The sequence below is a fragment of the Peptoniphilus rachelemmaiella genome (genome assembly GCF_943169845.1).
In the GTDB taxonomy this organism is placed as follows: domain Bacteria; phylum Bacillota; class Clostridia; order Tissierellales; family Peptoniphilaceae; genus Aedoeadaptatus; species Aedoeadaptatus rachelemmaiella.
Map to the genome: position 1 here is coordinate 56,881 of NZ_CALPBW010000003.1, position 57,671 is coordinate 114,551.

The 57,671-nt window shown below is 51.0% G+C and carries 55 protein-coding genes (2 of these 55 only partly in view); 6 read left to right on the plus strand and 49 right to left on the minus strand.

Annotation, left to right across the window (positions count from 1 at the left end; translation table 11 throughout):
• Positions 1–102 carry the final stretch of a zinc dependent phospholipase C family protein gene (locus tag KO087_RS01875; RefSeq protein ID WP_215507136.1) on the plus strand. It extends 684 nt beyond the left edge of the window, so only the last 102 of its 786 coding nucleotides appear in the window; its start codon lies beyond the left edge, outside the window; it ends in the stop codon at positions 100–102.
• 26 nt (positions 103–128) lie between these two features.
• Here the strand turns inward: KO087_RS01875 and KO087_RS01880 are convergent, their stop codons facing one another.
• The 14 genes from KO087_RS01880 to KO087_RS01945 form a co-directional block, all read right to left on the minus strand.
• The gene (locus tag KO087_RS01880) at positions 129–416 is read right to left on the minus strand and encodes a hypothetical protein (RefSeq protein WP_215507138.1); all 288 of its coding nucleotides are present in this window, start codon (positions 414–416) and stop codon (positions 129–131) included.
• Positions 403–576, minus strand: a complete 174-nt coding sequence (locus tag KO087_RS01885; RefSeq protein WP_215507140.1) for a hypothetical protein — start codon at positions 574–576, stop codon at positions 403–405. The genes KO087_RS01880 and KO087_RS01885 overlap by 14 nt, the downstream gene beginning before the upstream one ends.
• Positions 577–788: 212 nt before the next feature.
• The gene (locus tag KO087_RS01890; protein WP_215507142.1) at positions 789–1,646 is read right to left on the minus strand and encodes an ABC transporter ATP-binding protein; all 858 of its coding nucleotides are present in this window, start codon (positions 1,644–1,646) and stop codon (positions 789–791) included.
• A 12-nt stretch (positions 1,647–1,658) separates the two neighbouring features.
• The gene (locus KO087_RS01895; RefSeq protein ID WP_215507144.1) at positions 1,659–2,756 is read right to left on the minus strand and encodes a hypothetical protein; all 1,098 of its coding nucleotides are present in this window, start codon (positions 2,754–2,756) and stop codon (positions 1,659–1,661) included.
• Complete coding sequence (locus tag KO087_RS01900; RefSeq protein WP_215507146.1) at positions 2,753–3,976, minus strand: hypothetical protein; 1,224 nt, start codon at positions 3,974–3,976, stop codon at positions 2,753–2,755. Before KO087_RS01900 ends, KO087_RS01895 begins: the two co-directional genes overlap by 4 nt.
• Positions 3,977–4,051: 75 nt before the next feature.
• A complete protein-coding gene (locus KO087_RS01905) occupies positions 4,052–4,693 on the minus strand; it encodes a hypothetical protein (protein ID WP_215507148.1) in 642 nt (213 codons plus the stop codon).
• 105 nt (positions 4,694–4,798) lie between these two features.
• The gene (locus KO087_RS01910) at positions 4,799–5,401 is read right to left on the minus strand and encodes a response regulator transcription factor (protein ID WP_215507150.1); all 603 of its coding nucleotides are present in this window, start codon (positions 5,399–5,401) and stop codon (positions 4,799–4,801) included.
• The gene (locus KO087_RS01915) at positions 5,373–6,935 is read right to left on the minus strand and encodes a sensor histidine kinase (protein ID WP_215507152.1); all 1,563 of its coding nucleotides are present in this window, start codon (positions 6,933–6,935) and stop codon (positions 5,373–5,375) included. The genes KO087_RS01910 and KO087_RS01915 overlap by 29 nt, the downstream gene beginning before the upstream one ends.
• 267 nt (positions 6,936–7,202) lie before the next feature.
• Entirely contained in the window at positions 7,203–9,260 is a 2,058-nt protein-coding gene (gene fusA, locus KO087_RS01920; RefSeq protein WP_215507154.1) for an elongation factor G, read from the minus strand.
• Between the two features lie 179 nt (positions 9,261–9,439).
• Entirely contained in the window at positions 9,440–10,417 is a 978-nt protein-coding gene (locus KO087_RS01925; protein ID WP_215507156.1) for a 1-aminocyclopropane-1-carboxylate deaminase/D-cysteine desulfhydrase, read from the minus strand.
• A gap of 8 nt (positions 10,418–10,425) precedes the next feature.
• On the minus strand, positions 10,426–11,028 hold the full coding sequence (locus KO087_RS01930; protein ID WP_215507158.1) for a histidine phosphatase family protein: 603 nt from the start codon (positions 11,026–11,028) through the stop codon (positions 10,426–10,428).
• A gap of 3 nt (positions 11,029–11,031) precedes the next feature.
• Positions 11,032–14,121, minus strand: a complete 3,090-nt coding sequence (ileS, locus tag KO087_RS01935; RefSeq protein ID WP_215507160.1) for an isoleucine--tRNA ligase — start codon at positions 14,119–14,121, stop codon at positions 11,032–11,034.
• 224 nt (positions 14,122–14,345) lie between these two features.
• The gene (locus tag KO087_RS01940; RefSeq protein WP_215507162.1) at positions 14,346–14,762 is read right to left on the minus strand and encodes an RrF2 family transcriptional regulator; all 417 of its coding nucleotides are present in this window, start codon (positions 14,760–14,762) and stop codon (positions 14,346–14,348) included.
• Between the two features lie 35 nt (positions 14,763–14,797).
• Positions 14,798–16,102, minus strand: a complete 1,305-nt coding sequence (locus KO087_RS01945; RefSeq protein ID WP_215507164.1) for an NAD(P)H-dependent oxidoreductase — start codon at positions 16,100–16,102, stop codon at positions 14,798–14,800.
• Between the two features lie 144 nt (positions 16,103–16,246).
• Here KO087_RS01945 and KO087_RS01950 point away from each other — a divergent pair, with 144 nt between their 5' ends.
• On the plus strand, positions 16,247–19,120 hold the full coding sequence (locus tag KO087_RS01950; RefSeq protein ID WP_215507166.1) for an insulinase family protein: 2,874 nt from the start codon (positions 16,247–16,249) through the stop codon (positions 19,118–19,120).
• A gap of 72 nt (positions 19,121–19,192) precedes the next feature.
• Here the strand turns inward: KO087_RS01950 and ftsH are convergent, their stop codons facing one another.
• The 23 genes from ftsH to KO087_RS02065 form a co-directional block, all read right to left on the minus strand.
• Positions 19,193–21,100, minus strand: coding sequence for an ATP-dependent zinc metalloprotease FtsH (gene ftsH, locus KO087_RS01955; RefSeq protein ID WP_215507168.1), 1,908 nt, complete (start codon positions 21,098–21,100; stop codon positions 19,193–19,195).
• Between the two features lie 53 nt (positions 21,101–21,153).
• On the minus strand, positions 21,154–21,717 hold the full coding sequence (hpt, locus tag KO087_RS01960) for a hypoxanthine phosphoribosyltransferase (RefSeq protein WP_215507170.1): 564 nt from the start codon (positions 21,715–21,717) through the stop codon (positions 21,154–21,156).
• Entirely contained in the window at positions 21,678–22,961 is a 1,284-nt protein-coding gene (gene tilS / locus KO087_RS01965) for a tRNA lysidine(34) synthetase TilS (RefSeq protein ID WP_215507172.1), read from the minus strand. Before tilS ends, hpt begins: the two co-directional genes overlap by 40 nt.
• A gap of 45 nt (positions 22,962–23,006) precedes the next feature.
• Positions 23,007–23,417, minus strand: a complete 411-nt coding sequence (locus KO087_RS01970) for a S1 RNA-binding domain-containing protein (protein WP_215507174.1) — start codon at positions 23,415–23,417, stop codon at positions 23,007–23,009.
• Between the two features lie 3 nt (positions 23,418–23,420).
• Positions 23,421–23,750 (minus strand): FtsB family cell division protein, encoded by a 330-nt coding sequence (locus tag KO087_RS01975; protein WP_215507176.1) that lies wholly within the window; start codon positions 23,748–23,750, stop codon positions 23,421–23,423.
• A gap of 45 nt (positions 23,751–23,795) precedes the next feature.
• Positions 23,796–24,044: an RNA-binding S4 domain-containing protein gene (locus KO087_RS01980; protein WP_215507178.1), complete on the minus strand. Its 249-nt coding sequence runs from the start codon at positions 24,042–24,044 to the stop codon at positions 23,796–23,798.
• 40 nt (positions 24,045–24,084) lie between these two features.
• On the minus strand, positions 24,085–24,363 hold the full coding sequence (locus KO087_RS01985) for an HU family DNA-binding protein (RefSeq protein WP_148474261.1): 279 nt from the start codon (positions 24,361–24,363) through the stop codon (positions 24,085–24,087).
• 9 nt (positions 24,364–24,372) lie between these two features.
• Positions 24,373–25,653 carry a MazG nucleotide pyrophosphohydrolase domain-containing protein gene (locus tag KO087_RS01990; RefSeq protein ID WP_215507180.1) on the minus strand — a complete coding sequence of 427 codons (1,281 nt, stop codon included), beginning with the start codon at positions 25,651–25,653 and terminating at the stop codon, positions 24,373–24,375.
• 169 nt (positions 25,654–25,822) lie between these two features.
• Positions 25,823–26,875, minus strand: coding sequence for a peptidylprolyl isomerase (locus KO087_RS01995; protein ID WP_215507182.1), 1,053 nt, complete (start codon positions 26,873–26,875; stop codon positions 25,823–25,825).
• 49 nt (positions 26,876–26,924) lie between these two features.
• Positions 26,925–30,413 (minus strand): transcription-repair coupling factor, encoded by a 3,489-nt coding sequence (mfd, locus tag KO087_RS02000; protein ID WP_215507184.1) that lies wholly within the window; start codon positions 30,411–30,413, stop codon positions 26,925–26,927.
• Between the two features lie 36 nt (positions 30,414–30,449).
• Positions 30,450–31,010, minus strand: coding sequence for an aminoacyl-tRNA hydrolase (gene pth / locus KO087_RS02005; RefSeq protein WP_215507186.1), 561 nt, complete (start codon positions 31,008–31,010; stop codon positions 30,450–30,452).
• Between the two features lies 1 nt (position 31,011).
• Complete coding sequence (locus KO087_RS02010) at positions 31,012–31,968, minus strand: ribose-phosphate diphosphokinase (RefSeq protein ID WP_215507188.1); 957 nt, start codon at positions 31,966–31,968, stop codon at positions 31,012–31,014.
• 1 nt (position 31,969) lies between these two features.
• Positions 31,970–33,343 carry a bifunctional UDP-N-acetylglucosamine diphosphorylase/glucosamine-1-phosphate N-acetyltransferase GlmU gene (gene glmU / locus KO087_RS02015; RefSeq protein WP_215507190.1) on the minus strand — a complete coding sequence of 458 codons (1,374 nt, stop codon included), beginning with the start codon at positions 33,341–33,343 and terminating at the stop codon, positions 31,970–31,972.
• Between the two features lie 141 nt (positions 33,344–33,484).
• On the minus strand, positions 33,485–34,561 hold the full coding sequence (locus KO087_RS02020; protein ID WP_215507192.1) for a GTPase: 1,077 nt from the start codon (positions 34,559–34,561) through the stop codon (positions 33,485–33,487).
• A gap of 1 nt (position 34,562) precedes the next feature.
• Complete coding sequence (gene hydG, locus KO087_RS02025) at positions 34,563–35,978, minus strand: [FeFe] hydrogenase H-cluster radical SAM maturase HydG (RefSeq protein ID WP_215507194.1); 1,416 nt, start codon at positions 35,976–35,978, stop codon at positions 34,563–34,565.
• Entirely contained in the window at positions 35,971–37,026 is a 1,056-nt protein-coding gene (gene hydE, locus KO087_RS02030; RefSeq protein WP_215507197.1) for a [FeFe] hydrogenase H-cluster radical SAM maturase HydE, read from the minus strand. Before hydE ends, hydG begins: the two co-directional genes overlap by 8 nt.
• On the minus strand, positions 37,023–37,277 hold the full coding sequence (locus tag KO087_RS02035; protein ID WP_215507199.1) for a TM1266 family iron-only hydrogenase system putative regulator: 255 nt from the start codon (positions 37,275–37,277) through the stop codon (positions 37,023–37,025). Before KO087_RS02035 ends, hydE begins: the two co-directional genes overlap by 4 nt.
• A gap of 213 nt (positions 37,278–37,490) precedes the next feature.
• Complete coding sequence (locus KO087_RS02040) at positions 37,491–37,913, minus strand: PPC domain-containing DNA-binding protein (protein WP_215507202.1); 423 nt, start codon at positions 37,911–37,913, stop codon at positions 37,491–37,493.
• A gap of 11 nt (positions 37,914–37,924) precedes the next feature.
• The gene (locus KO087_RS02045) at positions 37,925–38,863 is read right to left on the minus strand and encodes an ABC transporter permease (protein ID WP_215507203.1); all 939 of its coding nucleotides are present in this window, start codon (positions 38,861–38,863) and stop codon (positions 37,925–37,927) included.
• Positions 38,856–39,968 (minus strand): ABC transporter permease, encoded by a 1,113-nt coding sequence (locus KO087_RS02050; protein ID WP_421949886.1) that lies wholly within the window; start codon positions 39,966–39,968, stop codon positions 38,856–38,858. Before KO087_RS02050 ends, KO087_RS02045 begins: the two co-directional genes overlap by 8 nt.
• Positions 39,961–41,490 carry an ABC transporter ATP-binding protein gene (locus KO087_RS02055; protein ID WP_285814619.1) on the minus strand — a complete coding sequence of 510 codons (1,530 nt, stop codon included), beginning with the start codon at positions 41,488–41,490 and terminating at the stop codon, positions 39,961–39,963. Before KO087_RS02055 ends, KO087_RS02050 begins: the two co-directional genes overlap by 8 nt.
• A 99-nt stretch (positions 41,491–41,589) precedes the next feature.
• Complete coding sequence (locus KO087_RS02060; protein ID WP_215507206.1) at positions 41,590–42,681, minus strand: BMP family lipoprotein; 1,092 nt, start codon at positions 42,679–42,681, stop codon at positions 41,590–41,592.
• Between the two features lie 108 nt (positions 42,682–42,789).
• Positions 42,790–43,740, minus strand: a complete 951-nt coding sequence (locus KO087_RS02065) for a hypothetical protein (protein ID WP_215507208.1) — start codon at positions 43,738–43,740, stop codon at positions 42,790–42,792.
• A gap of 202 nt (positions 43,741–43,942) precedes the next feature.
• Between KO087_RS02065 and KO087_RS02070 the strand changes: the two genes are divergently transcribed.
• Positions 43,943–44,413 (plus strand): hypothetical protein, encoded by a 471-nt coding sequence (locus KO087_RS02070; protein ID WP_215507210.1) that lies wholly within the window; start codon positions 43,943–43,945, stop codon positions 44,411–44,413.
• A 59-nt stretch (positions 44,414–44,472) separates the two neighbouring features.
• Here KO087_RS02070 and KO087_RS02075 read toward each other — a convergent pair whose 3' ends face one another.
• From KO087_RS02075 to KO087_RS02115, 9 genes are all read right to left on the minus strand, one after another.
• Positions 44,473–45,660, minus strand: coding sequence for an NAD(P)/FAD-dependent oxidoreductase (locus tag KO087_RS02075; RefSeq protein ID WP_215507212.1), 1,188 nt, complete (start codon positions 45,658–45,660; stop codon positions 44,473–44,475).
• A gap of 30 nt (positions 45,661–45,690) precedes the next feature.
• Positions 45,691–46,728, minus strand: coding sequence for an ABC transporter substrate-binding protein (locus tag KO087_RS02080; RefSeq protein ID WP_215507213.1), 1,038 nt, complete (start codon positions 46,726–46,728; stop codon positions 45,691–45,693).
• Between the two features lies 1 nt (position 46,729).
• Positions 46,730–47,473 (minus strand): ABC transporter permease, encoded by a 744-nt coding sequence (locus KO087_RS02085; protein WP_215507283.1) that lies wholly within the window; start codon positions 47,471–47,473, stop codon positions 46,730–46,732.
• Between the two features lie 25 nt (positions 47,474–47,498).
• Complete coding sequence (locus KO087_RS02090; RefSeq protein WP_215507215.1) at positions 47,499–48,332, minus strand: ABC transporter permease; 834 nt, start codon at positions 48,330–48,332, stop codon at positions 47,499–47,501.
• Entirely contained in the window at positions 48,329–49,363 is a 1,035-nt protein-coding gene (gene potA / locus KO087_RS02095; RefSeq protein WP_215507217.1) for a spermidine/putrescine ABC transporter ATP-binding protein, read from the minus strand. The genes KO087_RS02090 and potA overlap by 4 nt, the downstream gene beginning before the upstream one ends.
• A 13-nt stretch (positions 49,364–49,376) precedes the next feature.
• Positions 49,377–49,916 (minus strand): helix-turn-helix domain-containing protein, encoded by a 540-nt coding sequence (locus KO087_RS02100; protein WP_215507219.1) that lies wholly within the window; start codon positions 49,914–49,916, stop codon positions 49,377–49,379.
• 118 nt (positions 49,917–50,034) lie between these two features.
• Positions 50,035–50,964 carry a pseudouridine-5'-phosphate glycosidase gene (locus tag KO087_RS02105; protein WP_215507221.1) on the minus strand — a complete coding sequence of 310 codons (930 nt, stop codon included), beginning with the start codon at positions 50,962–50,964 and terminating at the stop codon, positions 50,035–50,037.
• Positions 50,951–51,871 (minus strand): carbohydrate kinase family protein, encoded by a 921-nt coding sequence (locus KO087_RS02110; RefSeq protein WP_215507223.1) that lies wholly within the window; start codon positions 51,869–51,871, stop codon positions 50,951–50,953. Before KO087_RS02110 ends, KO087_RS02105 begins: the two co-directional genes overlap by 14 nt.
• Positions 51,868–52,455: a thymidine kinase gene (locus KO087_RS02115; RefSeq protein ID WP_215507225.1), complete on the minus strand. Its 588-nt coding sequence runs from the start codon at positions 52,453–52,455 to the stop codon at positions 51,868–51,870. Before KO087_RS02115 ends, KO087_RS02110 begins: the two co-directional genes overlap by 4 nt.
• A 136-nt stretch (positions 52,456–52,591) precedes the next feature.
• Between KO087_RS02115 and KO087_RS02120 the strand changes: the two genes are divergently transcribed.
• Genes KO087_RS02120 through KO087_RS02130 form a run of 3 tightly spaced genes read left to right on the plus strand, consistent with a single transcriptional unit; the run spans position 52,592 to position 55,778 of the window.
• Positions 52,592–53,314 carry an ABC transporter ATP-binding protein gene (locus KO087_RS02120; RefSeq protein ID WP_215507227.1) on the plus strand — a complete coding sequence of 241 codons (723 nt, stop codon included), beginning with the start codon at positions 52,592–52,594 and terminating at the stop codon, positions 53,312–53,314.
• Complete coding sequence (locus tag KO087_RS02125) at positions 53,301–54,893, plus strand: hypothetical protein (protein ID WP_215507229.1); 1,593 nt, start codon at positions 53,301–53,303, stop codon at positions 54,891–54,893. Before KO087_RS02120 ends, KO087_RS02125 begins: the two co-directional genes overlap by 14 nt.
• A 12-nt stretch (positions 54,894–54,905) precedes the next feature.
• Positions 54,906–55,778, plus strand: coding sequence for a DMT family transporter (locus KO087_RS02130; protein ID WP_215507231.1), 873 nt, complete (start codon positions 54,906–54,908; stop codon positions 55,776–55,778).
• Between the two features lie 54 nt (positions 55,779–55,832).
• Here KO087_RS02130 and KO087_RS02135 read toward each other — a convergent pair whose 3' ends face one another.
• The 3 genes in view from KO087_RS02135 to KO087_RS02145 are tightly spaced (at most 1 nt apart) and all read right to left on the minus strand, a layout consistent with a single transcriptional unit that may run on beyond the window.
• Positions 55,833–56,435: a peptidylprolyl isomerase gene (locus KO087_RS02135; protein WP_215507233.1), complete on the minus strand. Its 603-nt coding sequence runs from the start codon at positions 56,433–56,435 to the stop codon at positions 55,833–55,835.
• Position 56,436: 1 nt separating this feature from the next.
• Positions 56,437–57,189, minus strand: a complete 753-nt coding sequence (map, locus tag KO087_RS02140) for a type I methionyl aminopeptidase (RefSeq protein ID WP_215507236.1) — start codon at positions 57,187–57,189, stop codon at positions 56,437–56,439.
• A protein-coding gene (locus KO087_RS02145; RefSeq protein ID WP_215507238.1) for a tetratricopeptide repeat protein crosses the window boundary here: on the minus strand, positions 57,186–57,671 show its 3' portion. The gene runs 408 nt beyond the window's last position; the window shows 486 of its 894 coding nt (coding positions 409–894); the start codon falls outside the window, past its right edge; it ends in the stop codon at positions 57,186–57,188. The genes map and KO087_RS02145 overlap by 4 nt, the downstream gene beginning before the upstream one ends.

Genomic DNA, 57,671 nt, shown 5'->3' on the forward strand with positions numbered 1-57,671 from the left:
CTCATGATGCTGGCCTACCCCATTGCCGGAAAAGCCGTAGCGGCCTTCACGGAGGGCGGCGAGTATCCGACCTTTTTCCAATTAAATTTCAACGGACAGTAAAAAAGGCCTCATCCTTCGATGAGGTCTTACAACATTCTTCTCAAGACGATAAAACACAAGAGGGCGCCGATAAGCAAATGGCCGGTCACCAGGCCCCAGGCCTTCTTCTTTACGAGATCCGCAAGTTCCATAAGCCAGAAGATAGCATACAGGCCCAGGCTGATGAAAACCGCCGGCAGGGAAATGCGGCTAATCCACACAAAGAGGGGATCCGGATAGGCACTTTTTGTAAGGATCATTAAAAGAAAGCCCCCAAAGCCCACCATGGCAAAAACGAGGGCCGCCTTTTTCACAATGGATTTAAGCTTGTTCATGGTGAAATACCTCTTTTACATGGTCGATAAAATCATAGGCCGATGCCACGAGCAAAATGGAGCAGAGAATCCGAACCCAAATTTTATCCGATTCACTTAATACGTTTGAAAAAATAAAAAAGCGGCTGACGTCGTAGAATAAGAGTAAATATCGTTTCATAAACTTATTTTACAACGGCCAAAAAAATATGTAAAGGCATCCTTTCTGGGTGACCCCATAAAATGGACTTAATCGAGCAAGCATTTCGCTTGCTCGATCTTGTTTTACATAACATTCGTTCTATGCGGATTTCATTGTTTACCTCCCACCCCAGGTTTTTAAGATTGTTTTAGGTTAGTTCAACCGCAGGCCCTTTTTCATGGATGCAGTGCCTAAATAACTTCGTTGCGATGAAGAATATAGTAGTCTTCAAGATTCGCTTGGACGGGACGGGCGCCTTCCAAGGTACTGCCTGTGTAGCGAATTTTTAAATACTCCCCTTCATAACGCATCCGAATAATTTGAATCTTTTTTTCATAAGCCGCCAATTCCGTAAATGGAAGCATCGTCTCAAACACAAGGCCCTCCATTTTTTTGATTAACTTATCCGACGTGGTTTTGGCCCTGATTTTTCCGTCGTTTAAAATAATAATGTTTTTTGTAATGGCTTCAATGTCGGAAATAATATGGGTTGAAAAAAGAATGATCTTGTCTTTGGACATATTGGACAAAATATTTGAAAATCGAATGCGTTCGCCGGGATCCAAACCGGCCGTCGGTTCATCTAAAATTAGGATTTTCGGATCGTTGAGTAAGGCTTGAGCGATGCCGACTCGCCGCTTCATTCCACCGGAAAAAGTCGATACTTTTTTGTCTTTCACATCCTGAAGGTTTACAAAAGCGAGAACCCGGGGGATTTTTTCCTTCAATTCCCTTTTACTTAATCCCTTTAATGCGCCCATATAGGTTAGAAACTCACCGGCCGTAAAGCCGGGAAAGACCGCAAATTCCTGGGGCATGTAACCTAAAAGACCACGATACTTCCCCTTCAACTGAGAAATGTCCTCTCCCTCGTAGAGGATATGGCCCCTCGTCGGCGTATCTACGCCGACCAATAACCGCATCAAGGTAGACTTACCGGCGCCGTTGTCCCCTAAAAGCCCATAAATTCCGGAATCCAGTTCCATGTTCACATCCGAAAGAGCTTCTTTCTTTCCAAATTTTTTGCTTAAGCTTTCAATTTTTAACATAATCAGCGCTCCTTATGCTTCACCAAACGACTTCCTTTTTCCCAACCACAACCCGATCCATAAGAGCGCCCCGTAAACCATTGGGATGATCAGTGAAAGCAAATAACAACCTTCAAGCCCCGGAGAAGATACGCGAGCGCAAAGGCCTTCAATATTTATTAAAGCCAATGGAGAGAGGAAGAAGAATTTCCCGGTAACGGGAGACGTCCACAGGGATTGAAGCAAGAAATGAATGGACACATAGGCCAGAACGAGGGAAAAGGTGACCTTGACGTCTTTGATTCGATCGCCTAAAAAAAGAAAAAGAAAGACAAGGCAAAAGGTCAATGCGAGGCCGTTTAAAAATTTATAGATATAATACTGAAGATAGGTCACCTGAATAGGAAAGAGGAAAAATTCTCTTGAATTTTGAATGAAAAGGTCTCGGCCGTCGCTTCCGTAAATAAACAAAACCAAAAGAGAAAACAGAGCCACGCCGCCCACATAGGTGAAGACGCCAATTTCCAAACCGTTGATCAGCCGAGCCTGAAAGAGTTTTTTCTTCCCGTAAAGGGTGGCTTCCACCATGTCCTTCGTTTTGAACCGCTCGTCTTCTTTCATTACCGGAACGAGGAGAAAAAGCAAGGACAAGGCGACGGCGTAAAAAATCTTATCGGAGTTACGGAGGAGAACTTTCCAACCTTCACAATAGCCGATAAGGAGCCGGTCCATTGGCTTTGCTCCTTGAGCTTGGCCTGCCTTTTTTATCAGATTCATTCGATACTCGAAAAAGCCTTGTGCTCGGGGTTTTTTTCCCCGGAGAAGAGCGTCATTTACACTCTCCACCGGCAAAAACTCGTCGATATCAATATCCTCTTTGATCAAATTTTCTTGAGGCAAGTCGTACTTTGCAATTAAATCCTCCACTTTTGTATCGTCGTACCAGGTCTCCTCCATCAGATAGCGGTATTCCGTACCGTCAGAAATTTCCACGTGCAAGCTCTCTTGAAGATACCTCATCTGTTCCGCCTTGATAAGGCAGATCGACGAAAGCAACAAAAACAGACAGAGGGCCGGAAGGTAGGGGAAGGGAAGCATTCTTTTTCTATTGACTTCCAGTAAAAACTTCATTTGCCCTCTCCTCCTTTTAAGTAATAGCGGTTCATTATCGGCATGGCCAAAATTCGGCTACTCGCAATGTAAATCAAAGACAGAAAACAGGCCATCGCCGTAAAGGGATAGACGTGGTTTTGAAGGACAAAAAGCTTGGATGCGGAGAAATCACCTCGCACAAAGTTTTGCGGCGTAAAGTAGGCCAGAGTATTCGCCCAAGGCTGCGGCGAATCCGCCCACTTCTCAAGCCAAACAAAGGCGAGCACCAAGACGAGCAGGGAGACTTTCGACTTGCGAAAGACCAGGGAGAATAAGAGAATGATATTGACCACCACGAGAACGGCGGCAAAACCGGATAAGGCTTCCAGAAAATACCCTTGCCAAGTAGTGAGGTTGAAAATCGCCGGTCCGGCATAAAATTCGATGGAGGCATCGGCTCCGTGAAGGGAATAAATCATCCCGTGGTAGAGAAGTAAAAAAAACAAATAAGCGAGGTACGCGAGTCCTGCAAATAATTCTGCCGCCCTTACCTTGGCTAAGTAGAGGGAAAGGCGCCCATTCTTCGCGTGCACATCCATTTCAGTAAATCCCTGCGCTTCGTCGGCCGACGTTAAGGAAGACAAGGCGAGGGCCAAGTAGATTAAAAAAATATTAAAAGTCATGTGCAGGGCATCGCCCATGTAACGCCAGCCTTCGTTGTAAGCATAGTAAAGGGGCGTTTTCACTTCTCCGGCTTGGCGAAGAATGATTTCAACCTCCGACCGGTCGTAGGACCGATACGAGGTGTGAGTCCATGAACCAATGGCCTTTAAGCGATCTTGGTAAAAATTTTCAATCCCTTGGTCGCTCATATGAATTGAAAAGTCCTGGATTTCAATCTCTTTCGGAAAATTCAAACTTTGCGCGAGCCACTGGAAGGGATAAATCAGCTTCAAGCCCAACTCTTTTTCTTCCGTTCGTGCGCCTTCCACAAAGTCTTTTTCTTTGCTTTCGTTGTAAAGGGTCTGGACCTTTTTCATTTGCTCTTCGGTTAAAAGGCCGTCGTATTTAATCCCTTCTTCTTTCATCAATTTCCAATAGGAAAGGCCGGAGCCAAACTTTCCTCCCTCTAATACCATGTCCAGGGATTGGCTATAGGGAAGAATCTTGGCCACACAAATCAACAAAAACAGGCACGCAATCAGGGCATTGTTCTTGGTCGCTATTTTTTTTAATTCCAGTTTTACGACAGCAAACATCGACTTCTCCCCCTTTTTACTAACACTGGCCGTCCTGTTACTGCTCTTCAAAAGAATTTTTTTCGTTTTTTGCCCTTATTGAACCGCCTTTTTCAAGTCGTAGTAAGACCCGGCAAAGACCACCTTCCATTCCTTCTCGCCATGAGGCTTGGCTAGGAGAAGTTCGTCATAGGACCCGTCCAGCCGCCTGGCTTCATAGACAAAGAGTTCGTCATTCTTAAGACCTTGAATCGGTCCTTTTCGCGCTTCCGCAGGGATGGTGCCAATCATCTCATCAATTCGGTAATCCACCGTCGGCATAAAGACCAACTCTGCGTCATTATCGTTCTCGTGTCCCTCTTCCCTCGGTGGATAGATGTCCGGTTTTGATTTAATATAATTCGATACCGCTTGATCCAACTCGGCAAATAATTTCGGGTCTCTTTCATCCCTCCTCGGCCCGAGGACGATGTCGCCGCCTCTGGTCACCGAGCCGATACGACCTTCTTCGAGCCAATCCTTTCTGTTCTTCGCCCGTTGCTTGGCAATCTTTTTGTCCGCAGCAATGTCTTGCGGGCTTCTCTCATCGGGACCGTCCTGTGTTTTACCTTGGCTATCTTCACTTTTCCTTTGGTCCTGCACCATGGAATAGGTGGATTCTTTTTTTAGATACAGCGCCGAGGCCAGAACGACTAAAACCACAAAAATTCCTAAAACCACTTTTTTCTTGTTCATCATCTTCCATCTCCTTTTCTATTGATTATAGGCAATTTACACCTCGGTCACAGTTAACTTTTGTCCGAACTTTTCACAAAAAAAGAAGAAGGCTTGTGGCGCTTCTTCTTAAAAGGGATCGATATAGCCGATTTCTCTGGCTTTTTGTACCATTTCTTGGTAATTCTTTACGTTCAACTTGCCGTAAATGCGATTTAATAAAACGGCTAGGGAAGAGGTGGACATATAGGCTTCTTTTGCGACTTCTTTTCGTGATTTTCCCGAGGCATAGAGGCGGAGAATTTTTAATTCGTTTTCCGTGAGCTTTTCCTGAAGATGTTTCTTAGAAGAAAAATACCTTTTGTTCTCCAGGCAAACCCCTCGTATCTTCGCTAAAAGACTTTGGGTCGATTCTTCTTTCGAAATAAACCCCATACAGCCCATATCCTTGGCCTTTTCCCGGTAAAAATCAAGATTATAGCCCGATAAAATCAACACTTTCACACCGTAATCCCGTATCAACGCTTCGCTTAACTTCAGACCGTTTTCTCCCTTCGCCAAGCCGTCCAGATTAATGTCTATAAGTAGAAGATCGTAGGTCTCTTCTTGTAATTTGTCTTTTATGTCCTTCATTTTCTCCGGAATATCCACACGGATGTCCCCGCCGGATTCTAAATCCATCTTCAGACATTGGGCCAGCATTTTATGATCTTCGATTAACATAATCTTCATAGATCCGCTCCTTCTTAATCGGTACATTCACATAAAAGGCCAGGTACTTTTCCTCCCCTTCTCGGCCCTCTTCTACCTGAAATATTCCGTCCAACCGTTTGGTTTCGAAATCCAACAATCTCAAGCCGGTTCCCCGCCCCGCACCGTCCTCCAAGTAATCGCCGTAATTTGTCATGGACAAACGAATCTCATTTTGTTTTTTCTCCAAATGAATTTCCACGTAATCGCCCTTTCCGTGTTTAAAAAGATTGCTCACCAACTCGTAAAGGGTTTTATACAGAAAGCGGTCGTAAGGACCGGGCACGAAAAAGTCCTCGGAACAAGTAAAGTCGATTAGTATGCCTCGATTTTGATACTTGTCTTCTAAATCCTTAATAAGGCCGTAGTAATTGTTGCTTAAGCTTACCTTGGGACTAAAGATTGGGTCATAGGCATTCAATTCTTGACGAATTTTTTTAATGTTGTTCGAGAGAATTTCCAGAACTTGCTCCCTCTCGGAAAAAGACGGGGCCTTTTGAACCAGCTTCTGTACGAGAATAATGTCCTGCAAAATCATATCGTGAAGAAAGCGAGTGTTTTTCTCGGAATAGAGGCGCGAATACTTATCCAACAGGAGATTTTCCTTTCCCCTGTTCAAGAGATTGTCTATCTCTTCCCGGCTCAAGTCGCGGTAATTGAAGTAATTGGAGACCATGACGAAAAACGCGCTCAAGTAAAGGGAGAGAAAGAAGATTTCGGTAAATTTCCTTGGAAAACCATTGACGATAAAAAGGATGAGAAAAAGCACAGAGCAAAACTTCGCCCACTCTTTAAAAGACGGGACAAAGGCTTTGAGGGATAAACGACACGCTTTTGTAAGCAAATAGATTAAGATGGCGGCTAAGACGGCCATCATATAAAATTCCTCGTAATTCTCAAAATAATTCCATAGGGAAGAGAGATAGAAACTTCCCCATAAATACAAGACCAAAAAGACCGCAGTTGACATCATAATCCGGTAACTGTAAAGGCCCCGCCCCTGTATTTCTTTCTTTTTGACCAGGATAAAAAGAAGGGGAAACAAACAAAAAATTAAGTAGACCCCCATGTATAGAAAGTTGACCTCCAGAGAAGAAAAGGTCGATAAAAGATAGATCGCTAAAAAAGCGAGGAGGGTCAAAAGACGAAAAGGACCGAAGTGAAAATTTCCTTCTAAGACGATATCCATATAGGAAAAAATCAGCTGAAGAACAAAAAAGTAACGAAGAAGAATGTCATTGACCAGATACGCGACGATGAAATCTTCCGAGATAAAATAAAGGGGAATCAAAAGTAGGGTAGTGCAAACCCGATAGACGTAATTTTTTTCTCTCTCCTCCAGCAGAATGAAATAAGAGATAAAATTTGTGAGCGTAAAAAGACCGGTTAAAGCGGCGATATGAAAACTGCCGCCACCTTTTTTTACGGCAACTAAATAAAACCAATAAAGGGCCAGCTGGGTTAGGCTATGGCTCCAAAGCAAGATCGGTTTTTTATACGGCAAAAATCGATTCACGGCTTCCTCCTCACGTCCATTAGTCTCTATTTTAATCATACTGAATTGAAAAGGAATTTTCACCTAACTTTTGTCCGAACATCATTGGAGCCGTCTTCCGATGTTTGATGATTGATCTAAAGTTAAAGTGGATTCCTCGCCTTTCGGCAAAGAATTTGCTCTTGCTCAACGCAAAAACACGCCACAAACTAAAGTGACCCCCAAAGATTGGATTTCTTGGTCCAACTTTTGGGGGTCAGTGCAACCCTTTCGGATGCCTTTTTTGATTTATTCTTTGTTTGCTTTTTCGATAATTTCTTCCGCCAGTTGTGCGGGTACGTCTTCGTAGCGAACGAATTCCATGGTGAAGGAACCGCGGCCTTGGGTCATGGCCCGAAGGTCGATGGCGTATTCATACATTTCCGCTTGCGGTGCTTCGGCCATAATTAATTGACCGCCGCCGGGTTGTTGGTCCATCCCGAGGATTCTGCCGCGGCGCTTGTTCATATCGCCCATGACATCGCCCATGTATTCGTCGGGCACGGCCACTTCAACGGCCATAATGGGCTCTAAGAGCACAGGTTTCGCTTCGGCAATCCCCTTCTTAAAGGCGATGGATGCCGCCATTTTAAAGCTGACTTCGTTGGAGTCCACGTCGTGGTAGCTGCCGTCGTAGAGCACGGCCTTGACGCCGGTAACGGGGAAGCCGGCGAGGACGCCTTTTTCCATGGATTCTTCCAAGCCTTTTTCAACGGCGGGGAAGTAGTTTCTCGGCACGCTGCCGCCGAAGACTTCTTCGTCGAAGACAAAGCCTTCGTCGGTGGGTTCGAAGCGAATCCATACGTCGCCGTATTGGCCGGCGCCGCCGGATTGTTTCTTGTGTTTCCCTTGAACCGATGCAGTGCCGCGAATGGTTTCTCTATAGGGCACGATAAAGGGCACTTTCTTCACTTCCACGCCAAAGGTGTTCTTTAATTTGTCTAAGATGACGTCCAAGTGAACATTGCCTTGGCCGCCGATGGTCATTTGTTTCGTTTCGGCGTTGCGATTGATCACGATGCCCGGGTCTTCGTCTTGAAGCTTTCGAAGGGACAGGGTGAGTTTTTCTTCGTCGTTTTTCGATGCCGCTTCAATGGCATAGAAGTAAACCGGTTGCGGCATTTTTACGCGCTTGTAAACCACTTTGTGGGCCTTGTCGCAAAGGGTGTCGCCGGTTTTGGTGACGGTGAGCTTCGAAATAGCGCCGATGTCGCCGGCGTGGATCACATCCACGGGGACTTGTTCCTTGCCGCGAATTACAAAGGGGCCGGTGTTCTTTTCATCTGCATCTTGGGAGCTGTTGTAGAGAGCCGTGTCCTTGGTCATGGTGCCGCTCAAGACTTTGTAGATGGAAATTTTACCAACATAGGGGTCGGTAATGGTCTTAAATACAACGGCGGAGAAAGCTTCGTCGTCGGAAATGGTGTGTTCTTCGCCGGATTCGTAGCGGAAGCCGGTGTGGGCACGCTCGTCGTCGGGTGCGGGCATGTAGTTGACGATGGTGTTTAATAAAATATCGATACCGATGCCTTTTTCCGCACTGCCTACCAAAAGGGGCACGGCGTCACCGTTAATGAGGGCGGCGGTAACTCCGCGGAGCAATTCGTCGCGAGTGAATTTTTCGCCGCTGAAGTATTTGTCCATGAGGACTTCGTCGCTTTCGGCGACCACTTCGGCGATTTCTTCGTACATACGCTCCGTGGCTTTCACTTGATCGTGATTTAATTCCACTTCTTCCGGGGCGGCGTTTTTATATTCAAAGCCTTTTTGGAAAATAACGTCGGTGACGCCGACAAAGCTGTCGCCTTCGCCGATGGGGACGGAGAAGGGGATAACTTTCTTACCGAAGAGGCTTTCGATTTGTTCCATTAAGGCGCGGAAATTAACGTTTTCTCCGTCGATCTTGTTCACGAAAATAATACGCGGCAAGCCGATTTCTTCCGTATATTTCCACATTCTTTCCGAACCCACTTGGACACCGGCGGTGGCGTCGATAATCATCAATGCCGCTTCGGCCGCTCTCAAGGCGCCCATGGCTTCGCTGATAAAGTCCATGTAGCCGGGCGTGTCGATAATATTTAATTTCATCTTTCGCCATTCGATAGGAATAATGCTGGTGCCGATGGACGTTCCCCGTTCTTTTTCTTCTTTAGAGAAGTCCGACATGGTATTTTTTTGATCCACGTGTCCGATTTGTTTCGTGGCACCGGATTGGTACAAGAGCGCTTCGGTTAAATTGGTCTTGCCCGATCCGCTGTGCCCGACAAGGGCCAAGTTACGAACTTCTTTCGTGTTATATGCTTTCATTCAATTATTCCTCCTATCGTGCGATTTCCTTACGGAAACGTTTTTATGGTTACAATTATATCATAGCCCGATGAGATTTGCATTCATCCTCCCCTCTTCTTGTCATAATTTATAGTCGCGGCCGCCCTCGGCGCTGTTTTTGCGCCACGAAAAAAACGAGCCGAAGCTCGTTTCTCTCTTTATTCTTTTCGCAACAGGGCGCGAATTTGGCTTCCCGTCCATCCGAAGGCGCCGCCGGAGTGGATGAAGAGGATGTTTTTATCCGCCTCCCAACGGCCTTTTAAAATTTCCGAAACAAGGCCGTACATGGCTTTGCCCGTGTAGACGGGATCCAAAATAATCCCCGTTTGGGAGACGAAGTCCCAAATAAATTCCAGCTCTTCCGGCCGGCTTAATGCGTAGCCTCGGCCCACGTAGTCGTCGATAACCGTGGCCTCGGCGGAAATGCTCGTGCCCTTTAATTCGTTCATCTCACCCACGATGCGGGGAAGCAATTTTTCCTCGATGACAAAGGCCGGTGCGGCGACAGAAATGCCGACAATGTCTTTTTTCGACTCCCTGAGGGCGTTGGCGTAGGCGAGGCCTGCAAGCATGCCGGCGCTGCCTGCGACGCAAGCCACCACATCAAAGGTGATGCCCATGTCTTTTTCCCGGGCGAGGATTTCGTCGAAGCAGTCCACATAGCCGAAGCTTCCCAGGCCGTTAGAGCCGCCCATGGGAATAATCAAGGTCTTCTTTCCTTCTCCGTCCAGTTCTTCTTTCCACGCCGCCATGATCCCGCGGTGATTGGCGTCGTAGGCTTCTTGGCTGATAAAGCGCACCTCGGCGCCGGCCAGGCGATCCAAAAAGAGATTCCCTTCATCGGGGGCATCGTCCGGCCCCACTAAAAGCAAGTGGCACCCAAAGCCCAAGCGGGCGCAGACCATGGCCGTGGCTCGGGCGTGGTTGCTTCCCACGGCGCCGGTGGTAATAATATCCGTGGCGCCCTCGTCCAGGGCCTGTTGAAACAGGTATTCCAACTTCCGAATTTTATTGCCCGTCACCGAGACGCCGGTCATGTCGTCCCGCTTAATAAATAAATTTGCCGGCAGGTCCGCATCCATGAGTTGTATCGATTCGATACGCGTCGGCGTATTGGCTAAAGATAATTTTTTCATTGAACACCTCAATAAGACAATCCATCTTCTGCATCGGCCCGTCGGAGCACCTGCCAGGTGCCCTTCTCGTAGGTGCAGATGCCCAGGCCCACGGGAGCGGCAATGGGCCGGGACCAGAAATCCTTCACCGCCACTCCTTCCATGACGTGGTAGAGGGCCCGTATGCTCACGCCGTGGCCGACAATGAGCACGTGGTCGTAATCCGACGTTTCAAGCCTCATGAGAAAGGCTGAAAGCTTCTCGTAGAGATCGTAGAAATCCATTAGGCCTTCGCGGTGATAAACATCCGGCGCCTTTAAATAAACTTGGGCCAGAGGATCTTTTAATATATCTTTAAAAAGCATGCCTTCCCAAGGGCCCAAGGGCAATTCCCGCAGGGCCTCTTCTTCTATAATGGGCACGGCGCGGGATTTCAGCAAGCCTTCGGCCGTTTTCCTCGCCCGCATGAGATCCGAAGTGTAGCAGCAATCGAAGGGAATCGAAGCAAGACATGCCGCCATGGCGTCGATGGCCGCCTCCCCCTCCCGGGTAATGGGCGAATCCATTTGTCCCTGAATGCGATCTTCTCTGTTCCACTCAGTTTCCGCGTGGCGCAGAAGATAAAGCTTCATGGTTTAGATGCGTGTAAGAACAAAGGCGATGGTGCCGTCGTTTAAATCGGTCTTTTCCGCATCCACGGATTTCAGTTCCATGGCATCGGCCAAAGTTTCTTCCATGATTTGTTCTTTCGCCTCTTCCAAAGCGGCCTTTACATCGCCTTCGGCGTCGTATGCGATGGCAATGTGGTCGGTGACTTCGTAGTCGTTGGCCTTCCGTTGTTTTTGAACCTTGGAGACAAATTCGCGGACATAGCCTTCGGCGATTAATTCTTCGGTGAGTTCCGTATCCAGGATCACGAAGAGATTGTCTTCCATGCAGACGTCGAAGCCTTCTTTCGAGGAAATGTCTACGAGCACGTCGTCAAGGCTGACTTCCGTGTCTTCGCCGTTTAAGTTCATGGTGACGCTGCCCTTCTTCAGCTCGTCGTAAAGGGCTTTGGCGTCGCTTTGTGCCAATTGTTTTTGGAAATCTTTGATCTTAGGACCGAACTTTCTGCCCACTTCTTGGAAATTGGGCTTTAAGCTGTAGGTCATATACTCGGTTAAGTCGTCGGAGAAGACCAGCTCTTTTACATTGAGCTCTTCTTTAATTAAATCGGTGAGATCGCCGATGATGGGTTTTAAATCCCCGTCGACCAAGACTTCGCCCAAGGGTTGACGCACTTTGATCTTGGCGTTTTCGCGACCGGCGCGGCCCAAGGTCACCAATTGACGGACGATGGCCATTTTTTCTTCCAGCTTTTCGTCGATGGCCATCTCATCCACCGTGGGATAGTCCGTTAAGTGGACGCTTTCGCCGCCGTCTAAGGTTTGGTAAAACTCTTCGGCGATAAAGGGCGCGAAGGGGGCGATCATTTTCGCAAGGCCGAGGAGCACGTCGTAGGTCGTTTTAAAGACTGCATCCCTCGAGGGGGTGTCCGCTTCGTCCCAGAAGCGCCGTCTGTTTCTGCGGATGTACCAGTTGGACAAATCTTCCGCCACGAAATCTTGAATGTCGCGAACCACTTTCGTCACTTCGTGAATTTCCATGTTTTCCAGCACGGATTTCAGGAGGCTGTTGTATTTGGAAAGCATCCAGCGGTCGATTTCGTCGTAGGTGACGTCTTTGATTTCTCTGGGATCCACGCCGTTAATGTTGGCGTACATGGTGAAGAAATTGTGCGTGTTTCTCAGGGAGCGGAAGAATTTCCCGTTCACTTCCCGAAGGCCGTCTTCGTCGAATTTCGTCGGCGTCCACGGCGGAGAAACGTACATGAGGTACCAGCGCACGGCATCGGCGCCGTATTTTTCGAAGAGCTCCGTAGGCGATACGGTATTGCCCCTAGATTTACTCATCTTCTTGCCGTCTTTATCCAAGATCAGGTCGTTGACCAAAACGCTCTTGTAGGGCGCTTTTCCGGTCATGTAGGTGGAGATGGCCAAAAGGGAGTAGAACCAACCGCGGGTTTGGTCGATGCCTTCACTGATGAAGTTGGCGGGGAAGAGTTTGTCGAAATCTTCCTTGTGTTCAAAGGGATAGTGCCATTGAGCGAAAGGCATGGCCCCGGAGTCGAACCAGCAGTCGATAACATCCGTTTCCCTTTCCATGACGCCGCCACATTCGCATCTCAGGTGCACGTCGTCGACATAGGGTCGGTGCAGCTCGATGGTTTCGTCGATGTCTTCGATGGATTCTTCCACCAATTGCTTAATGCTTCCGATGCTGCGAAGCTTGCCGCAATCCGGGCAGCGCCAGATCGGGAAGGGGGTGCCCCAGTATCTGGACCGGGAGATGGCCCAGTCGTTTAAGTTTTCAAGCCAGTTACCGAAGCGCTTTTCGCCGACAAAATCCGGATACCAGTTGACGCCTTCATTGTTTTTCACCAATTGATCCTTCATCTTGGTCACTTCAATGTACCAGGAGGGGTGAGCGTAATAGATTAAGGGCGTCTTGCAGCGCCAGCAGTGGGGATAGTTGTGGACGATGGTTTCTTTGCTGAAGACTTTGTCTTGCATCTTCAGGTAGTCGATGATTTCTTCGTTGACGCTGTGAACGAATTGGCCCTTCCACTGGGTTTCGGTAAAGTTCCCGTCGTCGTCAACGGGTTTCACGAAGGCCAGGTCGTTTCTGCGGCCCGTTTGATAGTCGTCCTCCCCGAAGGCCGGTGCCGTATGCACGATGCCGGTACCGTCTTCCGTGGTGACGTAATCGGCGAGGACGACGACAAAGGCGTTGCCGTCCACGTGAATTTGATCGATGAGTTGTTCGTAGCGGCGACCCTCTAAATCCTTGCCCTTGACCACTTCGATGACTTCGTATTCATCTTTCAGCACCTTGTCCATAAGATTTTTCGCCAGGTAGTAAACATTCCCGTCGCCGTATTTCACCTTGGCGTAATCCACATCCGGGTGTACGGCCAGTGCCACATTGGAGGGCACGGTCCAGGGCGTGGTGGTCCATGCCAGGTAGTAGGCATCTTCATCCACGGCCTTGAATTTCATGGTAATGGTGGGCGTCTTGTCTTCTTGATAGCCTTGGGCTACTTCGTGGGAGGCGAGGCCGGTGCCGCAGCGGGGGCAGTAGGGCAGGATCTTGTGGCCTTCGTAGATGAGGCCGTCGTTAAACATTTTATCTAAAATGTGCCAGACACTTTCGATGTAGCTGTTGTTCAGGGTGATGTAGGGGTCGTCCAAATCGACCAAATAACCCATGCGGGCGGTCATCTTCCGCCACAGGCCTTCGTATTCGAAAACCGATTCGCGGCACTTTTTGTTAAACTTTTCGATGCCGTATTTTTCGATGTCTTGTTTGTTGTGAAGGTCCAGCTTCTTTTCCACTTCAATTTCTACAGGCAGGCCGTGGGTATCCCAACCGGCTTTGCGGTTGACCCGATAGCCCTGCATGGTTTTGTAGCGGCAAGTCAAGTCCTTTAAGGTTCTCGCCATGACGTGGTGAATACCGGGTTTGCCGTTGGCTGTCGGCGGCCCTTCGTAGAAAATAAAATCGTCGTTTCCTTCTCGAATTTCGACGGATCGTTTCAACAGATCCATGTCTTGCCAGAAGTCGACGATGCGCTTTTCACGCACGTCAGCGATGTCTTGGGACAGTGTTTTAAACTTTGCCATAATTCTCTCCTCTTTCTTCATAATCTATAAAAAAAGCCCCTTCGTCTGTTGACGAAGGGACGCTTTTATACGCGGTACCACCCTACTTATAGGATTCTATCACTCAAAGCCTTAACGCGGCGGACGACCCGTAGGGTTCTAAGGAAGGTGATGCGACTTCTACTGTAATGGCACGTCTCAGCTGCTGTACCTCTCTGTGAATAGGGAGCAAAAGTCTTCGGCTTCTATTTCTCGATGAAATTTGTAATTGTCATGTCCTTTAGACGGCTCACGATGTCTTTTTGCAGGCCGTAAATGGTGCGGTGAAAAATGCAGCCTTTAATTTCTTCGGAATCAAAGCGGTTGCAATAAGGATCATTGGCGTGCATGCATCGATTTAATTCGATGGGGCCGTCAATGGCTAAGATAATATCATACAACGAAATGGTTTCGGCCGGACGATTCAGGCTATAGCCGCCTTTCGCGCCGCGGCGTGACTTGGTCAGCCCACCTATGTTCAGCTTTCGCAAGATACGCAAAGTAAATCTGGAAGGTACGCCCATAGCCTCGGCAATCGTCGGTGCGCCGACAACTTGGCCTTCATTTGCCGCTAAATAGGCGATAATTCGAAAGGCGTAGTCAATTTCCTGTGTCAGCTTCACAATGTCACATCCTCCTTTATTTGTCAGGTACGATATTATACCATGTTTATATTTTTCGGTAAAGCGTAAAAGCCATCGTGCTCCCGATTAAATAATTTTACCAAGGTGCTGTTTCGATCTAAAACCACATCGTCAAGGCGGAGTCGGGCGCCTTTTTTTACGGGACGGGCCAGTTTCGTCTCGCCGACGATGAGCCCGATGGGCAGCAGCTTTTCTTCGTAGGCCGTTTCGCCTTCCACCAAGGTGCCGTAGCAGGTGTCGGATCCAATGCCTTCAATGGCATCGCCGGCTTCCATGTCTTTTTTTGCGACGGCCACGGTGTGGGCCACATAGCCGACCTCCGGTGCGATGGTGGGTTCATTATACATAACAGCTTTTGCTATTGTCAAAGGGGTTTCGATATTTGTCAGGTGATAGGGCCGATAAAAAATGTAATTGGGCCCGTCGCCCATGGATAAATAAGGCATTTCCCGACGGATCATGGGTTCGTCGCTTTCCACGGATACGAAGACGCCGGGGGCGATGCCGTGCACGAAATTAACCGTGCCGGTGCGGTTCATCTCCCCGCCGAGATCTTTTGTGCGAAGCTTTCGGCTCAATTCATCGATGGTGGCGTGCATGCCCACGCAGCCGCCTTCATCGGGCAAAAGCCCCGTGGCATTACATACGGCATTGAGCTCGATCATGGTGTTGGTGGCATCGACAAAGGAGGTGAGCATGCGGGGGCTGATTCCCTTTTTCTCCGCCTCGTCTTTTAACGTCGCCGGCGTGGCCTCCACATTCATGGGATTATTTTTTCCCTTTCCTGCGGCGACGACGCGAAAACCTAAAAAGGTCGCAAAGTTATACAGTTCCATAATGGCGCCGGGCTCATCTCCGGCCGTGCCTGTGTAGCAAAGGCCTTTTTCCTTCGCCTTTTTCAAAAAGTAGGGCCCGAGGAGCACGTCGCATTCCACATTAAAGCTGATAATGTGTTTGCCCGCGTTCAGTCCGTTTTCATTGATGCAGGCGCCGGCTTCCGTGTTGCCGGTGCAGTCGCAAATGGCATCGACCTCATTTAGTCGCCATGCCAGGGAATTGTCTGTGGTTAAAACCATCTTCCCTTCATTGACTAGACCCTCCGCCTCGTTTGCATCGGCGGTAAATGTGTATCCGTCGTCCTTTAAGCCCACATCTTTCGCCTTGGCCAAAAGGCCTTCTTCTCTTCTGGACGACCAGAGGATGACGTCTATATTATGAATTGTTTTTAATTGTGCAACCAATCCCGATCCCATTAAGCCGGCGCCGACGACGGCGATGCGAATGGGACCGCGTTTAGACAAATCTTCTTGTAGTTTCATATTTGTCCTCCCATCATTCTTTAGAATTATAGCATACATTTTCCGTGTCTGTGGCACGAGGTGGCCACCGGCTTGTAATCTTAACGCTATTTTTGATTTTTACCGCCTGCTTCGGGTATGAATCATTGGAATAGGAGTGAATTTATGAACAGAAATTATACATTAATCGAAAAGCGAGCCATCGACGAATTACACGGCGAGGTTTCTCTTTTAAAACACAATCAGACGGGGGCGGAAGTCCTCCTAATCGACAATAAAAACCACAACAAAACTTTCTCCATCGGCTTTAAAACGCCGCCGGAAGATTCCACCGGCGTCGCTCACATTGTGGAACACTCCACCTTGTCCGGATCGAGAAAATACAAGACCAAGGAGCCGTTTATGGACATGGTGGCATCCAGTGTGCAGACTTTTTTAAACGCCATGACCTATCCGGACAAGACCCTCTACCCCATTAGCTCCCGCAACGACAAGGATTTCAACCAGCTCATGGACGTGTATTTGGACGCGGTCTTTTACCCGGCCATGAAGGACAATCCGAAGATCTTTTACCAAGAAGGTTGGCATCCGGAGATTCAAGACGATCGTCTCGTGGCAAACGGCGTGGTCTTTAACGAAATGAAGGGCGTCTACTCCGATCCCAACAATCGCATCAGCGACATGATTCGCGAAAAGCTCCACCCGACGGGCACCTATTCCCACGATTCCGGCGGCAATCCGAAAAATATTCCCGAGCTCACCTACGAGGATTTTTTGACTTTCCACGGACGCTACTACCACCCGTCCAACAGCTACATTCTTCTCGCCGGCGACTTGGATTTCGACGAGCGCTTGGATTATTTAGACAAAAACTATTTAAGCCACTTCGATTACAAGGACCCCGCCTCGGCCATTGTCGGCCACGATTTCTACGACGGCCTCGCGGAATTTCACGAGACCTACGATTTAAGTGAAGGGGAAGATCCCGCGGGGAAAAATTACTTCGCCTTCGCCCTTACCGCCAAGGTGGATCCCGCGCCGGAAGATCTTCTTCTGCGCAATTTCTTCCAAGAGCTCTTCATCGAATCGGAAAACGGCCTGTTGAAAAAGCCGCTGCAGGCGGCGGGCATCGGCGAAGATGTGTACTCGGAGCTTTCCGCCACCAACACCTGGGATTTTTCCGTGGTGGCCTACCGCGCCGATGAACATCGCTTCGAAGAATTTAAATCCATCGTCACGGACACCTTCACCCGCTACGCCGAGGAAGGCATCGACGAAGATGTCCTTGAAGCGACCCTTGAAAAATTTGAATTTACCGTGCGCCGCGGCGGCGGCAGCCACGCCGATCTAATTTCCTACATCGGCGCCTTAAACACCTGGCTCTACGGCCAAAGCCCCTTGGACGGTTTGGAACTCTTGCCCCTTTTGAAAAAGCTCCGTGAAAAAATCGGCACGACCTACTACCAAGAAAAGATCCGGGAATTTTTCCTCGAGCCCACCCACCGCATCTTTATGAATGTGGCACCGGAGATCGGCAAACAGAAAAAAGAAGAGGCGGCACTCGCCGAAAAACAACGGGCGAAACTTGCGGCCCTTTCCGAATCGGAGAGAAAAGACATCGAAACCTTAGTCGAGGACCTGAGGGCGTACCAAATGGCGCCGGATTCTGCCGAAGCCAAGGCCACCATTCCGAAATTGGATCTAAAGGATTTAGGCGAGGGCATTACGAAAATTCCACGGACCGTCACGGAGATCGAGAAGGTGACCCTGACGGAAAATCCGCTGAATACCAACGGCATCGTCTACACAAATCTGGCCTTCGACATGGGCCATTTGTCGGAAGACGAATTGGCCTACGCCTCTCTCTTAGGGGAAGTCTTGACGAAAGTGGCCACAGAAAATTACGACGAGGCGGCGCTGGAAACGGAAATTTTCCTCTCCGGCGGCGGCTTCACCTTCGATACGCCGGTGGAAGAAACCGACGACGGATATAAGCCCTACTTCTTTATCTCCACCGGTGCCCTACCGCGGCAGCTTCAAAGAGGCTACGCCGTCTTGGATGAAATCCTTACGAAGAGCCGCTTAACCGACGCCAACAGGCTCAAGACCATTTTAGAGGGGCTCAAGGCGGACATCGCCAACACCCTCTTGCAATCGGGCCACCTCATCGTCTCCAATCGCGTGCGCACCCACTTCAGTGAGGGTGCCTATGTGGATGACATCATGAACGGTCTGGCCTTCTTCGACTTCGTCTGCGATTTGGTGGATGAAAAAGATTACGCCGCCGCCGGGAAAAAGCTCGAAGACGTGGCGAAAAAGCTCTTTGCAAAAGATCGCCTCACCGCCAATCTCATCGCCGAGAAAGAGGATTTGAAAGCGGCGGAAGAGGCCATCGCGCCTTTCCTGCGATCCTTCAAACACCTCGGCGCGAAAGACTACACCGTGGCCTTTAAACCGGAAAAGGTGCGAGAAGCCTTTACTCTAAATTCCCAAGTCAACTACATTGCCAAGGGCGGCAATTTTAAGGCCCTAAATAAAGCCTACACCGGCGATATGGCCGTCCTTGCCAATGTCATCAGCAATCTCTATTTGCACCGGGAAATCCGCGCCAAGGGCGGCGCCTACGGTGCCGGCATTCGCATTGCAAAAAGCGGCAATGTGGCCACCTACTCCTATCGCGATCCCCATGTAAAAGAAACCATTCAAGCCTACGACACCATCGGCGATTTCCTCCGCGCCCTGGAGCTTTCCGACAGAGACTTGGCGGACATGATCATCGGCGTCATGAACACCTTCGATCCCCACATGGCCCCCGCCGCCTACGGCATCTTGGACTTTAAGCGGTTCTTAAACGGCACCGGCGTCGAATCCCTTGAGGCCCTTCGCCGTGAGGCCCTGGCCACCACCGTGGAAGCCTTAAGGGGCTACGGCGATATGCTGGACGCCTTAATGGCGGAAGAGCAAATGGTCGCCATGGGCTCCGAAGCCGCACTGAAAGAAGCCGATGCCTTCGATCGCTACGAAAGTTTAAATCGATAAAGAAATCCCCCCCGAGGGGATTTTTTTATGCCCGCAAACAAAAAAGCACTCGGTTGCCCGAATGCTTTTGCTTTACTTTTCTTCGTTTAAGGCCTCGGAGGCTTCGTGGGAAAGATCGTCTTTCTCGATGCGCTCGCCGGTTCCCAAGGGATCGTCGGTGAGGCTGCCGCCGTTAAACAGGGTTTCGAATTCCTTGCCGCTAATGGTTTCTCGATCCAAAAGGGCGTCGGAAACCCGAAGCAAGGTATCCATATTTTCTTTCAAAAGGCCCTTCGCCTTGTTGTAGGCATCCCCTACAAAGCGGCGCATTTCTTCGTCGATTTCGGCGGCCACTTCTTCGGAATAATCCTTGGTGTGACTCATGTCCCTCGCGACGAAAACTGAATCGGAATCGCTGCCGTAGGTTAAGGTGCCGATCTTTTCGCTCATGCCGTAGGTGGTGACCATTTCACGGGCGAGCTTCGTGGCCCGCTCGATGTCGTTGGAGGCGCCGGTGGAAATGTCGCCGAGGACCAAATCTTCCGCCACCCGTCCCCCTAAGAGGCTCACCAATTCATTTTGCATTTCCGTTTTTGTGGTGAAGTGCATAATGTCGTCGTCGGGCAAAAAGGCCGTAAAGCCGCCGGCACGCCCGCGGGGAATGATGGTGATCATGTGCACCGAATCGTAGCCCGGGAGCATTCTGGAAACCACGGCGTGGCCCGCTTCGTGTACCGCCGTCAGCTTGCGCTCTTTTTCTTTAATGACGGCGCTGGTCTTTTCGGGACCGGCCACCACTTTAATGCTGGCTTCGTTGACGATGTCCATGGGGATCTTTCTTAGATTCGCCCGAGCCGCCAAAAGGGCCGACTCGTTCATGAGATTTTCCAGATCCGCCGGGGTGAAGCCCGCCGTACGCTTAGCCACCACGGTCATGTCCACGTCCTCAGCCAAAGGCTTTTTCTTGCCGTGGAGCTCTAAAATTTCTTTTCGCGCCCGCACGTCGGGAAGGCCCACGTAAATTTGGCGGTCAAAACGGCCGGGACGCAAGAGGGCCGGGTCCAAAATGTCGGCGCGGTTGGTGGCTGCCATGACGATGACCCCTTCATTGGTGCCGAAGCCGTCCATTTCCACGAGCAATTGATTCAGCGTCTGTTCGCGCTCGTCGTGGCCGCCGCCGAGACCCGCGCCCCGTCTGCGCCCTACGGCGTCGATTTCGTCGATAAAAATAATACAGGGGGCGTTGTTTTTTGCCGTCTCAAAAAGATCCCGCACGCGGCTTGCGCCGACGCCCACATACATTTCCACAAAGTCGGAACCGCTCATAATGTAAAACGGCACTTTCGCTTCGCCTGCCACGGATTTGGAGAGATAGGTCTTCCCCGTACCCGGCGGGCCGACGAGGAGTACCCCTTTGGGAATCCTGGCGCCCATGGAGACGAATTTATTGGGGTTTCTCAGAAAATCCACGATTTCCGAGAGCTCTTCCTTTTCTTCTTTCAGCCCCGCCACATCTTTAAAGGTGATCTTTTTCGTTTCGTCGTCTTCCATAACCCGGGCCTTGCTCTTGCCGAAATTCATCATGCGGCCGCCGGCGCCCTGTTGGGAGCGCATAAAGCTAAAGAATAAATAGCCCATAAACAACATGACCACAAAGGTGGGCAGGAAGCTGGCGATGGTAGGCCCTTGGGGATTCACCGGCGTGGAGGACAGAGCGATTTCGCCCTTTTCCACGGGCCCCTTCAGGTATTGATCGTAAAAAGAATCGCCGATGACCGGAGGAATATTCGCCCGGAAAACGTCTTTATTTTTCTTCGTAACCAGAGCTTCAGAACCTTTTAAGTCGATGGACTTGATCTGATCCTTTTGAATCATTTCCACAAGCTTCGTGTAACTGATCTCTTCCGTCGAACGTTGAGACGGATTCATAAAGTAGATGCCGAAAATCAGCATGCCGAGAAGCACGAGATAAAAGGCGACGCCGCTCCATTTTCTATTCAATAGTACAAACCTCCTCTGCTATCGTATCTGTCAGTATATCATAATTTGCCGAGTTATTTCTCATACACTTCCGGCTTTAATACGCCGACATAAGGAAGGTTTCTATATTTTTCGGCAAAATCGATGCCGTAGCCCACGACAAATTTATCCGCTACTTCGTAGCCGATATAGTCTACATTCACCGCCCGCTCCCTGCGAGACGGCTTGGTGAGCAAGGTGGCGATGGCGACTTTTTTTACGCCGCGGCTTTCCATTACTTTCGTTAAATAGCTCAGGGTGAGCCCCGTATCCACAATGTCTTCCACGATTAAAACGGATTTCCCTTCCACGGTGGTGGAAAGGTCTTTTAAAATCCGCACCTCGCCGCTGGAGGTGGTGGAAGTGCCGTAGCTTGAGACGTCCATAAAGTCGATTTCCATGGGCAAATCGATGGCTTGAATTAAATCCGCCATAAAGGCAAAAGCGCCCTTTAAAATGCCGATGACGATTAAATTTTCGCCGCGAAAATCTTCCGTTACGGCCTTGCCGATGCGCGCAACGGCTGCCATAATTTCTTCTTTCGATACCAATATTTCTGCTACATCTTGTTCAATGGAATCCACGCGAGTTTCTGCCATGATTTTTCCTCCTGCCTCTCGGCTTTTCTGAGTCCTACGACCCACACCACTTCGCCCGCCTCGGTAACGACGGGCCAGCGGTCGCGTCGTCTGCGTTCGATTTTTGCGTCGATAAATACATCTTTTACTTTCTTGCGGCCCACGTTCAGGCGAATCACATCGCCGGGGCGCCTGCTGCGAATCACCACGCCTGCGGGATCTTTGACATAAATAAAATCCTCTCCGTCGCCTAAATAGAAGCGGTGGCCCATAAACTCGGCCCTGCCGTCGACTAACTTAGCTTCCGCCTCGGTTTTGCTTTCTTCCTCGGGAATGAAAAAGGCGACGGTGCCGTAGCTTTTTTCCACGCGCAGGCCGGGAAGATCCAGCCCCTTGCCCGTCTGAGTATGTTCTAATTCGTCGATGGCGGCAATGTGCTCGTAGCTGATGTTTTTCACATGGCCCCTCACCTTTTCAATCCCCAGGCGAAAGGCGCGCCGCCTTAGGGCGTCGGGGGCGCGGAAGATCGCCTCATCGAAGAAGACGGATCCGTTATCTTCCCTTGCGAGGGCGGCGTAGAGCTTCGCCCCTTCCCCGGACAGATAGCTTTCATCCTCTTCCGCCATGGCCCGAAAAGAGGCCATGACCCGGTCAAAGGCGGGGTTAATGGCCTTCATCTCGGGCACGATTGAAAGCCGCAGGCGATTTCGCGAGTAGGTGGGCTCAAAATTCGTCTCGTCCAACACATAGGGAATGTTTTTTTCGGCGAGGGCCGATAAAATCGCCTCCTTGGTCATGGAAAGCAAGGGACGAAAGAGATCGCCTTCCAACACGTTCATGCCCGCCATGCCCTTTAGGCCCGTGCCTCGAATCAATCTCAGGAGCATGGTCTCCACCTGATCGTCCAAGTGGTGGGCCAAGGCGATGAGCCCGCCGGGGGCTTTGTGGCGACGGAAAAAATCGTAGCGCAATTCGCGCCCCGCCTCTTCCGTGCCTAATTTATTTTCTCGGGCGTAGGCGCCCACATCGGCCCGCTCAACGACAAGGGGCACGCCCCAACGCTTGCAAATGTCTTCCGTAAAGGCCATGTCCCTGTCCGCCGTCTCCCTCAGGCCGTGATGCAAATGGGCCGCCTTTAAATCAAAGGGGCAATGCTTTCGGTACTCTTTTAAAAGATAGAGCAGGTACATGGAATCCGGCCCGCCGGAGCACGCCGCGAGGACGTGGCTGTTTTCATGGATGATGCCCTTAAATAGATCTTCCACAAAGGCCTCCGTTCAAAAAAAGAGCGTCGCTCGGCGACGCATACTTTATCTTCTCTTGGTCTTACCCTGTCTTACATTTCGACGTTGCTTGGCGCTTTCAATCTTTTCATTGCTGACCTTCATGAATTTGCTCAACATGTCGTCGAAGCTGGACGCATCGGATTTATGGACTTCTCTGTTCAGTTGAACCGCCTGGGGAAGGGGCTTTTTTTGTTCCGATTTCGGTTGGGCCTGTTTCATGCTCAAGGCGATTTTTCCGCCGTCTTCGATGGTAAGCACCTTGACCTTAACCTTTTGCCCTTTGGACAAATGATCCGAGACTTCCTTGACGTATTCATCGGAAATTTCCGAAATATGTACCAGTCCGTTGTGATCCTCGTCGAGTTGTACGAATGCGCCGAATTTCACGATACCCGTGACCACGCCTTCTAATATAGCTCCTACTTCAATTGCCATAGATTACCTTGTGTCCTCCTCATTGATACTTTTCGTGCGATCTTTTTCCTTGTCCACATAAATAACTTCCCGGGGTTTTACCATGCCCAGATCTTCCCTGGCCACTTTTTCGGCAAATTCCATGCTGTCGCTGTTTCGAATGGACTGCCCCGTCGCTTTTATTTCTTTGGAACGGGCTTCAATTTTCTTTTGATTCTCCCGCATAATGGCTTCTTTTTGGCGCGTTTCTTTCCATGTATTGAAACTGACGGCAACGCAAAGGACGGCCACGGCGATGATCGCCCAACGGGCCGTTTGAACGGGAACTCTGTGAACTTTTCGAACCTTTGCCATGCACTCACCTCGATACTACTAGTATCGCACGTTTCGGCGATCTTTTCAATCGTCCGACAGGATTTCGTAGAGATCTTCGGCACCTTTTTTCTGAACATTGTCTTTGATGTCCAATACCCGCACCTTTTGGCTGCGGTTGCCGAACTGCACGGTGACGATGTCGCCGACGGCCACTTCGTCGCCTGCCTTGGCGGTCTTGTCGTTAATGCTGACGCGGCCGCCGTCACAGGCCTCCTTGGCTACGGTTCGTCTTTTAATGATTCGTGCGTTTTTTAAATACTTGTCGATGCGCATGCATTCTCCTTTAAAAAAAGGGCCCTTCAGGGCCCGTGGATTATTTATTGACCGATTCTTTTAATGCCTTACCTGCGCGGAAGACCGGAGCCTTCGATGCGGGAATCTTAATAACTTCTTCCGGATTTCTCGGGTTTCTGCCTTCGCGAGCTTTGCGATCGCGAACTTCGAAGGTACCGAAGCCGACTAATTGCACTTTGTCGCCTTCAGCCAAGCTTTCTTCGATGGTGGACAAGAAAGCGTTTAATGCGTTTTCAGCGTCTTTTTTGGATAAGTTGCTCTTTTCAGCGATATTGGAAATAAGTTCAGATTTGTTCATCATAGCCTCCTAAATATTTTTATGTTCGTCGCCTTCATCGGAAAGGGCGTCGGTGAGCCGACCAAGGGCCGTAGCCAAGGCGCTCTCCGCATCAATTCCAAGATGTTCGGCATCGATCAACAGTTTGATAAGTCCTTCGACGATTCGTCGGCTGTCTTCATCCATCCCATCCAAAACAGAGAAATGAAGGGCCTCTTTCGGCAAACGACTCAGGATTTTCTGCCCCCGCATGATGGCCGGCAGTCCCTCGTAATGACGAAGTTTCTCTGCCAAGCTTTGCTCGCCCCGCTCCTTCGATTTCATGGCTTCCCAATCACTCGCCCCGCCTTTAAAGACGTGGGGATGACGACGGATCATTTTTTCTACCAGAGCTTCAGACAAACTCGCCAACGTAAAAGTGCCTTCTTGCGCCGCCAATTCGGCGTGAAAAACAACTTGAAAAAGGACATCGCCAAGTTCTTCTTCCATGGCGAAGTCATCCTTACAATCGATGGCATAAGCCGCTTCGTACGCTTCTTCGATTAAATGGGCCTTCATGCTCTCGTGGGTTTGTTTCCCATCCCATGGGCAACCCTCCGGGCCGCGAAGCCGTCGAATCAATCGTATAACGTCTTTGACATCTTTGTACGCGTCGGTGGCGGGAATAAAGAGGCTGGTTTCGTAACCGTAGTCGTCGAAGCGATCCAGCATATACACGGGCCGCTTCTCGACAAAGGCCTTGTCTTCGTGCCCGGCGTGAGAGAGGACGAAAACCTCGTGCTCGTCGCCGTACAGCTCGGCCAGGGCCAACTTCAACTCCCCTGCGATCCGAAGATTATACACTTGGGTCACGATGGTGTCCACGTGCAAATCAAAATCCAGATCGGTGAAGTCGTCGCCGTTAATGATCTTCATGCCGTCGATGGGATCTTTCTTTACCGCCGCCAGTACCGGCTCGATAAAGCTTAATCCGTCGACGATGTCGATGCTCGGGTCCTCTTCGAGAAGATAGACCACCGTCTTTTCCGCGATTAAAGGATGACCGGGGACGAAATAACTGATATCTTCGGTCTTCGCCGCTTCTAAAAGATCGTCGGCGATGGCCCGATAGATGGCGTCGAAATCATCCAAGGTCTCGTACAGGTAATCATAACTTTTGTAAGGAATGTGATGGGAGTGAAAATACGCAACGGCATCGTGCGCTTCCGTCCTGAGAAATTTTTTCGACTCGTCGTGAATGGCCTCCAAAGCTTTTACCGTAAGGTCTTTTTCGTTGGTCGGACCGAGACCGACAATTCGTAACTTTCCCATGACGTCCCCCTTTTACCTTAGTTATTGTACTATTCACGGCGGCCTTTGTCTAGTTAAAAAAGGATTTTTTAGCCCAATGAAGCCATTTATACGGCTTTTCATCCTTTCCTTGTATCATTTGTAAAAAAACAGCCCGTCTCGCGACAAGCTGTTTCTTTTGATCGATGATTTACTTCTTTTCTTCTTTTGCTTTTTTTGCTTCGCCTTTGGCTTGGCTGTTTTGTGCCTTGGCTTCACCTTTGGCTTTATCTTTAGGCGCTTCGGCTTTTTTCACCGGTTCGACGGGAATGTCTTTCGCCGTGTTCACCGTGCGTTTAACCTTGGCTTTTTTCTCGAGCTTTTCGTTGTATGCCTTGAGTTTGTCACGAATGACCGCTTCTTTTAAGGCGTCTTTCGCGCCCTTGAAATCGCTGGTGATTTTTTCAAGCTTGATAATGTGGTAGCCGAATTGGGTCTTGACGGGATCGGAAATTTCGCCGGGTTTCATAGAGAAGACTTTTTCGTCAAATTCCTTCACCATTTGGCCCGGTGTGAATTGCCCCAGGGAACCGCCGTTTTGTCCGCTGCCTGTATCCAAGCTCTTTTCCTTGGCCAGTTTCGCAAAGTCGGCGCCGCCGTCCAATTCTTTTTTAATGGCTTCGGCTTCTTCTTTGGTCTTGACCAAAATGTGGCTGGCTTCGGCAGTTTTAAACTCGTCTTTGTGCTTGTCGTAGTAAGCCTTTAATTCTTCTTCCGTGGGTTCCAATTCCTTCAGCATTTTTTCTTGGTATTGTCGCATGAGGAGATTGGTCTTCATGTATTTTTTCATTTGATCCACGGTTAAGTCGTTTTCTTTCAGGGCGTCTTGCAATTTTTCTTCGCCGCCGTACATATCGACCATTTTCTTGTATTCGCCGTCGACATCTTTGTCCGTGATCTTAATGCCTTTTTCTTCGGCATCTTGTTTGTAGATTTCGAAGCGAACCAAATTGTCCAGGGTGTTTTGACGCATAATTTCGCCCATGGTTTGTTTGCCGTCAGGGCTCTTTTGCATGAGGAAACCGTCGCCGTATTGTGCCATGGCTTGTTTAGCCTGCATCTTGTATTCCCGTTCGTAATCTTCAATGGTAATGGGCTTGCCGTTTACCGTGGCGGCGACATCTTTTTTGCCGCAACCGGTTAAGAGAACCGTCGCTGCCAAGCAGACGACACCGATTTTTTTCAATGTAGTTTTAATAGTCATAAATATCCTTTCCTTACTTTTCAGATCTTCATACCATTATAACAAGGAACTAGCCTTTTCGTGTGTGCGATTTGTGTATTTTCATAAGATCCAGGACTTTTTCTACATCGTCCAGGGCATTTTTCTCCGCAGAAAGGCGAATGCTGTGTTCTGCAGCCATGGAAAAGACCAATCGCTTGCCGAAGACGCTGGTAAGTTCGTTTAAAAGAGACAGGTCCAGTTCGTAGCCTTTCACGAAGTGGAAGGTGTAGGTGTCGCCTTTTTGCTGAATGGTTTCCACATTGAGGGTGGAGGCCATGTGGCGGATCTTGGCGAGATGGATCAGTTGCAAGACGGCCTTGGGCGGCTCGCCAAAACGGTCGATGAGCTCGTCGATAACATCCCGCACGTCTTCCTCGTCGGCGATGACGGCGATTTTTCGATACATTTCCATGCGCTGGGATTCGTCTTTAATGTAGTGCTTGGGAATGTAGGAGTCGATTAACACGTCCATGGAGGTGTCCACTTCTTCCACATCTTCTTCGCCCTTTGCGCGGCGCACGGCCTGTTTCAAGAACTTAATGTAGAGGTCGTAGCCGATGGCGTTCATGTGGCCGTGTTGGCTTTCGCCTAAGATGTTTCCCGATCCGCGAATTTCCAAATCCCGCATGGCGATTTTGTAGCCACTGCCGAATTCCGTAAACTCGCGAATGGCGGCAAGGCGCTTTTCCGCCACTTCGGAAATGCTGGCATCCCGCTTGTAGGAAAAGTAGGCGTAGGCGATGCGATTGCTCCTGCCAATGCGGCCACGCAATTGGTAGAGCTGAGAAAGCCCCAGGCGATTGGCCTCCCACACGATCATGGTGTTGGCGTTGGAAACGTCCATGCCCGTTTCGATAATGGTGGAGCAAAGGAGCACGTCGATGTCCCGGTTGTAGAATTGGAGCATGGTGTTTTCCAGCTCCCGCTCGCCCATTTGCCCGTTGGCCATGGCGAAGCGGGCCTCGGGCACCAAGTCGCGTAAGTCGCCGAGCATTTTTTCCATGGAGCGCACCCGGTTGTAGACGAAGTAGATCTGCCCGCCTCGGTCCAGCTCCTTTAATATGGCTTCACGAATCATCATGGGATTGTATTCCACCACATAGGTTTGCACCGGGAAGCGCTCCCCGGGGGGCTCGTCGATAACGGACATGTCTCGAATGCCTGCGAGAGACATTTGCAGAGTTCTCGGAATGGGCGTCGCCGTCAAGGTGAGGGTGTCCACATTCTCTTTTAAAAGCTTCAGCCGCTCCTTGTGCCGCACGCCGAAGCGCTGCTCTTCGTCGATAATGAGAAGGCCCAGATCTTTAAACTTCACGTCTTTCGACAAGAGGCGATGGGTGCCCACCACAATGTCCACGGCGCCGATCCTGAGCCGCTCCAGGTCTTCTTCCTGTTCTTTTTTCGAGCGGAAGCGGGAGAGCAGGGCCAGATCCACGGGGAAATTGGCGAAGCGCTCCCGCATGGTGTTGTAGTGTTGCTGAGCGAGAATGGTGGTGGGCACGAGAAAGGCCACTTGCTTGCCGTCTAAGACCGCCTTAAAGGCCGCGCGAAGGGCCACTTCGGTCTTGCCGTAGCCCACGTCGGCGCAGAGCAGTCGGTCCATGGGCTTGGCCTCTTCCATGTCCTTTTTTATCTCTTCCGCCGCTTCCAATTGGCCCTCGGTTTCCTCGTATTGAAAGGCGGCTTCGAAATCCTTTTGCCAGGGCTGATCCTCGGTAAAGGCATAGCCCGCCACATCTTCCCGCTTGGCATAGAGGCGTATCAAATCCTCCGCCATTTCCTCCACGCTGCGCTTGGCTTTGGCCTTGGTGTTTTTCCACGTCTGGGTATTCAGCCGATTGATCTTCACCGGCGCATCGTCGGAGGCGATGTAGCGGTGAATCAAGGCCATTTGATCCATGGGCAAAAAGAGCTTGTCGCCCCCTTGGTAAAACAGACTGATGTAGTCCCGCCGTATGCCCTGCACTTCCAAATTGGTGGTTCCCATAAATTTTCCGATGCCGTGCATTTCGTGAACCACGTAATCGCCTACGGACAAGCTCCCCAGGTCGATGACGTCTTTTTTCTTTCGGCGCCGCTTTCTTTTTTTTGTTTCGCCGAAAATTTCCGTGGCATTTAAGAGGACGAAGCGGTCTTCTTCCATTTCAAAGCCGCCGTGCACGTGACCGGAATCAAATTGTATCACCCCGGGCATTAAGACATCCTTAAGGGCCACGGGTTCGAAACCCATGTCCCGCACCGTCTCTTCCAGGCGCCGGGTCTTCTCCTCGCTTCCCCCTAGGAGAACGACGGAATAGTCTCTCTCCAGGTAGCGCTTGATTTCTTCTTTAAAGTGGCGCATGCGGCCGCCGAAACTGGTGACGGTCTTCACATTGAAATTGGCGATGCGCTTAAGCTTCACCTTGGCAGGTGCCCGCACAATGTGGCTTGAATAAATGACATCCCGCGCAGCCATATCTCCCTCGATGGTGTCGTAGTCGATTTGGATGGCCAAATGGGATTTTAAAAGCTCCCCGGCCTCCGCCAAATCGCTTAGGGTGTCTACCAAAGACAGCTCCTGCTTCTCTGCCACTTCCCTCATGCGGCGAGGCTCGTCGACAAAGATGAGGGGCGTTTCGTTAAAGTAGTCCACGACCGAAGCCCGCGCATTTTCCGGAATATAGGGAAGCAGGAGATCCGTGTGCGACAAAAAACTGCGGTCTTTCAGCTTCTCCACAAAGGGCATGAATTTTTCTTCCGCCCGCTCTTGGGACACGCGGCTCAATTTTTTTATTTTCTTCAGATCTTTTTCCATGGCGGCGGCGATTTTATCCCGCAGGGTGTCGTCGAAAATCACATCGTGCACGGGAAAAATTTCCGCCACGTCCACATCTTCCACGGAGCGCTGGGTCTCGGGGTCGAAGCGGCGAATGGAATCCACTTCCACGTCGAAAAGCTCCACCCGATAGGGATAGTCTTGTGGCGCGAAAATATCGATGATGCCGCCACGTATGGAAAATTGGCCCATGCCTTCGACAAAATCCACCCGCTTGTAGCCCGATGCCAATAGCTTTTGGGTGAGGGCCTCGGTGTCCACCTCATCCCCCACTTCGAGAGAAAAGGCTGCCTTTTGTAAATAGGCGGGCTCAAGGAAAATGCCGCCCAGTGCTTCCGGCGTGGTGACCACCACCTTCGCGCGACCGTCTAGCATGGCCTGAAGGGTCTTCAACCTCGCGCTTAAAAGCTCGTTGCTTCCCGCATCTCGCTGGAAGAAAAACAGTTCCCGGGCCTGGAGTTGATAGACGCCTTCCTCAGCGTAATAAGACAAGTCCTCCGCCAATTTCTTTGCCCGGGCCAGGTCGTAGGTGACGAGGAGCACGGGGCGGGCCTGATCCTTAACGATCGTATCCACGGCAGGGGCGATGGCCGCCTCCGCCAGGCCGTAGCAGCCCATGGGGACGTCTCCCTCGCTCAGCCCTTCCAATACCTGTCGAAAGGCGGGGTTCTTTGAAAAAAGCTCATTGTAAATACGCGTCATTTTGCCTCCTAAAAAGCAGCCCCTTGGAGCTGCTTTCTACTTTCCGTTATAGATATTCATGGCGGCATCCGCGCCCTCTTTTATAAACAAAAGAATGGCGTCCTTCGCCTTGTCAATGGTGGCATCCATGATTTTTTCCTCCTCGCCGTGAAAGGTGCTGAGGACGAAATCGGCCAGATCCATATGAGGATTTTTCTTTCCCACGGCAATTTTCAGGCGGGGAAATTGATCCGACTGCACTTGGTAGATAATCGACTTCAGCCCGTTGTGGGTGCCGGCGCTGCCGGATTTTCTGAGGCGAATGGTGCCGAAGGCGATGTCGATATCGTCCACCAAAACGAGAACCTCTTCCGGCGGTATTTTAAAGTAATCCATGCAGGCTCTCACCGATTGGCCGGACTCGTTCATATAGGTGGTGGGCTTTAAAAGACGCACCTTCTTTCCAAAGGCGCGCCCTTCCCCGTAAAGGCCTTTAAATTTAATGGTGTTTACGGGAATATTTAAAGCGTCGGCAACGGCATCGATGGCCATAAAGCCCACATTGTGTCTGGTGTTTTTATAGCGATCTCCGGGATTTCCTAAACCGACGATAAGCATATTACACTTCTTCGAAGATCTTGCTGATGGGGCGATCGGTGTTGATCCGCATAATGGCGTTGGCGAGAATCGGTGCCACGGATACGATGTCGATTTTGTCGATGTGTTTTTCTTCCGGCAAGGCGATGGTGTCGGTGATGACGAAGCGTTCCATGACGGAATTGTCGATGCGCTCGATGGCCGGTCCCGAAAGGACGCCGTGGGTGGCGCAGCCGTAGACCTTCTTCGCGCCGTATTCTTTCAGGGCGTCTGCCGCTTTGCAAACCGTGCCCGCCGTGTCGATAATATCGTCTACGAGGATGCAGTCTTTGCCTTCGATGGAGCCGATGACATTCATGACCACATTTTCGTTGGCTTTCGGCCGTCTCTTTTCGATGATGGCAATGGGGGCGCCGTTTAATTCTTCGGCAAATTTACGGGTGCGGGTCACGCCGCCTAAATCGGGGCTGACGGCGACGATATTGGATGTATCGATGTGTTCTTTAAAGTATTTAGCCAGGTAGGGAACGGCGGTTAAGTGATCGACAGGAATGTCGAAGTAGCCTTGGATTTGACCGGCGTGTAAGTCCATGCAGATGACGCGATCGGCGCCGCTCACGGTCATTAAATTGGCCACGAGTTTTGCCGTAATCGGCTCTCTCGCGCGGACTTTTCTGTCTTGACGGGCGTAGCCGTAATAGGGCACGACGGCATTGATCCGACCGGCGGATGCCCGCTTCAGGGCGTCGATTAAAATTAAAAGTTCCATTAAGTGATCGTTTACAGGGCCCGAGGTAGGTTGGATGACAAATACGTCTCTGCCGCGGACGGAATCCGTAATGTCGATGGCGATTTCTCCGTCGGAGAATTGTTTGACCTCGCAGGCGCTTTGTTTGATACCTAAAATCTTACAGATTCGTTCCACCAAGGGCTGGTTGGAATTACCCGCAATAACGACGACTTCACCGTGATTGTTCATACTAGCTATCCTTTCTCCGGTTCCAACCGGCGATCATTCTCTGTTCACTTCTTTCTACTGCCAAACTTCCCTCTGCCACATCTTTCGATACCGTGCTTCCGGCGGCGATAAAGGCGCCTTCGCCGATGGTGATAGGTGCCACCAAATTGACATTGGATCCGATAAATGCATCGTCACCGATGGTGGTGCGGAATTTTTCCTTGCCGTTGTAATTGCAAAAGATGACGCCGCAGCTGATATTTACATTTTCTCCCACGTCGCCGTCGCCGATGTAGGCCAAATGACCCGCTTTGGTTCCCTTGCCGATATGAGAATTTTTTACTTCGACGAAGTTGCCGATGTGTACATTTTCTTCCAACACGCAGTTGGGGCGCAAATGGGCGTAGGGCCCCATGGTCACGCCGCGGCCCACCACGGATTTTTCCACGACGGATGAGTCGATCACCGCGCCGTCTGCAATGGTGCTGTCCACGATGCGGCTCGCGCCTTGAATCACGCAGCCTTCGCCGATGGTGGTCTCGCCTACCAGGTGGATGCTCGGCCCTAAAATGGTGTCGCGACCGATTTTGACGCCGCTGTCGATTAATGTGGAGGCGTCGTCCAGGAAGGTCACGCCGTTTTCCATGTGGTATTTGTTGATGCGACGGCGCATGATTTTTTCACAGGCGGCCAATTGCACCCGGGAATTGACCCCGAGCATTTCTTCTTCGTCGCAAATGGTAAAACCGCCGATTTTCTTTCCGCCGTCTTTAAGCATTTGAATGACGTCGGTTAAGTACAGTTCGCTCTGTTTATTATTGGAACTCAAGTTGCCGATATTTTCTTTTAATGCCCGTCCGGTAAAGGCGAAGATGCCCGTGTTCACTTCCGTAATGGCTTTTTCTTTGTCCGTGGCGTCTTTTTCTTCCACGATGCCAGCAATGGTGGAGTCTTGGTCGCGAATGATTCGGCCGTAGCCGAAGGGATCGCTGACCACGGCGGTCAGTACGCAGGCGTCAAAGTCGTGGCTTTCCACGAAGGCGCGGAATCTGGCGATGGTTTCTTCCTTAAACAAGGGCGTATCGCCGGTCAATATATAGACCATGTCTTCGTCGGAAAATTCATCCATGGCACAGCTGACGGCATAGCCCGTGCCGTAGGGGACGCCTTCGCCCAGGGTTTGCTCGATAAACGTAAGCGGCGCGTCTTTAAAGTAGTCCATGACATCGTCTTTTTTATGGCCGACGATGACCACGGTTTTGTCCATGGCATTGGTGATGCAGTTGTCCACCACATAACTTAATATGGCCTTACCTGCAACTTTGTGCAGCACCTTGGGCATATCGGATTTCATCCGCGTGCCTTCGCCTGCCGCTAGAATAATTGATACATTCACTCTTACACCTCACTCGTAATCCTTCTGGGATCTATTATATCGAACAGGACAAATTCTCACAACTTTTCTTCCCATAAAGAAACGGCGTGCGCAAGGCCCGCCGCTTCGGGTATTTTACTTCTTTTTCAGGTTCCCTCGATGTTATAAATCGATCTTATCTAAAATGCCTTTGGCCTCTGCGATCACCAGGCCGTAATTTGTGACGGGAACTTGAGCCTCCTCGACTTTGGCCACCCGTGCCTGTACCACCGGCCGCTGAAACATGCAGCTGCCGCACATAATGATTAAATCGTAGTCGCCTACATTTTCGGGAAAGCTCAGCCCCCGACTGAAATCCACCGTGATCTCATCGCCCAGTCGCTTTCGGAGCATGGCGGGGATTTTCACCCGGCCGATGTCTTCTTCCTTCGGCGCATGGGTGCAGGCTTCCGCCATGAGGATTTTCGCATCCGGAGGCAAGCTACGCAAGGTCTTTGCGCCACGAACCATGGCTTCGATGTCGCCTTTGGCACGGGCAAATAAAATGGAGAAGGATGTGATCTTTGACGATGCCGGTTTTTTCTTGTACACTTCCGAAAAGACTTGGGAGTCGGTGACGATCCAATCCGGCGCCTCGGCCAGTTTTTCGATGGCCTGATCCATGGTGTTCAAATCGCAAATGGTGGCGGTGAGTCCTTTGTCGATGACTTCCCTCAAGGCCTGTACCTGGGGCAGAATCAATCGCCCCTTCGGCGCCGATTCGTCTTGGGGCATGACGAAGAGCAGATGCCCTCCCATGTCCATGCCGTCGAATAGGCCCGGGGCTTTCTTTTTTTCTTTAAAAAGGTCCGTGAGGGCGTTTAAAATCACATTCCGCTCGGGAAAAGGACGATTCAGTTTTAAAACCGGCAGATCTTTTTTCGCCAAGGGCTCCAAAATAGCGTCGCCCACCTCGCCGATTAAAATGGCGCCGTCGATTTCATCTACCACTTTCATGGTGCGGGCCACGCGGGCTTCGCCCAGCTCCGTCTCATCGGCGGTGCCTGCCGTGTCGATAAAAGTCACCGGCCCCAGACCGTCTACTTCCATGTTCTTATACACCGGATCCGTGGTGGTGCCGGCTTTAGGCGAAACCATGGACGTGGTTTGCTCCGTGAGCAAATTCATCAAGGTACTTTTGCCGCTGTTTGTCTTTCCGAAAATGGCAATGTGCAGCCGAAGGCCTCTTTGCGTTTCCATATCAGAACCTGAAATCCCGCTCGCCGCCTTGAATGCGCTTCACGTATTCCGCGGCCTTTACTCTTAAATCGTCTCGTTCCACATCTTTTAAGAAGTCGTGGATTTTTTCTTCCCCTAATTCGCGGGTGCTACCGGCGGCGTAGTCGGAGAGGTATTCCTGCAGCGTCATAATGGCGTTGGGTTGACAGAATTGGGCGATTTGGAAGCTCTTTACTTCTTCCATAAAGGTTTCGCCGGTACGCCCCGCCCGGTAGCAGGCTGTGCAGAAGCTGGGCAGATAGCCTAAATCCAAGAGCCAGTGAATGACTTCATCCAAGCTGCGGGAGTCGTCGGTATCGAATTGAGCGGAGTTGTCTTCTTCTCTGTCTTCATCGTAGCCGCCGACGGAGGTTTTGGAGCCGCCGCTGATTTGGGAGACGCCCAGTTCCAATGCCTTTCTGCGCATTTCTTTGCTTTCACGGGTGGAAATAATCATGCCCGTGTAGGGAACGGAGACGCGAATCAAGGCGACGATGTCTTCGAAAATATCGTCGGGCACGCCGTTTTCAAATTCATCGGGATCGATGTCGTCGGCGGGGCGAATACGGGGCACGGAAATGGTGTGGGGACCGACGCCCATGTAGGCTTCCAAGTGTTCCGCATGCATCAATTGGCCCACGAAGTCGTAGGGATAATTGTTCAGGCCGTACAAAACGCCGAGGCCCACGTCGTCGATGCCCCCTTCCATGGCCCGGTCCATGGCTTCCGTGTGGTAGGCCCAGTTGGACTTCGGTCCCGTCGGGTGCAGGGCTTCATAATTTTCTTTGTGATAGGTTTCTTGGAAAAGAATATAGGTGCCGATTTCCGCTTCTTTCAGCTTTCTGTAATTTTCCACGGTGGTGGCCGCGATGTTTACATTGACGCGGCGAATGGCGCCGTTTTTATGTTTAATGGAGTAAATGGTTTTAATGCTTTCCAAGACGTATTCGATAGGATTGTTCACCGGATCTTCCCCGAGCTCCAGCGCCAGACGCTTGTGGCCCAAGTCTTGCAGGGCGATGACTTCTTTTTCGATTTGTTCCTGAGTCAGTTTCACCCGGTCCAGGTTTTTGTTTTTGTAGTGATAGGGGCAGTAGACACAGCCGTTGACGCAGTAGTTGGACAGATACAGGGGCGCGAAGAGCACGATGCGATTGCCGTAGTATTTCTTTTTAATTTCTCTCGCCAATTCGCGGAAAGATTCGCGAATATCTTCCAGCTCCGACATTAAAAGAACCGCCGCTTCCCGGTGGTCCAAGCCCTTCATCTTCCGGCCTTTTTCAAGAATGGCCTCTTGCATGGCGCGGTTGGTGCGATTCTTGTTGGCCTCTTCCAGCGTGGCCATAATTTCGTCGTGATTAATAAATTCCTCTGCCTTTGCAGACATCTTGTTATACATAATGGTTCTCCCTTCCCGTAAAATCTCCTCGACTCATCACTATTTCATAACCTAATTTGGCGATTTGCGCCTTCAGTTCCCTTAAATTTTCCGCCGCTTCCAGGGCAAAGGCCGCCTTGTTGTCGTAAAGGGCGTAGCTTTTTCGCACCCGCGTCGGCGACAGATTGGGCATAAACACATTGGCTCCGGCTAAAATGCCCCGATTGCGTCCGTCCTCGGCCAGGGTCTGCATGGCGGTAGTAGACGGAATATTGGCCGTGGGAAACAGCAGACGCAAAATGGCGATGCACATGGCCGTCATCTCCACGCTGCCGTTTTCAAAATCCCGAAAAGGCGTGGCATGATGACGCACATAGGGACCGATACCGATCATGGCCGGCTGAAATTCCTGCAGGAACATAAAGTCCTCCACTAAATTTTCCGTGGTCTGATAAGGACTGCCCACCATAAAGCCGCTTCCCACCTGATAGCCCAAAGCCTTTAAATCCATGAGGCATTTCAGACGTTTTTCACGGTCCATCTCGCTTGGATGGAGCTTTTTGTAATGCTCGGGATTGTAGGTTTCGTGGCGCAACAAAAAGCGGTCGGCGCCGGCTTCTTTTAAGCGGGCATAGCTTTCCATGCTTCTTTCACCGACGGAAAGGGTGATGGCACAGCCCGGCTGAATCTTTTTGATTCGCCGCACCCATTCCATTAGCCGCTCGTCGGTAAAATAAGCATCTTCGCCTCCTTGAAGAACGAAGGTTTGAAAGCCTGCCTCGGCGCCGACGGCCACGGATGTTTCCAACTCTTCCGTGGTGATTCGGTAGCGTTCGACCTCGTCGTTTGCCCGACGAATGCCGCAGTAGTAGCAATTGTTATGACAATAGTTTGTAAATTCAATTAAACCGCGCACGTAAATTTTTTTGTGAAAGTGCAGGTCGGTAATGGCGCGCGCCTTTTCAAACACCGCCTCTTCCACTGCCTCGCGGTTTTCGAGTAAATAGCGAATGTCGTCTCGTCCAAGTCCTTGACCCTCATCTACTTTTCTGAATAATTCCTGAATCATAGATCTCCGGCCAGCGTGGTACGCACAGTGACATTGTCCAGCATGCCCAGTTTTCCCGACAGGGCATTGATTCTATCTTGTTTGCCGTCGACGACGACACTGATAAGCGACAATTCGCGTTTCGGGTAGGGAATGCCTAATCGTCCCACAATAATGTCCCGCTCCTCGTGTAAGAGATCGTTGATGCTCTTAATGATTTCACCGGAGCCGGTCTCGACGATTATGGCGATGATTCCCAATTTTTCGTTCATAGACACCTCCTACCTCTTCCTCAAGGCCGTACCTCTCGGAAAAGGAACCTATTCTACTTCTTACAGTCTTCATTTTAGCACAGCAGAGGCGATTCGCCACCCTGTGAGAGAAAATTTAGATATTTTTTTCACCAATCCGTCTTCAATTGGAATGCCCCTTCCATTTCGCCATCAAAAAAGAGCCGGCGATCCGACTCTTTTCATGCCTATGGTTTAAAACATCATTTGGTTCACGCCGATGCCGTCGTTGAACGTTCGATCGATGACACCCTTTATCGGGCGAATGAAAATTTCCGCCGTGACGGAAATCACCGCCGATTGCAAGTGCCCACCAAAGACGCGGCCTTCCGTGTTCCCTAAATTTATGTGGGCATGAAGGTAAGGCGCACCATCTTTTCTCGAAAGATTTCCAACCAGCGAAGTGACCTCAAAGGGCTCTTTCAACGGGATGTCGTTGTATTTTTTTGCCTTCGTATCCATAATTCCGACCACTACATCGTCAGCGGCACCGAGGCCGTAGACCGTGGCCGCCTGAATATTTTCTTTTTCAGCCAAGTCGAGAATGCTCGTGCAAATTTCGTCGCCGGGGTCCAAACGCAGGGCAATCATGCCGTCATCAAATACTTTGTAATCCATCTTTTTCTCCTTTACTTGTTTCGCTTATAGGGAATCCCGTTGGCGCTGGGGCCGCGGGCTTCGCCGACAAAGACGACCATGGCGAACATGGTAATGATGTAGGGCAGCATATTCAACAAGTCCGGTGCCACTTTCAATGAGGTTGAGCCCATGAAGATAACCAAACCTTCCGCTGCGCCGAAGAGGAGACAGGCCAAGAGGGTGGTGTGGGGTTTCCATCCGCCGAAAATAACCGCCGCCAAGGCGATAAAGCCTTGCCCGGAGATCAGGGTTTCGCGGAAATTGGCCACCACGGCAAGGGACAAGCTGGCGCCGCCGAGCCCGGCTAAAAAGCCCGAGGTCAAGACGCCGATGTATTTGATCTTATACACGTCCACGCCCAAGGTTTCCGCCGCGTGGGGGTGTTCGCCGACGGAGCGAATCCGAAGGCCCAGCTTCGTCTTGTAGAGGACGAAATAGACCAGGGCCACGACGATAAAGGCGATGTAGACCGTAATGTATTGGCCGAAAATAATGTCCGGCGCACTTCCCGAGGGAAAGAGGTGGTTTAATACGCGGGGCATTTTGTTTTTTAAGGGAATGGGCTTGGTCATGGCCGCGCCGTCGAAAAACATGCGGGCGAGGAAGATGGCAAGGCCGGGTCCCAAAAGATTTAATGCCGTCCCGCTGACCACGTGATCGGCACCGAAGTGAATGGTGGCGATGCCGTGTAAGAGGGCGATGGCCATGCCGCCGAAGCCGGCGGACAAAAAGGCGATCCAGGGATTGCCTGTGTAATAGCCCACGGTGGCGCCGACCACGGCGCCGATGGTCATCATGCCTTCGAGACCGATGTTGACGACGCCGGTGTTTTCACTGACGACGCCGCCCATGGCCGTATAAATTAAAGGAGCGGCGTAAAGGAGCGTAATGCCTAATATGCCGGCAAAGCTCATAAGAAGATTATCCAACTTGTTCCCCTCCTTTTTCTTTTTTCGATGCGAAACGCGTGCGAATCCAGTCCATAAATTGCGGCATAGCAATAAACAGGACGATGATGCCGATAACGATGTTAATGACTTCCGAGGGCGTCTTTAGCGCGGAGTTTAATTTGCCGCCGCCGTAGCTTAAGGCCGCAAACAAGATCCCCGAGGGAATGCAGGCGATGGGATGGTTGGCCGCAATTAAGGACACGGCGATGCCGTTAAAGCCATAGCCCTGTTGCGCCGCCAAGAGGCCGATGTTTTGCGACACACCTAATACCTGTACCGCACCGGCGAGTCCGGCCAAGCCGCCGGAGATGGCCATGGAAATCATGGTGTTCTTTTTAATGTCGATGCCGCCGTATTCCGCCGCAAAGCGGTTGAAACCCACGGCTTTTAATTGATAGCCCAAGGTGGTTTTCTTTAAGATAAACCAGGCCAAGACGGCGACGATGACGGCGATGAAAATCCCCCAGTGAATGGGCGGATTTAAAATGCCGCGGAGAAATTCGTTGTTTTTCAGCATGGCGCGTCCGGCTTCGGAGCGTTTCCATTCGTTTAAAATGCGAATGCTTGCCGACGGCTGAATAGTAAAGGAATAGTTGCTGTCGGGCTTTCTTAAAAAGGCTTTGGTAAGCATATAATTGCTGAGATAAAAAGCCACCCAGTTTAACATAATCGACGAAATAACTTCGTTGACGCCTCGCTTGGCCTTAAACAAACCCACGAGACCGCCCCACAGGGCGCCGAAGAGCATGCCGATCAACAGGGCCACGATGCCGTGAATCACCGGCGGCAGGTGGAGAACCACCCCGGCGGTAACGGCGGCGAGGCTGCCCATAATGAACTGACCTTCCGCGCCGATATTAAAGATCCCCGTTTGAAAAGCAAAGGCCACGGCGATCCCCGTTAAAATAATGGGCACAGCTTCCACAATGGTCCATGAGAAAAATTTCGGCTTACCGAAAGCGCCGAGGATCATGACCTTGTAGGCCTCCAGGGGATTGACCCCCACCAAGGCAAAGATAACCGCCCCGACCAACAGGCCCAAGAGGATGGACATGCAGGTATAGTAGAGCATTTTTTTATTCACTGTCCACACCTCCCGCCATGTAGTAGCCCAGTCGTTTTTGATCCGCTTCCCCTTCGTTGAAGGTCTTTGTAATGGCTCCTTCATAAATTATGCCGATGCGGTCGGAAAGACTCATAACTTCATCTAATTCAAAGCTCACCAAAAGCACGGCGCGCCCCTTGTCCCGCTGTTGCACCAAAAATTGATGGATGTTTTCAATGGCGCCTACGTCCAAGCCGCGGGTGGGTTGTGCGGCGATTAGAATGTCCGGATCGTCGTCGATTTCCCGGGCGAGAATTACCTTTTGTTGGTTCCCGCCGGACAGATCGCCGGCCAGATAGCGGCTTTTTCTCGGACGAATATCGAAAGATTCCATTAATTTATCCGTATGCTCACCAATGGGGGCTTCCTGCAAAATTCCCTTGGAGGAATAGGGCGCTTGGTCGAAACTGTGAAGCACCATGTTTTCCGCCACGGTAAATTCCTGTACCAGGCCCCGTTTGTTGCGGTCTTCGGGAATGTTGTTCATGCCCGCCTCGCGAATGGTCTTGGGCGTGGCATTGGTCACGTCCTTGCCTGCGATGACCACCTTGCCTGCCTCGACTTTTCTAAGACCGGTAATGGCTTCTAAAAATTCGCTTTGGCCGTTGCCGTCGACGCCGGCGACGCCGAAAATTTCACCTTTACGAACTTCCAGATTCAGTCCCTTCACCACTTCCACGCCGCGAACGTCTTTCACGTGGAGATTTTCGATGTGTAGCGCCACTTCTCCGGCGTCCACGGGCTTTTTATTGACCTTAAATTCAATGGCACGGCCCACCATCATTTCGGCGAGGTCCGCCTCCGTGGTGCTCGCTACATCCACGGTGTCGATGCGCTTGCCCCGTCGAATAATCGTGCACTTTTCCGCCAACGCCTTAATTTCCTTAAGCTTGTGCGTAATAATGATGATGCTCTTGCCTTCGGCGGCCAGGGCCTTAATGATTTCGATGAGCTCTTCAATTTCCTGTGGCGTCAAAACCGCCGTAGGTTCGTCGAAAATCAAAATCTCCGCATCCCGGTAAAGGGCCTTTAAGATCTCTACCCGCTGCTGCATACCCACGGAAATGTCTTCGATCTTTGCATCGGGATCGATTTTTAAACCGTAGCGATTGGAAAGGGCCACAACTTTTTCACGGGCGGTTTTTTTATCTAAAACCACGCCCTTCGTCGGCTCTTCGCCGAGAATAATGTTTTCTACCACCGTGAAAGGCTGAAACAGCATGAAGTGTTGATGCACCATGCCCAAGCCTTTTTCGATGGCATCTTTCGGTCCTTGGAAATTCACCGATTCCCCATTGATCTTGACTTCGCCGAAAGTAGGCATATACAAGCCATATAAAACATTCATCAGTGTACTTTTGCCGGCACCGTTTTCGCCGAGGAGGGCGTGAATTTCGCCTTTCTCTACGACCAGGTCGATGCCGTCATTGGCTTTGAAATCGCCAAATAATTTCGTTATCCCGCGCATCTCAACGGCCGGCGCGAGTTTATTCTCAACCATCATTACCCCCTTCATCTATTGAGTCAATTATACACTATGGACATGGGCTTTTTAAAGGCATAAAAAAAGAGGGACGCGCCCTCTTTTTTACGATCAAATTTATTTAGCTTCAAATTTTTTGTAGTCTTCTGCCGTGGCCGGAACCTTGATTTCGCCCTTAACGATTTTTTCTTTAATCGCCTTGATCTTGTCGAGAATTTCCGGTTTTACATTCTTGTCGCTGGAAGGTGCGATATCGACGGTGTCGCCGTCTTTAAGACCGTAGCTCAGGTTTTTGCCGCCGGGGAATTCTTCGCCCTTAGACATACCTTCGAGCACTTTGTAAACAGCGCTGTCGGCACGTTTCATCGCCGAAGTGAGTACATTGTCGGGTGCGATGTCGTTTTGATCGCGGTCTACGCCGATAACCCACTTGTCTTGGTCTTTTGCCGCTTCGATAACGCCGTCGCCTGCGCCGCCGGATGCGTGGAAGATGACGTCGCAACCTTGTTGATACATATTGGTTGCAATGCTCTTGCCCTTGGCAGCGTCGGAGAAGTTACCGACATATTGGCTAACCACATCGACCTTTTGGCCTTTTTCCTTGGCTGCTTGATCCACACCGGCTCTGTAGCCATATTCAAATACTTGAATAACCGTGGATTCTTGACCGCCGACGAAACCGACTTTGTTGGATTCGGTAGTGAGACCGGCAATGTAGCCGACGAGGAAGGAAGGTTCTTCCGCTTTAAATTGGATACCTGCCAAGTTGTCCGGTGCATTTTCGTAGGTATAGTCTACGATTAAGAATTGCACGTCGGGATTGGCTTCTGCGGCTTCGAGCATGGCATCGCCTAAGTTGAAGCCGGCGGCGACTATGACGTCGTTTCCTGCTTCAAGCAACGTTTCGATGTTGGGCGCATAGTCGTTGGCTTCTTTGGATTCTTGGTAGGATACGTCGAATCCGAAGTCGTCGTGGACTTTTTGCAGACCTTCCCATACACCTTGGTTGAAGGATTGGTCGTTGATACCGCCTTCGTCGGTGACGAAGCCTACTTTTAATTTTTTGCCGTCTTTATCGCCGGCATCGGCTGCGGCATTGTTAGCAGCCTTATTATCGTTAGCTGCTTTGTCGTTGGATGCGCCGCCACAGGCCGTAAGCACGAAAATGGACAGCATCGTCACTGCAAGAAGTAGCGATCTTTTTTTCATAATTTCCCCCTTAATTTGATCTGACTTTATTATAATATGCTTCATACAAAAATTCAACGAGAGAAGGTTTTCCGTTAAAAAGAGCGCACCGAAAGGCACGCTCATGCATTATAGATAAAATCCCTTGGGTACGGCGAAGAGATAAGTGGCGATAAGAAAGACCACAATGGCCATGGCCAGCGCCTGTTTAAAGTCCGCCGTCTTTAATTTCAAGCGACTTCTTGCCATTAACTTAAAGAGCAAATAGCCCACAAAGGCCAACACGGGCATGGCGATGAAAATGCCGCCGTTGGTCGGCGCCTTTAAGCGAAGGGCCGGAAGGGCAAAGGCCAACAGCATCATGGCAACGTAGACCGCGGGGAAAAGGCGCCGCCGGTCCAAAAGCAAGATGGCGAGGCCGAGCACCGTGGATGCAATGGCCGCGACAATGGCGACGGTTCTCACCATATGGGCGCGGCTCATAACGCCTTGATCCATTAGCTCCAAAGTATTGATGTAGATGCCGGATTGATTTTTCGTCGACGTTTCCGGCCGGAGTCCTTTGTCTTCAATGCCCAAAGCATCGGAGAATTTATCCACTTTTGCATTGGTCAAAAAGACGCCGATATCGGCCATGGTTCTTCCCGTATAGACGGAAACCGTGGCGGGATCCGTGACGACGGTAAAGGCATAATCTTCCACCTCTTCACTTAAAGGGATACGCATTTCCGAGGTGGGTTGGAAAGTGAGCTTCTCCTTGCTCAGCACTTTTTTCAGCTGTAAATTGTCGTAAACCGCCCCGTTAATCTTATCGTATTCGCCCTTGAGCGTTACCTTGCTCTTGGAGCCGTTGGCACCTTTCGGCAAATACACATTGCGCACGGGTACGCCTAAAACACGCACACTGGTGTCTTTTCCCTGATACTGGAATTTTACATCGTAACGATACAAAACCTTCGGGCCCTTTACGATCCGCCGGGTCACCTGTAAATTGTCGATGCGGGCGGGGTCGTCGAAGATCAAGCCGTCGAAGGCGGCATTTTTTTCCTCATCCGACGACAACGCCACTTTATCCATCATCAGGGGCGTGAACGTGAGTAGAAAGCACAATAATAAAAAAACAACGAATATAATTCCATTTTTGAATTGTTTCTGCATAGTCATCCCCCTTATGCGTACTGATTTTTTCTTATCATACCATATACTTTCACATTTATCACCGATAAATTGAAAAACCTTTTCACGAAAAGGCGGCTATGCTATACTAAAAGCGGAGGTTGACATGACGATAGAAAAAAGCAAATTCTTAAATATACTGAAAGCTGTAGACTACCTGGCCATGCTCACCATGATAATATTGGCCTTTATCCATCCCTTCTTTCCCGTCTACGACGAGGCGGGCAAGCTTATGGAAAATGCGGCGCTCCTTCGAATCGCCGTGGTTATCGCCGTCTTATTTGTCGGCATCCCGATTTTCAGCAAGGAAATTACCGCCATTCGTAAAAACAAAAAGCCCTACGACTTAAAAAAGAAAAACAACACGGTGTTTTTGCCCAAAGTCAATTTCTTTTTGGCCGCCCTCTTCGCCGTGGCCACCGTCGTCTTTGTGCCCATGGCCATCGTCCATTACGCCGACAAAGGCCCGCAGTGGCAAGCATTTTACGCCCTCTTCTACATTTTCGTCTACATCGGCATCGGCTCCCGCCTGCAACTGAAGCCGGGGCTTTTTCCGCAAAAAAAGATTAAATCCTGATTAAGTAAAAAGCTCGGCAAAGGCCGAGCTTTATCCCCGAAAGGGGATTTTTTTATTTCTTATCGCTTTTTAAAGGGATACACGCTGTCCAATGCTTCTTCGATGGGCGCGTTGGCCTCCACCAGTTTGCGGTAGGTGCTCATGGCTTTCGTGTCGCCGTAAAGGATAACGCCGGTGACTTTGCCTTCTTTTGCGTAGAGGCGATGGTGTTCGTCGCCTTCGTCGTAGAAGTAGATGTCGCCTTCGTCGATAACGCCTGCGGAGAAGATTTGAACGGTGTCCAGATCCAGCTTCGTGTGGCTCTTCGGATCTTCGTAGGATGCGTCGCCACCTGCCATATTGGCACCTGCCACTTTGCCCATGGCGCGAGCGGCGGGCCAAATGCCCAGCACGCGGCCTTCCACTTCCGCCACGTCGCCGGCGGCCCACACGTTTTCAATCGTTGTTTTTAAGCTTCTGTCTACGACCACGCCTCGGTTGATTTCCAGGCCCGTGTCTTTAAACAGGGCCGTATTCGGGCTAACGCCGACAGAGAGTAAGACCATGTCCATTTTCGCCGTGGTGCCGTCGTCGAAGGCAATGGCTTCCAATTGTTTGTCGCCGATAAAGGCTTCGGTGTTTTTTCCGCCATAGACCATAAAGCCCAGGTCTTTCATTTCTTCGTTGAGCATCATGCCCAGTTCCCTGTCTACTTGGCGGTTGAGCAGGTAGTCGCTGCGATTGATGATGGCGACGACGTGTCCACTTTGCTTCAGGCTGTTGGCCGCTTCAAGGCCCAAAAGGCCGCCGCCGATGACGCCGATCACTTTCGATTCGTCGAGATTTTTCAAATAGCTTTGAATGGCCCTTAGGTCATGGAAATTTCTCAAGGTAAAGATGCCATCAATGTCTTTGTTTTTGTAGGGCGGTACATTGGCATGGCTGCCGTTTGCCAAGAGGATTTTCTCCCCTTTCAGGCATTCGCCTGTTTTTAAGGTGACGGTCATGGCGTCGAAATCCACCGCTGCCGCTTCGCCGTCTACATTGACGTCGATGCCGATTTTTTCGGCCCAATCTTCTTTATCTAAATAGGGAACCTCCGGGGCATCTTCCCCTAAAAGATCCGTAAGTTGAATGCGAAAATAGGGCTGTTCCTTTTCGTTACCCAAAAGGATCAAGCTGCCTTCTTTGTCGTGTTTTCTGATTTCTTTAGCCGCCGTGACGCCGGCAATGCCGCCGCCGATGATGATGTATTTATATGTTTTCAATCCTTTTATCCTCCTCTATTCACTGCCCGCTTACCTTGCCGTGACTTCCGTCCATATTCTATCATACACTTCTACAAAATCGTGTAGGTCCCGATACACCTCTAAGGGTGGCAGACGATCGAAGTCCGGATAGGCCACGGGGTCTTCTCGAAGTGCCTTGGGCAGCAAGGCGATGGCTTCGGGAATGGGCGTGGCAAATCCCACATTGTGGGTCGCATTTTGTGCCGCAATGTCCGGTCGGGACATGAAATTAATAAATGCCATGGCTCCCTTCGGGTTTTTCGATTGCTTGGGAACCGCAAAGGAATCGTACCATATATTTGTACCCTCTTTCGGTATAATGTATTCCAAGGATTTATTTTCTTGGCGCATCATGGCCGCATCGCCGGAGTACATAACGGAAAGGGACGCATCGCCTTGGCTCATGACGTCTCGGCCTTCGTCGGCGAGGTAGGCGTAGACCAAGGGTTTTTGCGCAATTAAGGCTTCCTTCGCCTCTTCCAGCTCTTTCATGGAGCGGCTGTTCATGGAATAGCCCAAATATTTCAGGGCAATGGCGATGGAATCTCGCTGGGAATTATACATGATGATTTCGTTTTTGTATTTCTTATCCCACAAAGCACTCCAGGAATCCACGGGCTCTTTTACATAATCGCGGTTCACCACGATGCCCAAAGTCCCCCAGAAATAGGGCACGCTGTATTTGTTCCCGGGATCGTAATCCATGTTTAGAATCCGCTTGTCCAGCTTTTTCATGTTGGGGATTTGATCGTAGTCCAAGGGAAGGAGCATGTCTTCGCGAATCATCCGCTCCACCATGTATTCCGACGGCACGATGACGTCGTAGGGGTCGTTGGATTTTTTCAGCTTCACATACAAGTCTTCGTTGGAGGCGAAGGTGTCGTAGATGACCTTGATCCCCGTTTCTTTTTCGAAGGCACGGATCGTGGCCATGTCCATATAGTCGCCCCAGTTGTAGACGTGGATGGTCTCTTTGCTGCTCCCTGTTTTTCCGCAGGCCGTAAGAAAGAGCATCGCCACTAAAATAAAAATCGATAGTCGCTTCATATTACACCTCTAAATCCACCAGGTCGATGTCCCGCTTGTTTAACAGGAGCAAGAGCGCCAGCACCGCCGCAAAAAGCAGGGTAGACAAGGCATTCATGGAGGGATTGATCCCGGTTTTCGCCATGGAATACAGGGTGATGGACAGATTGCTCACGCCTTGCCCCGTGGTGAAAAAGGAAATAATAAAGTCGTCGATGGACAGGGTGAAGGCCATGAGGGCGCCGGTAGCGATGCCCGGTTTGATTTGGGGCACGATGACGTAACGCAGCACTTCCGGTGTTTTTGCGCCTAAATCGTAGGCGGCTTCCACGGTGTTTTTGTCCAGCTGATCCAATTTCGGCAACACGGAAAGAATCACGTAGGGAAGGCAAAAGACGATGTGGGACAGAATCATGGTCAAAAGCCCCTGTTCCATGGCCAAAAAACCGAAGAGACTCATGAGGGCGATGGCGGTGACGATGTCGGGATTTAAGACGGGCAGGTAGTTGATGTTTAAAATCACGGCCTGACTCCGCTTGGAAAAGGCCCGAATGCCGATGGCGGACAGGGTGCCTACCACGGTGGAGATCGCCGTGGCCACGACAGCCACCAAGACCGTGGTGTAAAAGCTTTTTAAGATAATGGGGTCGGAAAATAAATCCGTGTACCAATGGGTGGTAAAGCCCGCCCACACGCCGCGCAATTTCGTGTCGTTAAAGCTGAAGACGATAAGCACCACAATGGGCAGATACAAAAATAAAAGCATAAGCCCCAAGTAGGCGTTTCTGATTTTATTTCCCACGGCGACCTCCTTTCGGGCGCTTTTCGCCTACGAGGCGAAAGACGACGAGCATAATAAGCAAAATAGCGATGAGCACCACGGCAATGGCGGAGCCGAAGGCCCAATTGCCCGTGAGGCGGAATTGTTGTTCGATAATATTGCCCACCAGGTAATACTTGTTTCCCCCGAGAAGGGAGGAGATGACAAAGGTGGACAGGGCCGGAATAAAGCACATTAAGATGCCGCTGTAGATTCCGGGCATGGATAGGGGCAAGGTGACTTTTAAAAAGGCCGTGGCCGGACCGGCACCGAGATCCTGTGCCGCTTCCAAATAGGAGCGATCCATTTTCTGTAAAATCGTGTAAATAGGCAGCACCATAAAGGGAAGAAAGTTGTAGATCATCCCCATGAGGATGGCGCCCTGATTGTACATCATATCGAAGGGTCCCAGGCCGAGAAGGTGAAAGGCTTTGTTTAAGACGCCGTTTCGCCCGAGAAGGGTGATCCACGCGTAGGTCCTCAAGAGAAAATTCATCCACATGGGAATGACGAAGAGGAGAATCAGCATGGAGCTCGTCTTGGGCTTGGTGCTTGAGATGGCGTAGGCCGCCGGGTAGCCTACCAAGAGGCAGGCCGCCGTAGACAAGGTGGCCAAGACCACGGAGCGCCACAAAATCCTCAGGTAAAGGGGTTGAAAGAAACGGGCGAATTGGGCCGTGGAAAAGCGGTATTCCCCCATGTTCATGGTGCCCGCGCCGTTGAAGCTCATAAACAAAACCAAGACCAAGGGCAGGACGATAAATAATACGGCCCAGAAAATATAGGCCGATGCGTAGCGCCTCATGCTTCGGCCTCCATGACGTGGAGATTATCCGGCTCCACATAGATGCCCACCACGGCGCCGGGCTCCCGCGCCACGGTGGATTGCACCATCCACTTCTCGCCGTGGACTTCTAAAATCATTTCGTAGTGTACGCCTTTAAAGACGATGGAGGTAACCGTGCCCTGCAGGAGATCGTCGCGGCCCGCTTTTAATTCCACATCTTCCGGCCGAATAACGATTTGCACCGGCGCATCTTTTTCGAAGCCCGCATCCACGCATTGAAATTCTCTGCCGTAGAAAGAAACCACTTTGTCTTTCACGAAGCGGCCGTGAATAATGTTGCTCTCGCCGATAAAATTGGCCACAAAGGCATTTTCCGGCTCGTTGTAAATATCCGTTGGCGTGCCGATTTGTTGAATGGCGCCGTCTTTCATGACCACCACCGTGTCACTCATGCTCAGGGCTTCTTCCTGATCGTGGGTGACGTAGATGAACGTAATGCCTACCTGTTCCTGAATCCGCTTCAGCTCAAATTGCATCTGCTTTCTCAGCTTCAAATCCAAGGCGCCTAAGGGCTCGTCCAAAAGGAGAATCTTCGGGTCGTTCACTAAGGCCCGGGCAATGGCGATGCGCTGTTGCTGACCCCCGGAAAGGGACTGAATGTTTCGCGTGGCCACGTGGGTCAGATTCACCAATTCCAGCATTTCGAGGACGCGATTGTCGATGGTTGATTTCGGCATTTTCTTCAGCTTCAAACCGAAGGCCACATTGTCGTAAACATTTAAATGAGGAAACAGGGCGTATTTTTGAAACACCGTGTTCACCGGCCGCTCGTAATGCTTGATTCGAAGCATGTCTTTGCCGTTAAAGAGAAGTGACCCTTCATCGGGCTCCTCAAAGCCCGCGATAATTCTTAAAAGGGTGGTCTTCCCGCAGCCGCTGGGCCCGAGAAGGGTTAAAAACTCGCCGTCCCTTACGCTTAAATCGATGCCGTCAAGCACCCGGGTATCGTCGAAAGATTTCTTCATGTTTTTAATTTCAATTAATTGCATTCCCTGTCACCTCCTAAAAATTCGGCGGGTTACTCACCCAAAGGACCGTCGCTTCCTCAGACGACAGATTCCTGAAAAAACAGGGGGCATCGCCGGCGGCATAAATCGTATCTTTTTCTTCCACGGAAAACACATCGTCGCCTCGACAAAAATCCAATCGTCCGGATAAGACATAGGCGAAAAATTCGCCCTCGAAGGGCGCGAGAACTTTCGACGAACCCATGGGCGCGATGCGCCACAGGGTGGGCTCCATGGCATTTTTCTGCGCGTTGGGCACGATGTAATCCACGCCGTAGCCCGCCGCGTCGTCTTCAAAGGTAAAGGCGTCTTCTTCGGAAAAGACGATTTGCGTCTCTTCCTCGTCTTTGAAAAAAGCCTCCGGGGAGATGCCCAGTGCTTCTAAAATGTCCATAAATGTCGCCACAGAGGGGCTGGTGAGATCCCGCTCCACCTGGGAAATAAAGCCCTTCGTGAGCTCGCTTCGTTGGGCCAGCTCCTCTTGGGTGAGCTGCTGCACCTGCCTGAGACGACGAATTTTTTGTCCGATGCTCATAATCACCACTAAACTTTAAACTTAATTTACTAAACAATAATCGTATTATAAACGTCGCCTTTCCTTCGGTCAATAGATTCGCCCAATAAAAAAGCCCGCACATGGCGAGCAATTTCGTTTACTTGTTTTCGCTGTAGGCTTTGGCGATGGCCGCGCCCAATTTCGTGTTGTTGTAAACCAAGGCGATGTTCGCTTCCAAACTACTGCCGCCGGTGACTTCCAGCACCCGTTGAAGCAAGAAGGGCGTAGAGGCTTTGCCGAAGATGCCTTCTTTTTCCGCATCCGCGAGGGCCTTTTCGATGGCGGCGTTAATGGTATCTTCGTCCATGGCGTCGGCTTCGGGAATGGGATTGGCCACGACAATGCCGCCGTCGATGCCTAAATCCCATTTCGTCTTCATGAGTTTAGCAATGGCCGCGGGATCGTCGTAACGGTAGTCCAATTTGTGGCCGCTTCGGCGAGTGAAGAAGGCGGGCATTTCTTCCGTTTCGTAGCCGATCACCGGTACGCCGAAGGTTTCCAGGTATTCCAATGTGAGGCCGATGTCCAAAATGGATTTGCAACCGGCGCAGACCACGGCGATGTCCGTGTTCGCAATTTCCTGCAGGTCGCGGGAAATATCCATGGTGGTTTCCGCGCCGCGGTGCACGCCGCCGATGCCGCCTGTAACGAGAATGGGAATGCCGGCGAGACGCGCCGTCAACACGGAAGTTGCCACGGTGGTGGCGCCGTTTTTCCCTTCAGCGACGATGTGGGCATAATCTCTCGTGGAGCTCTTTACGATGGCGTCGGAGGTGGCCATAAATTCGATTTCGTCTTCGGAAAGGCCTACCTTAATGCGGCCGCCGATAATGGCCGTTGTGGCCGGGGTGACGCCGGCGTCTCTTAAAATGGCTTCGCAGTGCTTGGCCATTTCCACATTTTTCGGATAGGGCATGCCGTGGGAGATAATGGTGGATTCCAGTGCTACCACCGGTTTGTTTTCATCCAATGCCTTTTGTACTTCCGGGGCGATGTCCATGTACTGCTTTAAATTATTTTCTTTCATAATGAATCTCCTTTTTCTCTTTTTCCCATTCTTTTGCATCAAAGAAAGGAAGTTCACTTTGATCGCGCTTCAGCACCATGCGTGATGCGGCCATGGCACCGACGACGGCATGGTCAATCTTTTTACCTTTTACCATCTCTGCCGTCAACATGGCGCAAAAGGCATCCCCGGCACCGGTGGCTCCCCGAATGGTCATGGGGCTCGTGGTGTAGTGGTACGTCGCCTCGTCCTTAAACAAGTAGGCGCCGTCGGCTCCCGCCGTAATCACCACATTCTCCACACCCATGCTTCGTAAAGCCGCGCCCTGGGTGGCGACAGCATCGCTTCCCCGGCCGCTTAACACCTGCGCTTCCAGAATGTTACATTTTAACACATGGATCCGATTTAAGAAAGGGGCAAATTTTTTCACCTTCACGGCGCTTACCCCGTCCACCACGGCCTTGATGTTCCAGGAGAAAATCTCCGCCAAGGTGTCTTCCCGCAAATTGGCATCCACAACGACGTAGGTTGCCCCTTCGGCCACCTTGCGGCGCGCCTGTATTTTTTCGGGGGTGAGCTTTTCCATGACCGCCATGTCGTTTACCGCCGCGTGCATTTCGCCGGCCTGATCCAAAAGCACCAAATAGCTTCCGGTCGATGCCCCTTCAAATGTAAAAGCGTGGTCGAAGGATAAATTTTCCGGCGCGCGAGCCAGGATCATGGCCTTCTTGTCGTCGTCACCGAAGGCCGTCACCAGCTCCGTTTTTATGCCCAGGCGGGCCACGGTGGCGGCGATGTTTCTGCCAACGCCACCGGGGCTTAATTCCACGGCGCCGGGATTGGAATCGTGAAGATCCAAATGCTCGTAGGGCCTTCCGCTAATGTCTACATTGCAGCCGCCAAAGACCACGACGTATTTCTCACTCATTTTCTCCCCCTTTCGCCGCGGTTTTGTATCCGCTTAAAGCAGGCACGGCACAGCGGCTCATAACTTTCCGTAGCGCCGATGACCACCCGGCCCCCTTCCCCGGTGGTGCGGTGGCTCACCCAGGCGTCGCTGCCGCAGTGGGCGCAGACGGCGTGGTGCTTTTCCACGTAATCGGCCACGGCCATAATTTCTTTTACGATCTCAAAGGGATGGGCCTCGTAATCCATGTCGAGCCCCGCACAGACCACGGTCTTCCCCTCGTCTAAAAGGGTGTCGAAGGCCGAGAGAATCCCTTCGGTCTCGCCGCCTAAAAACTGCACCTCGTCGATGGCCACCACGTCGGCCTTGTGCTCCGCCGCCGCTTCCAATACCCCGGCGATGTCTTCCACCACCACGGCTTCAAGCGATGTGTTGTCGTGGCTCGTAATGGCGGAGTGGATAAAGCGGGTATCCAGCGTGGGCTTTAACACCAGCGTGTTGTAGCCGGCGATGCGAAAGCGCTTCACTTCTCGCTCCAAACTCGATGTCTTTCCCGAAAACATACTCCCCGTATGTAAAATTAATCGTCCCCTGTACTGATGCATTTCTTCCTCCTTAGAAGAAAATTATAACACAAATTTTGCCGATTAAATCACCGCCCGTCTTTGCTCTTTTCTTGCAATCCTGCGTCCCGTACTATATTCTAATAATGGAAAATTATTCGCATTTTAAGGAGGTTCCATGCTTCAAATTCAGCATTTAATTAAATATTACGGCAAGAAACAAATTCTTCACGACGTGAGTTTTGAATTGGATCCCGGGGATATTTGCGCCTTCATCGGATCCAACGGCGCCGGGAAAACCACCACCATTAAATCCGCTCTGGGCCTCATTTCCTTCGACGGCGGCAAGATTTTCATCGGCGGCCACGACATCGAGAAAGAGCCCCTGGAAGCGAAAAAACTTTACAGCTACGTGCCGGACAATCCGGAGCTTTACAAATTTATGCGAGGCATCGAGTATTTAAATTTCATCGCCGATATTTTTGAACTGGATTACGAAACCCGCAGAGACCGCATCGAATACTACGCCGATCTCTTCGCCATTCGCGACCGCTTAGGCGAGAGCATCGACAATTACAGCCACGGCATGCAGCAAAAGCTCGCCCTCATCGCCGCCTTGATCCACGATCCAAAGCTCATCGTCCTTGACGAGCCCTTCGTGGGCCTGGATCCCATGGCCACGAAATCCATTCGGGAAACCTTCAAGAAAATGGCGGCGGAAAAAGGCACCACCATTCTCTTCTCCACCCACGTCTTGGAAGTGGCGGAAAAATTGTGCAACAAAGTGGCCATTATTCGCGAAGGGCATCTCGTCTTCTTCGGGCCCACAGAAGAAGTGCTTCAAAAGGGCAGCTTAGAGGATCTGTTCATGGAAAGGATGCAAAGCCATGAACAAGCTTAAGCTTTTAAATCGGCTGGAACGAAAGCGCACTTTCAATCAATTCACCCAAGGGAAAAAGAAAAAGGGATTCGCCATTTTTATCTACCTCCTCTCCCTTTGGGGCTACTTTTGGATCGGCGGGCTCTTGCCAATCTTCGCCTCCATGGCGATTTTGGATTCAAAAAGCGCAGCTTTTTCCGTGGCGGAAATCTTAAACGATGGGGGGATTCTTTCCTCCATGGACGTCATGGCTTTGGTGTTTTTCCTCGCCAGCCTGATCATCGCCTTTATTCAGATTCGAACCATCTACTTCAATGATTTTGACCAGTCCACCTTGTGGAGCCTGCCCGTGGATACGCGGCTCATCCTTATCTCGAAAAACACGGGGCCTACCGTGTTCAGCCTGCCCCTGATCCTGGCCTTTACATTGCCTTCGGCGATCATCACTTACGTGACCACGGAATCGTTTTTAAAGGCGCTCCTCGTCCTCGTGGTGTTTTTCTGCGCCAATCAGCTGGGCGAATGCGTGGGCTGCTTTTTACGCATCATTCTGGCGAAGGGCAACAATCGCCTTCGCCTGTCAAAAGGTGTGAAAACTTTTCTCGGCTTCGTCCTCTTCGTCGCCTTTATGGTGGGCTTTTACACGGAGCTGGCCCGGGATTTTAAAGACCTCGTCGTCTTCCTGGGCTTTTATAATCGCCTGCCCGCGGCGGCACGGCCCGTTTCTTACGCACTGAATCACCATCTGTGGCTCATCCCCCTCTTCATTCTCGTGACGGGGCTCGTGTATTGGGGTTTTCTCAACTACACGGCGAAAAACTTCTACACCATCGGGGAAAGCTTGGCCCCTCGAGCCACGATGAAGGCGGTGAAAGAGGGCGACTACAAGGTGCGCAGAAAATACGCCGCCCTCATTCGCAAAGAACGGCGCCTCTTTTTCTCCAACAGCTCCGTGGCCTTTAACACCTTCTTCGGCACGGTGCTTCCCGTGATTCTCGCGGCCATTCTCTTCGTGCCCGCAGTGAAAGAAATGTTTCTCGACTTTTTAAACAACCAACCCTTCGTCTCCCCCGATGCGGCGATCTTTTTAATTCTCACCGGCCTCGGCGGGATGATGAACCTCTCCGGCTTCGGCTTTTCTCTGGAAGGCATTAGCGCTTACAACACCTACACCCTTCCCTTAAAGGGGCAGTCGGTGTTTCTCGGCAAACTCCTTATGGCGGCGAGCCTCATCGTCCCGGCCTATGTGATGACCTGGCTCCTCGTGCTTGTGAATTTGCGGCCGGATGCGGCCTACCTGCCCTTTTACCTTTTGGGCCCACTGAGCTACGCCCTGTTAATCAACGGCATCTCCCTATTCTTCGACTGGAAATTCGCCAATTACAACTGGACCAACCCCCAAGAGCTGGCAAAAAATTCAAAACAATCCTTCTTCTCCGGCCTCGGGAGCCTTTTGGTGAGCTTCGCCATTTTACTCATCGGCGTCGGCGTCATGACCAAGGCGCCCCTTCTCTACGCCGCCCTGCTCACCGCCATTTTTGTGGTGGGCAATGTGGTGCTCTATTTCCTCACCCGAGACATGACCGTCTACCATCAGTAGAAGGAGTAAATCATGAGCGAAAAAAGTGCATCCATTCTCCTGGCCGCCGTCATCATCGCCCGGGCCACGAGCTACTACTTCATTAAAATCGGCATGGAGGGGCTGGGCGTGTTTAACCTTCTGGCCGTCCGCTTCTTCGTCGCCGTGCTCCTCTTGGCCCTTTTGTTTCACAAGCGGCTCCATCCCATGAAGCGAAACACCCTGATTCACGGCACGATCTTAGGCGTGGTTTTCTTCGCCCTTATGGCCTTTGAATTTATGGCCCTAAAGACATCCCCCTCCTCCACCGTGTCCTTTTTGGAAAACACCTCCATCGTCCTCGTGCCCCTTTTAATCGCCATCACCACACGCACCCTGCCGACAAAGGCGGCCATCCTCGGCGTGATCATTACCATCATAGGCGTCGGCTTTTTAACCTACACCCCCGGCGGGTTTGCCCTGACCCGCGGCGAAATCTTCGCCCTATCGGCGGCACTGAGCTACGCCATCGTCATTCTGCTCACCGCCCGCTTCGCCGAAGAAGACGATCCCTTTCATCTGGGCTTTTTGCAGATTCTCTGGATCTTTATCCTCTCCACCCTCGCCGCCTTCCTTGCGGAAACGCCCCGCTGGCCGGAAAATCATGTGGAATGGGGCGTCGTCCTTATATTGGCCGTCGTCTGCACCGGCTTCGGCTTTACCCTTCAGCCCGTGGCCCAGCGACACACCACACCGGAGCGGGCCGGAATGTTCTGCGCCCTGAACCCCATGTGCGCCACCATCATGGGAGTGACCCTGCTGGGCGAAACCCTATCGAGTTATAAAATGGCGGGCATTCTCTGCATCGTCATTGGCCTCACCGTGCCCATCCTAATGGAGAGCAGAAAAAAGAAACAACTGCAATAAAAAAAGCAAACAGCCGCTGCCGTTTGCTTCGCCGGACCTTCGGGCCCGGTTTTTTTATTCGTAAATAAAAGTGTTTGCCCGTTGGATCACCACGTCTTCCGTGGGCTTATCCATGGAATTTTTTTCCACTTTGGCGATGGCATGAACCACATCCATGCCTTCCACCACTTGGCCGAAGACGGTGTGTTTGCCGTCGAGCCAGAAGGCGCCGCCACAGCTTTTGTAGCCGTCGATGACATCGGCGGTGTAGCCGTATCGTTCGCCGGCATCTTCCATTTGGCGGAGGATGTCATCGCTCACGGCCGGGCCCTGAACGATGAAGAATTGGCTGCCGTTGGTGTTGGGGCCGGCATTGGCCATGGAAAGGGCGCCGACGAGGTTTCGGTAGTCGGGGGTGCATTCGTCTTCGAAGCCCTTGCCCCAAATGCTTTCGCCGCCGCGGCCGGTGCCGGTGGGATCGCCGCCTTGAATCATGAAGTCGTCGATGACGCGGTGAAAAATAATGCCGTCGTAGTAGCCTCGATCCACGAGGGTGGTGAAGTTTTCCACGGCTTTCGGCGCTGCGTCGGGAAAAAGGCGCAGGGTGATGTCGCCAAGGGTGGTGATGAGCTTCACCATGGTGTCGCCGGTTTTCGGCGCTTCTAATTGTTTTAGCATATTAGTATCCTTGTTCGGTGAGGACAATGACGCCGTCTTTTGTCACCGCCAGGGTGTGTTCGTATTGGCAGGACAGGGAGCCGTCGCGGGTGCGGGCGGTCCAGCCGTTTTTGTCCATGGCAATGGGCCAGTCGCCGGCATTAATCATGGGCTCGATGGTAAAGACCATGCCTTCTTCCAGGCGCAGCCCTCGATTGGGCTTGCCGTAGTGAAGGACTTGGGGATCTTCGTGCATTTCTTTGCCGATGCCGTGGCCGACGAAATCCCGCACCACGGAAAAGCCGTTGGCTTCGGCGTGGGTTTGGATGATGTGCCCGATGTCGCCGAGGCGGGTGCCGGGTTTTACAATGTCGATGGCCTTATACAAACATTCTTTGGTGACGGTCATGAGTTTTTTGCCTTCGTCGCTTAAATTGCCCACGGCGTAGCTCCAGGCGGAATCGGCCAGGTAGCCGTCTACATTGACCACCATGTCGATGGTCAAGAGATCGCCGTCTTTCAGCTTTCGCTCGCTTGGAAAGCCGTGGCAGATTTCGTCGTTGACCGAGGCGCAGATGCTGAAGGGAAAGCCCTGATAGCCTTTTTGTTCCGGGTAGCCGCCCCGATCGGTAATGAATTTTTCTACGAAGCGGTCCAGCTCCAGGGTACTGACCCCGGGCTTCACTTCGTCTCTGAGGGCGCGGTGCACTTGGATCAAGAGATCCGCCGCTATTTGCATTTTTTCGATTTCTTTTTCGGTTTTAATAATTATCAATCTTTTACCTCCCGAACGATGTCTTTTAAATCCACATCTCTCGACGCCCACAATTTCGCGTGGGGATTAATGGCGATGGCACGCTCTAAATCCCGAATCGCCGCCGCTTTTTCTCCCAGCCGGATATGGCTGCATGCGCGATTATAGTATAAATTGACGCTGTTTAGGTTTTTGTCGATGCCTTGGGTTAAAATGGCGATGGCTTTTTCAGGCGATTTCATGCGCAAGTAAATGGCCGACATATTGAGATAAGTCGGCGCATAGTTTTCGTCCAGGGCCAAGGCCTCTTCGTAGGCGGCCAGGGCCTCGTTGTTTTTAAAGGTTTTTTGGTAGATAACCCCCAGATTATAATAGCCGATGCTGTAAGCCGGGGACAGGGCCACGGCTTTTTTCGCCAGGGCCAGGGCTTTTTTATAGTCTTTTCGCTCCTCGTAAATGGAGGCCATGTCGGAATAGACCACGCCGTTTTCGGGAACCAATCG

Bases quoted from the DNA above. Each gene is read 5' to 3' on its own strand.
- KO087_RS01880 (WP_215507138.1), bottom strand. From the start codon at position 416: ATGAACAAGCTTAAATCCATTGTGAAAAAGGCGGCCCTCGTTTTTGCC.
- KO087_RS01885 (WP_215507140.1), bottom strand. From the start codon at position 576: ATGAAACGATATTTACTCTTATTCTACGACGTCAGCCGCTTTTTTATT.
- KO087_RS01890 (WP_215507142.1), bottom strand. From the start codon at position 1,646: ATGTTAAAAATTGAAAGCTTAAGCAAAAAATTTGGAAAGAAAGAAGCT.
- KO087_RS01895 (WP_215507144.1), bottom strand. From the start codon at position 2,756: ATGAAGTTTTTACTGGAAGTCAATAGAAAAAGAATGCTTCCCTTCCCC.
- KO087_RS01900 (WP_215507146.1), bottom strand. From the start codon at position 3,976: ATGTTTGCTGTCGTAAAACTGGAATTAAAAAAAATAGCGACCAAGAAC.
- KO087_RS01905 (WP_215507148.1), bottom strand. From the start codon at position 4,693: ATGATGAACAAGAAAAAAGTGGTTTTAGGAATTTTTGTGGTTTTAGTC.
- KO087_RS01910 (WP_215507150.1), bottom strand. From the start codon at position 5,401: ATGAAGATTATGTTAATCGAAGATCATAAAATGCTGGCCCAATGTCTG.
- fusA (WP_215507154.1), bottom strand. From the start codon at position 9,260: ATGAAAGCATATAACACGAAAGAAGTTCGTAACTTGGCCCTTGTCGGG.
- KO087_RS01925 (WP_215507156.1), bottom strand. From the start codon at position 10,417: ATGAAAAAATTATCTTTAGCCAATACGCCGACGCGTATCGAATCGATA.
- KO087_RS01930 (WP_215507158.1), bottom strand. From the start codon at position 11,028: ATGAAGCTTTATCTTCTGCGCCACGCGGAAACTGAGTGGAACAGAGAA.
- ileS (WP_215507160.1), bottom strand. From the start codon at position 14,121: ATGGCAAAGTTTAAAACACTGTCCCAAGACATCGCTGACGTGCGTGAA.
- KO087_RS01945 (WP_215507164.1), bottom strand. From the start codon at position 16,102: ATGAAACTACAAGAAGATTTGTCTAAACGCGGTCCCATTCGCATCGCC.
- KO087_RS01950 (WP_215507166.1), top strand. From the start codon at position 16,247: ATGAACAGAAATTATACATTAATCGAAAAGCGAGCCATCGACGAATTA.
- hpt (WP_215507170.1), bottom strand. From the start codon at position 21,717: ATGGCAGAAACTCGCGTGGATTCCATTGAACAAGATGTAGCAGAAATA.
- KO087_RS01970 (WP_215507174.1), bottom strand. From the start codon at position 23,417: ATGGCAATTGAAGTAGGAGCTATATTAGAAGGCGTGGTCACGGGTATC.
- KO087_RS01975 (WP_215507176.1), bottom strand. From the start codon at position 23,750: ATGGCAAAGGTTCGAAAAGTTCACAGAGTTCCCGTTCAAACGGCCCGT.
- KO087_RS01980 (WP_215507178.1), bottom strand. From the start codon at position 24,044: ATGCGCATCGACAAGTATTTAAAAAACGCACGAATCATTAAAAGACGA.
- KO087_RS01985 (WP_148474261.1), bottom strand. From the start codon at position 24,363: ATGAACAAATCTGAACTTATTTCCAATATCGCTGAAAAGAGCAACTTA.
- KO087_RS01990 (WP_215507180.1), bottom strand. From the start codon at position 25,653: ATGGGAAAGTTACGAATTGTCGGTCTCGGTCCGACCAACGAAAAAGAC.
- KO087_RS01995 (WP_215507182.1), bottom strand. From the start codon at position 26,875: ATGACTATTAAAACTACATTGAAAAAAATCGGTGTCGTCTGCTTGGCA.
- mfd (WP_215507184.1), bottom strand. From the start codon at position 30,413: ATGACGCGTATTTACAATGAGCTTTTTTCAAAGAACCCCGCCTTTCGA.
- pth (WP_215507186.1), bottom strand. From the start codon at position 31,010: ATGCTTATCGTCGGTTTAGGAAATCCCGGAGATCGCTATAAAAACACC.
- KO087_RS02010 (WP_215507188.1), bottom strand. From the start codon at position 31,968: ATGAACAATCACGGTGAAGTCGTCGTTATTGCGGGTAATTCCAACCAG.
- KO087_RS02020 (WP_215507192.1), bottom strand. From the start codon at position 34,561: ATGGAAACGCAAAGAGGCCTTCGGCTGCACATTGCCATTTTCGGAAAG.
- hydG (WP_215507194.1), bottom strand. From the start codon at position 35,978: ATGTATAACAAGATGTCTGCAAAGGCAGAGGAATTTATTAATCACGAC.
- hydE (WP_215507197.1), bottom strand. From the start codon at position 37,026: ATGATTCAGGAATTATTCAGAAAAGTAGATGAGGGTCAAGGACTTGGA.
- KO087_RS02035 (WP_215507199.1), bottom strand. From the start codon at position 37,277: ATGAACGAAAAATTGGGAATCATCGCCATAATCGTCGAGACCGGCTCC.
- KO087_RS02040 (WP_215507202.1), bottom strand. From the start codon at position 37,913: ATGGATTACAAAGTATTTGATGACGGCATGATTGCCCTGCGTTTGGAC.
- KO087_RS02055 (WP_285814619.1), bottom strand. From the start codon at position 41,490: ATGGTTGAGAATAAACTCGCGCCGGCCGTTGAGATGCGCGGGATAACG.
- KO087_RS02060 (WP_215507206.1), bottom strand. From the start codon at position 42,681: ATGAAAAAAAGATCGCTACTTCTTGCAGTGACGATGCTGTCCATTTTC.
- KO087_RS02065 (WP_215507208.1), bottom strand. From the start codon at position 43,740: ATGATGGATAAAGTGGCGTTGTCGTCGGATGAGGAAAAAAATGCCGCC.
- KO087_RS02070 (WP_215507210.1), top strand. From the start codon at position 43,943: ATGACGATAGAAAAAAGCAAATTCTTAAATATACTGAAAGCTGTAGAC.
- KO087_RS02080 (WP_215507213.1), bottom strand. From the start codon at position 46,728: ATGAAGCGACTATCGATTTTTATTTTAGTGGCGATGCTCTTTCTTACG.
- KO087_RS02085 (WP_215507283.1), bottom strand. From the start codon at position 47,473: ATGCTTTTATTTTTGTATCTGCCCATTGTGGTGCTTATCGTCTTCAGC.
- KO087_RS02090 (WP_215507215.1), bottom strand. From the start codon at position 48,332: ATGAGGCGCTACGCATCGGCCTATATTTTCTGGGCCGTATTATTTATC.
- potA (WP_215507217.1), bottom strand. From the start codon at position 49,363: ATGCAATTAATTGAAATTAAAAACATGAAGAAATCTTTCGACGATACC.
- KO087_RS02100 (WP_215507219.1), bottom strand. From the start codon at position 49,916: ATGAGCATCGGACAAAAAATTCGTCGTCTCAGGCAGGTGCAGCAGCTC.
- KO087_RS02105 (WP_215507221.1), bottom strand. From the start codon at position 50,964: ATGAAAGAAAATAATTTAAAGCAGTACATGGACATCGCCCCGGAAGTA.
- KO087_RS02110 (WP_215507223.1), bottom strand. From the start codon at position 51,871: ATGAGTGAGAAATACGTCGTGGTCTTTGGCGGCTGCAATGTAGACATT.
- KO087_RS02115 (WP_215507225.1), bottom strand. From the start codon at position 52,455: ATGCATCAGTACAGGGGACGATTAATTTTACATACGGGGAGTATGTTT.
- KO087_RS02120 (WP_215507227.1), top strand. From the start codon at position 52,592: ATGCTTCAAATTCAGCATTTAATTAAATATTACGGCAAGAAACAAATT.
- KO087_RS02125 (WP_215507229.1), top strand. From the start codon at position 53,301: ATGAACAAGCTTAAGCTTTTAAATCGGCTGGAACGAAAGCGCACTTTC.
- KO087_RS02130 (WP_215507231.1), top strand. From the start codon at position 54,906: ATGAGCGAAAAAAGTGCATCCATTCTCCTGGCCGCCGTCATCATCGCC.
- KO087_RS02135 (WP_215507233.1), bottom strand. From the start codon at position 56,435: ATGCTAAAACAATTAGAAGCGCCGAAAACCGGCGACACCATGGTGAAG.